This window comes from Streptomyces sp. NPDC006544, assembly GCF_040611715.1.
Lineage (GTDB): Bacteria > Actinomycetota > Actinomycetes > Streptomycetales > Streptomycetaceae > Streptomyces.
On sequence record NZ_JBEXOV010000046.1, the window covers coordinates 1 to 57,671 of the forward strand.

Sequence of the window (57,671 nt, forward strand, 5' to 3'; positions counted from 1 at the left end):
CCGCGGCGGCGGCGGCCCCGGCTCCGCCCGGACGGAGCCGGGGGAGGACCGCCCCCGCCGCGTGTGCCCGGTCCGCTCAGCGGGCGGGCAGCGAGATGCGGGCGGCCGACATGCCGAAGGTGGAACCGAGGACGCCGGTGGAGATCGGGTCGCCCAGCCGGTGCAGGTCCTCCTCCCGGTAACGGACGGTCTTCTGGTGCCAGTTGAGGATTCCGGCGAGCCAGTCCTTCAACTCGCCCACGTACGCGTCGAGTCCGGACCTGGCGTCCTCGTCCAGCTTCCAGTCGTCGTAGAGCAGCGGGAGCTGGTTCGCGACGATGTGCTCGAACTCCTCGGTGCGCTGCGTCATCAGCGCATGGCAGATGTGCAGTGCCTGCGGGTAGTCGATGTCGAAGAAGTTGCGCGTGACGAGCACGTAGTTGTGCACCTCGCCCTCGACCTCCACCTCCTTCTGGTAGGAGAAGATGTCGTTCAGCAGGCAGGCGGAGTCGGCGGCCGCGTTCTCCAGGGAGCGGATGGTGCCGGAGGCGTAGATCTCGTCCGGGATGCCGCGGCCCGCCTGGCCGAGCCGGCACAGGTACATCGTGAGGTGCGAGCCGAAGGTGTGGCGGCGCATCTCGGCGTAGTCCACCGGGTCGGGGATGCGGTTGTGGATCTGGTTCTCCGTCTCCCACAGCCAGCTCTGCAGCATGCTGACGAGGGTGGCCCGGAACTCGGTGCGGACCTCGGGGGACATGTCCTTCGAGGTGCGCACCCACAGGTCGCCGAGGGACCGCTCCATCGCGGTGGCGGGCACCGCCTGTTCGGCGTGGTCCACCGGGATCATGGCGACGAGCCGGGCGGTGGTGGCCTTGGCGGCCGGCAGGTTCTTGGCCTGGGCGAAGACCACCGGATAGTAGTCGTCCCCGTACGTGCCCCAGGTCAGCCAGCAGGCGTTGAGGGTCAGCGCCTCGGGGGTGGCGTCGGGATCGATGCCCGCGGAGCAGAGGGCGAAGTCGTAGCCGCGCAGCTTCTCCTCGTTCCAGATCGCCGACCCGGGATCCCCGGGCTGCGGGTCGAGCAGGCCCATCTCCCGGGCCCAGGCGACGGATCGCTCGCGCGCGTGGGCGTGGTGCGGGCTGAGCGCGAGCGGGAACGGCATGTAGACGTCCGGGACGACGGACGGGCCGGTGTGCTCGAAGGGGACGTGGGTGAAGGAGCGGCGGCGCAGCTCCAGGGCGCGCGGGGTCAGGATGGAGCGGAGGTCGAGGGCGGTGGTGCCGAGACCCGACGGCATGAAGGGCAGGGTGAGCGGCGCGGTGGCCCGGGCCTCCTTGTTCATGTAGCGGCTGGAGACCATGTGCCATTCGTGGCCGCCGGACTGCCAGTCCTGCAGGCCCTTGGCGTAGGCGAGGACGGCGGCGATCTCCGCGGGGTCCATGGCGTGGTCGGTGAAGAGCTGGGGGAGTTCGGCCAGGGCGGTCTGCTCGAACTGCTGCAGCCGGGAGGTGAGGAGGTCGTTGGAGGCCTCGGCGGCCTCCTGTGTGGTGCAGCCGAGGAAGGTCTCCAGCACCAGGACGGCGTTGGAGAGTTCGCCCTCGTCGGCGACCTCGCGCTCGTAGGAGAAGAGGTCGTTCCTGATGTGCACGGCGTCGGAGAAGGCGTCGCGCAGCACCCCGAGCGGGCGGGAGCGCGCGACGCGCGCCGGTACCTCCGCCGCCACGTACTCGACGAGCCCGGCCGACCAGGGGGCGCCGCCGACCTTGCGGCGCATCTCGATGTATTCGAGGGGGTTGGCCACCCGCCCGATGTCGATGTTGGCGAGCTCCCACATCGACTCGTCGAGCAGGTTCTTGGTGGACTCCGAGAACCGTTCCCGCCAGTCCGTCGACATGGCGGGGACGGTGCGGGCCCACAGGTCGGCGAGACCCGCCTCGACGGGGTTGGTGGCCTCGGGGAAGCCGCCCGACAGGTCCTTGGGCATGAAGGCGGCGAGCCGGTCTAGGTAGGCCTTCGCGCCGGCGCGGTCCTGGGAGCGCTTGAACATCTCCAGGAAGTGGTCGTCGAAGAAGAACACCCACACGTACCAGTCGGTGACCAGCGACAGCGCCTCGCTGTCGCAGTCGGGGTGGGTGTACGAGCACAGCAGGGCGTAGTCGTGCGAGTCGAGGTCGCTCTCTTCCCAGACGCCGGAACCCTCCAGCATTCCGAAGTCGCGGGCCCACTTCTTGGTGTGGACCCTCGCGTCCTCCAGGTGCGGGTTCAGTCGCGCCGGATAAGGCACATAGAAATCCGGCAGTTGAAACGGCTGCGTCACGGCGGGGTGGGCCTTTCGTCTGTCTGTCTCGCGGAGGGAACCGGGGGATCGGAGGAATCCGAGGAACCGGATCAGGCGGAAGGCCCTGAAGGGGGCCCTCCGCACGAGATCAGCACTGCCCTACCCATGACGCCGGTGCGATAAGGGGGAGTTCACTTCATCAGGTGACGCGGGTGCCGTTTCGCGACGCGGAAGGCCGTCGGCCGGTAGGGGCGCGCCTCAGCCTTCGGCGGACTTCCGCTGGTCGAACGCCGGGTAGAACGTGCGCAGCAGGTCGAAGGTCTCGGGGAAGGCGAGCTGGCCGGGGGCGGAGCTGGCGCCGAAGAAGGAGTAGGTGATCCGCGAGCCGAGGGCGGGGAAGAAGACGCGGGAGACCGCGCCCCTCTCGCCCATGGCGATGACGATCAGCCGCGTGCCGTCGGCGCCGGCGCTCAGGAGCAGCGAGGCGAGCCGTCGTACGTCCTCGTCGGACCGCACCATGGTGGACACCTTGACCACGTCGGCGCCGGCGCTCTTCGCGCCGTCGATGACGGCCTGGAGTTCTTCCGTGCCGGGGGTCAATTCAAAATTGTGATAGGAGACGACCGCCACGGTGTCGTGCCGGTGTGCGGCCTCGATCACCTCGGTGAGGATTTCCCCGGAGGAGAGTTCGATGTCCACGGCGTCGACCTGAGGGGCGAGTGCGCGGAACAGCTCGAGGCGCTGCGATTCCGTGCCCTTCCACGCGCCGCCCTCACGGGCGGAACGGAGCGTGGCCAGCACCGGCAGGGCCTTGAACGCGTCCACCTGTGCCAGGACATGGGCCGTTTCGGTCCGGGCGTACCGGTCGACGCGCAGCTCGGCCACATCGACGCCGGCGGCCTTCGCGGCGTGTGCGCGCGGCTCGGTGTCGCTGTCGTCGAAGCTGACGGCCACCAGCGGAATGCCGCCGTCGAGAAGCGCCCGCAGTGAATTCATTTCCTGGTCACAGCCTTTTCGATTCTGGATATCCGACGCGAACCACATGGTGAACGGGGCGGATTATACGCGGAATCGCCGAGCGGGACGGGGGGCGACCGCCCTGTGGCCGGGCGCGCGCGCGGGCGCGCCGGGTGAACCCGCGGGGAGCCCCTGAAGGCGGTGGTGTCGCAGCGCGGGATGTCTGTCCGCCCGGCGGCGCCCGTCCCCGGCCCGCGGTCCGGCGGGACGGTGACGGGCGCCTCAGGCTGTCCGGCGGGCCCCAGGTCCCCGCCGGGAGGGCCGTGGTCAGGGCCCCGACGGGCCGCGGACCGGCTCCGCGACGGCTACTCGCCCTCCCCTTCGAGGTTGCCCTCGGTGTCCAGGTACACCTGGCGCAGCGCTTCCAGGACCTGCGGGTCCGGCTTCTCCCACATGCCGCGGGACTCCGCCTCCAGCAGCCGCTCCGCGATCCCGTGCAGGGCCCAGGGGTTGGCCTCCTCGAGGAAGGCGCGGTTCTCCGGGTCCAGGACGTACGTCTCGGTCAGCTTGTCGTACATCCAGTCGGCCACCACGCCGGTCGTGGCGTCGTACCCGAAGAGGTAGTCGACCGTCGCCGCCAGCTCGAAGGCCCCCTTGTAACCGTGGCGGCGCATCGCCTCGATCCACTTCGGGTTGACGACCCGGGCGCGGAAGACGCGGGAGGTCTCCTCCACCAGCGTGCGCGTCTTGACCGTCTCCGGGCGGGTCGAGTCGCCGATGTACGCCTCGGGGGCCGTGCCGCGCAGTGCGCGGACGGTGGCCACCATGCCGCCGTGGTACTGGAAGTAGTCGTCCGAGTCCGCGATGTCGTGCTCGCGGGTGTCCGTGTTCTTCGCCGCGACGGTGATCCGCTTGTAGGCGGTCTCCATCTCGTCGCGCGCCGGGCGTCCTTCGAGACCGCGGCCGTACGCGTACCCGCCCCACACCGTGTAGACCTCCGCGAGGTCGGCGTCCGTGCGCCAGTCCCGGGAGTCGATCAGCTGCAGGATGCCCGCGCCGTAGGTACCCGGCCGCGAGCCGAAGATACGGGTCGTCGCGCGCCGCTCGTCACCGTGCACGGCCAGGTCCGCCTGCGCGTGGGCCCGTACGAAGTTGTCCTCCGCGGGCTCCTCCAGCGAGGCGGCCAGCCGTACCGCGTCGTCCAGCAGGCCGATGACGTGCGGGAACGCGTCGCGGAAGAAGCCCGAGATGCGCAGGGTGACGTCGATGCGCGGGCGGCCGAGCTGGGCGAGCGGGATCGGCTCCAGGCCGGTCACGCGGCGCGAGGCCTCGTCCCAGACCGGGCGGACGCCCAGCAGCGCCATGGCCTCGGCCACGTCGTCGCCCGAGGTGCGCATCGCGCTCGTGCCCCACAGGGACAGGCCGACGGACGCGGGCCATTCGCCGTTGTCCGTGCGGTAGCGGTTCAGGAGGGAGTCGGCGAGCGCCTGGCCGGTCTCCCACGCGAGGCGGGAGGGGACGGCCTTCGGGTCGACCGAGTAGAAGTTCCGGCCGGTGGGCAGCACGTTGACGAGGCCGCGCAGCGGGGAGCCGGACGGGCCCGCCGGGACGAAGGACCCGTCCAGCGCGCTGACGACGTGGGCGATCTCGTCGGTGGTCCCCGCCAGGCGCGGGACGACCTCGCGGGCCGCGAAGTCCAGTACGGCCGCCACGTCCGCCGAGTGTCCGCCGGCCACGGAGGCGACGGCCTCCGGGGCCCAGTCCGCGTCCTCCATCGCCTGGACCAGCGCACGGGCCGTGGCCTCCGCCTCGTCGGCGGTGGTGCGGGTGGCCGCGGACTCGTCGAGGCCGAGCGCCTCGCGCAGACCCGGGAGCGCGGTCGTACCGCCCCAGATCTGACGGGCGCGCAGGATGGCGAGGACCAGGTTGACGCGGGCGTCACCGGTCGGGGCGCCGCCCAGGACGTGCAGACCGTCGCGGATCTGGGCGTCCTTGACCTCGCACAGCCAGCCGTCGACGTGCAGCAGGAAGTCGTCGAAGCCCTCGTCGTCGGGACGCTGCTCCAGACCCAGGTCGTGGTCGAGCTTCGCGGCCTGGATCAGCGTCCAGATCTGGGCGCGGATGGCCGGCAGCTTCGCCGGGTCCATCGCGGAGATCTGGGCGTACTCGTCCAGGTGCTGCTCGAGGCGCGCGATGTCGCCGTACGACTCCGCGCGCGCCATCGGCGGCACCAGGTGGTCGACCAGGGTGGCGTGCACGCGGCGCTTGGCCTGGGTGCCCTCGCCGGGGTCGTTCACCAGGAACGGGTAGACGAGGGGCAGGTCGCCGAGCGCGGCGTCGGGCGCGCAGGCGGCCGACAGGCCGGCGTTCTTGCCCGGCAGCCACTCCAGGTTGCCGTGCTTGCCCAGGTGGATCATCGCGTCGGCGCCGAAACCGCCGTCGTCCGCGCGGGCCTGGATCCAGCGGTACGCGGCCAGGTAGTGGTGCGAGGGCGGCAGGTCCGGGTCGTGGTAGATCGCGATCGGGTTCTCGCCGAAGCCGCGCGGAGGCTGGATCAGGATGAGCAGGTTCCCGCGGCGCAGGGCCGCGAGCACGATGTCGCCCTCGGGGTTGGCCGAGCGGTCCACGAACATGTTGCCGGGGGCCTCGCCCCAGTGCCGCTCGACGCTCTCGCGCAGCTCGGCCGGGAGCTCGGCGAACCAGCGCCGGTAGTCGGCCGCCGGGATCCGGACCGGGTTGCGGGCCAGCTGCTCCTCGGTGAGCCAGTCCTGGTCGTGGCCGCCGGCCTCGATCAGGGCGCGGATCAGCTCGTCGCCGTCACCGGACACCAGACCCGGGACGTCCTCGACGGGCCCGAAGTCGTAGCCGCCCGCGATGAGGGTGCGCAGCAGTTCCACGGCGCTGGCCGGGGTGTCGAGGCCGACCGCGTTGCCGATGCGGGAGTGCTTGGTGGGGTACGCGGAGAGGACGAGCGCGATCTTCTTGTCGCGGCGCTCGATGTGCCGCAGGCGGGCGTGGCGCACGGCGATGCCGGCCACGCGGGCGGCGCGCTCGGGGTCGGCGACGTAGGCGGGCAGGCCGTCCTCGTCCAGCTCCTTGAAGGAGAAGGGGACGGTGATCAGGCGGCCGTCGAACTCCGGGACGGCGACCTGGGTGGCTGCGTCGAGCGGGGACAGGCCCTCGTCGTTCTCCTCCCAGGCGCTGCGCGAACCGGTCAGGCACAGGGCCTGGAGGACCGGCACGCCGAGGCCGGCGAGCGCGCCCGCGTCCCAGGACTCGTCGTCACCGCCCGCCGAGGCGGTCGCGGGCTTGGTGCCGCCGGCGGCGAGGACGGTGGTGACCACCGCGTCCACGGACTCCAGCTCGGCGATCAGCTCCGGCTCCGGGGTGCGCAGCGAGGAGACGTAGAGCGGGACGGGACGGGCGCCGTGGGCCTCGACGGCCTCGCAGAGGGCGTGCACGAAGGCGGTGTTGCCGCTCATCTGGTGGGCGCGGTAGTAGAGCACGGCGATCCTGGGGCCGGTGTCCTGCCGCGCGGTCCGCTCCAGCGGGCCCCAGGTGGGGGAGGCCGCCGGGGGCTCGAAGCCGTGGCCGGTGAGCAGCACGGTGTCGGAGAGGAAGCGTGCCAGCTGGTCCAGGTTGGCCGGGCCGCCGTGGGCGAGGTAGCCGTGGGCCTCGGCGGCGATGCCGATCGGCACCGTCGAGGCCTCCATCAGCTGTGCGTCCGGGGCCTGTTCGCCGGTCAGGACGACGACGGGGCGGGTCTGGGAGGGGGCGAGGAGCAGGTCCAGGCCGTCCTGCCAGGCGCGCAGTCCGCCGAGGAGGCGCACGACGACCAGGTCGACGCCGTCGAGGAGACCGGGCAGGTCGTCGAGGGGGAGGCGGGAGGGGTTCGCGAACCGGTACGGGACGGGGCCGTCCGCGGCGGCGCGGGCACTGAGCAGATCGGTGTCGGACGTCGACAGCAGCAGGATCATGCGGCGGCAGGCCTTCCTCGGGGTTTCCGCGCCCCGGGCAGTGAGGACAACGGGAGTTCCTGACTCATCCGGTGGCCGTGGCCCTCGGATTCACAGTGGCGGGACCGCGCCGGAATCGCACCGGGCTTCCTCCCATGTCGCCGTCCTCGGCGATGACGGGCCGTGCGGTCCGTCGAAGGTCATCCTAGGCGGCAGGGGTCCCGGCGGGGAGTCCGGGGCGGTCCGGGGCAAGTCAGGGACGGTCCGGTACGGTCCGGGGCGCGGTCGGGGAGGGCCCGGAGGCACCGGTCGTGGCCGGTCGTGGCCGGTTCGGGGTGGTGATCGACACAGGAGACGGGCGCAGAATCGTGGGTATGCTCGCCGCCATGCCCACGCCCCCCTCCGCCGCCGCGCGGGACGAACCCGTCATACGGGATCGCGGCGACGCCTGCCCCGGCGCGCTGCGGCTGCACGCGGCGGACGACGGCTTCCTGGCGCGGATCCGGATACCGGCGGGCCTGCTCACCAGCGGGCAGGCCTCGGTCCTCGGGCTCGCCGCCGACCGCTTCGGCGACGGACACCTGGAACTCACCTCGCGCGGCAACGTCCAGCTGCGCGGACTCGCGGACGGCTGCGGCGCCGAGCTGGCGGAGCTGCTGGACGCGGCGGGTCTGCTGCCCGCACCCGGCCACGAGCGGGTGCGCAACGTCGTGGCGACGCCGACGTCCGGGATCCTCGGCGACGGACGGCCCGATGTGGTCCCGTGGGTACGGGAATTGGACCGGCTGCTCTGTGCGAGCGCACGGGCGACGGCCCTGTCCGGACGGTTCCTGTTCGCCGTCGACGACGGGCGCGGGGACGTCGCCGCCCTCGACCCCGACGTCACCGTGCTCGGCAGGGCGCAGGACCGGGCGCTGATCCGGCTCGGCGCGGCCGCCGACGCCGTGGAGGTGCCGGCCCCGGACGCACCCCGGGCGGCGCTGCTGGCCGCCGAGTACTTCCTCGACGCCGTCGACGCGGCGGGCACCCGCGCCTGGCGGGTGGCCGAGCTGCCCCCCGGACACGCCCTGGGCGCCGAGGAGTTCACCGGACGACTCACCGCCGCCGGCATCGCGGCGACCCGGAAGGGCGAGGTGGCGTGGCCCTACGCGCCGCCACCCCGGCCCTGGGGTCCGGGCACCGGCGACCGCACGCCCCTGTGCGTGCTGCTCCCGCTCGGCCGGCTGACCTCCGGTCAGTGGCGGGTGCTGGTGGAGGCCGCCGACCGGGGGGACGGCGAACTGCGCGTCACCCCGTGGCGGAGCGTGGTCCTGCCCGGCGCGAGCACCCGGCGGCCGATCGACGGCTACGCCCGGCTCGAGGCCGCAGGCCTGGTCGTCGCACCCGACGGGCCCTGGGAGTCCGTCACCGCCTGTACCGGGCGGCCCGGCTGCGCCAAGGCCCTGTCCGACGTGCGCGGCGACGCGAGGGCCCTCGTCCACGAGGCGCGCGGGACCTCGCCCGTCCACTGGTCCGGATGCGAACGCCGGTGCGGGCACCCGCGGGGCACCGCGTGGGTCGACCTCGTAGCCACGCCCGAGGGGTACCGGCTCGACGGGCGTCCGGTGCCGAGAGAAGAACTTGCAGGGGCTGTCGCCGACGCGCGCAGCCGGTCCCGAGTGTCCGAAGGCGCAGTGAAGAGATGAGCGAGTACACCGTGTTCGAGTACGAGAAGGACGGCGCCGAGATCTACCGCCAGTCCTTTGCCACGATCCGCGCCGAGGCGGACCTCTCCGGGCTGCCGGCCTCGGTCGCCCAGGTCGCGGTGCGCATGATTCACGCCTGCGGGATGACCGACCTGACGCGCGACCTGGGCTACACGCCCGAGGTCGTCCTGCGGGCGCGCGCCGCCCTGGAGGCCGGCGCGCCGGTCCTGTGCGACGTGCAGATGGTCGCCAGCGGGGTGACCCGCAAGCGGCTGCCCGCCGGCAACGAGGTGATCTGCACCCTGTCCGACCCGGCCGTGCCCGGGCTCGCCGCGAAGATGGGTACGACGCGCAGCGCCGCCGCCCTCGAAGTCTGGCGCGACCGAGGCCTGTTGGAGGGATCGGTGATCGCCGTGGGCAATGCGCCGACCGCGCTCTTCCGGCTGCTGGAGATGATCGAGGAGGGGGCCCCGCGCCCCGCCGCCGTCATCGGGGTCCCGGTGGGGTTCATCGGCGCCGCCGAGTCCAAGGACGCCCTCGCCGCGCACGCCTCGGGGCTCGACCACCTGATCGTCCGGGGGCGGCGCGGTGGCAGCGCCATGGCCGCGGCCGCCGTCAACGCCATTGCGAGCGTGGCCGAATGAGCACCGCGAGCGCAGGGAACGCAGGGACCGCCGCAGGAACCGCAGGAACCGCAGGAAAGCTCTACGGCGTCGGGCTCGGCCCCGGCGACCCGTCGCTGATGACGCTGCGCGCCGTCGAGGTGATCGCGGAGGCGGATGTCGTCGCGTACCACTCCGCGCGGCACGGCCGCTCCATCGCCCGCTCGATCGCCGCGAAGCACCTGCGCGCCGACCACGTCGAGGAGCCGCTGGTCTACCCGGTCACCACCGAGACCACCGACCACCCCGGCGGCTACCAGGGCGCCATGGAGGAGTTCTACGAGGCCTCCGCCGCCCGGCTCGCCGCCCACCTCGACGCCGGCCGGACCGTGGCCGTCCTCGCCGAGGGCGACCCGCTCTTCTACGGCTCGTACATGCACATGCACAAGCGGCTCGCGGACCGGTACGTGGCCGAGGTGATCCCCGGAGTGACCTCGGTGAGCGCCGCCGCCGCCCGGCTCGGCACCCCGCTGGTGGAGGGCGAGGAGGTGCTGACGATCCTGCCCGGCACCCTGCCCGAGGAGGAGCTCACCGCGCGCCTCGCCGCCACCGACTCGGCGGTCGTGATGAAACTCGGCCGCACGTTCCCCGCCGTACGGCGCGCGATGGACAAGAGCGGCCGGCTCGCCGAGGCGCGGTACGTGGAGCGCGCGACGATGGCGGGCGAACGGACCGGAGTCCTCGCCGACACCGACCCCGACAGCGTGCCGTACTTCGCCGTCGCCGTGGTGCCCAGCCGGATCGGCAACCCGGGCAGCGTGCCCTCCGGGCCCGGCGAGGTCGCCGTGGTCGGCACCGGACCGGCCGGTCCGCTGTGGCTCACCGCCGAGACGCGGCGGGTGCTGGCCGACGCCGAAGTGCTCGTCGGCTACACCACGTACCTGGACCGGGTCCCGGTGAAGCCGGGCCAGCTGCGGCACGGCTCCGACAACAAGGTGGAGTCCGAGCGCGCCGAGTTCGCGCTCGACCTCGCCCGGCGCGGCAAGCGGGTGGCCGTGGTCTCCGGCGGAGACCCCGGGGTCTTCGCCATGGCGACCGCCGTCCTGGAGGTCGCGGACCAGGCCCGGTACAAGGACGTGCCCGTACGGGTGCTGCCCGGGGTGACGGCCGCCAACGCGGCGGCCGCCGCGGCCGGTGCGCCGCTCGGCCACGACTACGCCACCCTCTCGCTCTCCGACCGGCTCAAGCCGTGGGAGGTCATCGCGGAGCGGCTGCGCGCCGCCGCCGCGGCCGACCTGGTGCTCGCCCTGTACAACCCGGGCTCCCGCAGCCGGACGTGGCAGGTGGCCCAGGCCCGCGAACTCCTGCTGGAACTGCGCGCCCCGCAGACCCCGGTGGTCGTCGCGCGCGACGTGGGCGGCCCGGAGCAGTCCGTCCGCATCGTGACGCTCGCCGAACTGGAGCCGTCCGAGGTCGACATGAGGACGATCCTGCTGATCGGCTCCTCCCAGACCCAGGTCACCGAACGCTCCGACGGCTCGCGCGTGACGTGGACGCCGCGACGGTACGGGTGAGCGGCGCCGGGCAGGCCCCTCGGCGGGGGTAGCCGGCACGGCCGAGAGGAGGCCCGGGGCGTCGCCCCGGGCCTCTCGCTGCGCTGGGGTCCTGCCGGGCGCTGGGCCTCGTACGGCGCCGGGCCCTCTGCGGAGACGGCCTCTTCGCGGTGCCGGGCCCTTCACGGTGCCGGGCCTTTCATGGGGACGTCCTGTGCGGTGGCGGCCGTTCGCGGCGCGCGCGGATCCCTACCGGGCCGGGGGGACGGTCACGGTCATGATCGGAGTCGGGGGGCCCGTCGGGGGAGTCCAGTTCAGGGTGGGCGTGTGGGGCGGTGCGGGCGGCGGGTGGGGGCCGCCGTAGGGGTTCTGCGGCACCGAGGAGACGTGCGGCCTCGCCGCAGCCGTGCGCGAGGTGGTGGGCGCGGGGGCCGGCCGCGAGGTCCCGGCGGCCGGGAGCGCGCTCGTGGGGGAGGCGGGGGGAGGAGGGGACTCCGAAGCCGGTGACCCGGCCGGTGAGGGAGTGCCCGACGGATCGGCCGGCGTGGTCGTGGCGGCCGCCGCGGGCGCCTCGGGCGGTTTCCGCGCGGGCCCACCGCCCGAGCAGCCGCCCGCCAGCAGGCCGCCGGCCAACAGGGCCGCCACCACTCCGGAGATTCTGCCGCCGGCCCCCATGGCCCGCCCCCTTCGCACACGTGAACGATCAACCCGGCAGATCGTAGTCCAGCCAGCTCAGGGCCTCGGCCACCGAGGCCGCCGACGGATGGCCCTCGGGGACCGGGGGGCGGCGGACGACGAGGACCGGGATGCCGGCCTCGCGGGCGGCGGCGAGTTTGGGGGCGGTGGCGGAGCCGCCGCTGTCCTTGGTCACCAGGAGGTCGACGCGGTGCCTCGCGAGGAGGTCCCGCTCGTCGTCGAGGGTGAACGGGCCGCGAGCGAGCAGCACCTCGAGTTGCGGCGGGGCCGGAGCGTCCGGCGGGTCCACCGAACGCACCAGGAACCAGGGCTCGGTGAGGTGCGCGAAGCTGTGCAGGCCCATCCGTCCGGTGGTCAGGAAGACGCGGGAGCCCAGGGACGGCAGGAGGGCGGCCGCCTCGGCGAGGGAGTCCGCGAAATGCCAGTCGTCGCCGGGGCCGGGGGTCCACCCGGGCCGGCGCAGCGCCAGGAGCGGGACGCCCGAAAGGGCCGCCGCTCCGGCCGCGTTGAAGCTCATCCGCTCGGCGAACGGGTGCGTGGCGTCGACCAGGTGCGTGACCCCGTGGGCGGTGATCCAGGCCGCGAGCCCGGTGGGGCCGCCGAAGCCGCCGATCCGGGTCTCGCCGGGCGGCAGCACGGGGGCGGAGACCCGGCCGGCCAGTGAGGTGGTCACCCGGTACGGGGTCGCGGGACGGGCGGTCAGGGCCTCCGCGAGGCGGCGCGCCTCGGTGGTGCCGCCGAGGACCAGGACGTGCGGACGGCCGGGGCCGGGCCCCGGGCCGGGGCCCGGAGCGGCATCGCCGGCGGCGCCCGCCGCGGCGGCGGAACCGGGAACCGGACGGTCAGCAGGCATGCCGGTCGCGCTCGGCGGAGTACAGGTGACTGTCGCGGAACTGCTCGGCGCCCAGCGTGCGGCCCACCAGGATGACGGCCGTGCGGACCAGCCCGGCCTCCTTCACCTGCCCCGCGATGTCGGCCAGCGTGCCGCGCAGGATCAGCTCGTCGGGCCGGCTGGCCATCGCGACCACCGCCACCGGGCACTCGGCGCCGTAGTGCGGCAGCAGCTCGTCGACGATCCGGTCGACGTAGCGCGTGGCCAGGTGCAGCACCAGCAGGGCGCCGCTGCGGCCGAGGGTGGCGAGGTCCTCGCCGGGCGGCATCGGCGTGGCCTGCTGGGCGATCCGGGTCAGGATCACGGTCTGGCCGACGGTGGGGACGGTCAGCTCCCGCTTCAGCGCGGCGGCCGCCGCGGCGAAGGCCGGGACCCCCGGGACGACCTCGTAGGGGATGCCGGCCGCGTCGAGCCGCCGCATCTGCTCGGCGACGGCACTGAAGACCGACGGGTCGCCGGAGTGGAGCCGCGCCACGTCCTGGCCGGCCGCGTGCGCGCGCACGCATTCGGCGACGATCTCGTCCAGGTTCAGCTGCGCGGTGTCGACCAGGCGGGCGTCCGGCGGGCATTCGGCGAGCAGTTCGCGCGGGACCAGGCTGCCCGCGTACAGGCAGACGGGGGCCGCGGCCAGGGTCCGGGCGCCGCGCACCGTGATCAGGTCGGCGGCGCCGGGGCCCGCACCGATGAAGTACACGGTCATGTCGTCTGATCCACCATTTCGGGCTCTGTGGGATGGGGCTTGGTAACGGACCACTGGGTGACGGGCATCGCCTGGCGCCAGCCGGTGAAACCACCGACCGCGACGGCGTGCGCGACGGCCAGTTTCACCAGTTCGCCGCCGTGGCGCCGGTAGCGGTCGGTCAGGACCGCCTCCGACTCCAGGGTGACGGTGTTGACCACGAGGCGGCCGCCGGGGACCAGGGCCTCCCAGGCCGCGTCGAGCAGGCCCGGGGCGGTCAGGCCGCCGCCGATGAACACCGCGTCGGGGGCGGGCAGTCCGGCCAGCGCCCCGGGTGCGGCGCCGGTGACCACGCGCAGGCCGGGCACACCGAGCGCCGCCGCGTTGCGGGCGATCCGCGCGGCCCGCTCGAGCACGCGCTCCACGGTCACCGCGCGGCAGGAGGGGTGCGTGCGCATCCACTCGATGCCGATGGACCCGGAGCCGCCGCCGATGTCCCAGAGCAGTTCGCCGGGGGCGGGGGCGAGCGCGCAGAGGGTGGCGGCGCGGACGTGGCGCTTGGTGAGCTGGCCGTCGTGCTCGTAGGCGGCGTCGGGCAGGCCGGGGGTCGCGCCGAGGCGCGGAACCCCGTCGGCGGGGTCGCGGCGGCAGTCCACGGCGACCACGTTGAGGGGGTCGCCGGGCGGGTGCTCCCAGGTCCGGGCGAGGCCCTCGTACACGTCCTCGCGCTCGGAACCGAGCTGTTCGAAGACGCGCATCCGGCTGGGGCCGAAACCCCGCTCTCGAAGCAGAGCGGCGATCTCGTTCGCGGTCACTGCTCCGGCACTCAGCACCAGGACCCGCCGGCCCTCGTACAGCGCGGCGGCGAGCCGGGCCACGGGGCGGCCGACGACGGTGACCACCTCGGTGTCCTCCACGGGCCAGCCGAGGCGGGCGCAGGCGTAGGACACCGAAGAGGGGTGCGGCAGGACGTGCAGCGCGTCCGGACCGAGCTCCTCGGACAGCGCGCGGCCGATCCCGTAGAACATCGGATCGCCGCTGGCCAGTACCGCGATCCGGCGGCCCGCGTGCTCGGCCATCAGTTTCGGCACGGCCGGCCGCAGCGGGCTCGGCCAGGCCACCCGGGCGCCCGCGCACTCCGCGGGCAGCAGGTCGAGCTGCCGGGGACCGCCGATGAGTACGTCGGCACCGGCCAGCGCGGCCCGCGCGGGGGCGGCGAGCCCGTTCCAGCCGTCTGCGCCGAGGCCGACGACCGACACGGGGACGGGGAGCGGTGGCGGCGGCGGTGTGGAGCTCACTGCGCGGAACCTCGGGGGAGCGGGAAGCGGGTGGACCCGCAGCCTACTGGGCAGGAGCCGGCGCTCCGGGGCCAGGGTGGCCGGGGTGCCCGGCCGCCGGCCGGGGGGCCGGGAGTAGGGTGGCGACACGCCGTCGGATTCACCGAAGGCACCGCCGCCCGGGGGTCCCCGTGCGACGCCCGCGGTCCGTCGGCGACGTGCGCGGTCCGGACGTGGCGACGCCCGCGGTGCGTACGCGCCCCACACGATCCGAGGAGCTGCCATGCCGGGCTGGAAGGCCGCGCACATGCCCGGCCAGAGCGGCCGCACGGCCGTGGTCACCGGGGCCAACAGCGGGATCGGCTACGTCGCCGCCCGCGAGCTCGCACGGCACGGGGCCTCGGTCGTCCTGGCCTGCCGCAGCGCGGCCCGGGGGCACGCGGCCGAGGTGCGGCTGCGCGCCGAAGTGCCCGGCGCGCAGGTGCAGTTCCTGCCGCTGGACCTCGCCGACCTGGCGTCCGTGAGGGAGTTCGTGGCCGCGTACGGGCAGCGACGGGACGGCGACACCCTCGACCTCCTCGTCAACAACGCCGGGGTGATGGCCCTGCCCTACGGGCGGACCGCCGACGGGTTCGAGACCCAGTTCGGGGTCAACCACCTCGGCCACTTCGCCCTCACCGGGCTGCTCATGCCCCGCCTGCTCGCCGCCGCGCCCGGCGCCCGGATCGTCAACCTCTCCAGCGGCTTCCACGCCCTCGGGGACGTGGACCACACGGACCTGAACGGCGAGCGCTCCTACCGGCGCTGGATCGCCTACGGCCGCTCCAAGACCGCGAACCTGCTCTTCACGCACGAGCTCTCCCGGCGGCTCGCCGCCGCCGGGTCGGACATCGTCACGGCCGCCTCGCACCCCGGCTACGCCGCCACCAACCTGCACGTCGGCGCCGCTCCGCAGGCGGGCACCACCCTCACCTCGCGGATCGCGGTCGCCGCCAACACCCTCGGCAACGCCCTCGGCAACGGCGTCATCGCGCAGTCCGCCGCCTCCGGCGCGCTGCCCACCCTGTACGCGGCCACCGCGCCCGGGGTCCGGCCGGACGACTTCATCGGGCCGCGGCTCGGCTGGCGCGGCGCGCCCGCCCGCTCCTGGCGGGCGAGATGGACTCTGGACGACACGTCCGGCGAACGGCTCTGGGCCGCCTCGGAAAAGCTCACGGGAGTCCCGTACACGTCGCTGTCGCGCTGAATCCCCGAGGGCCGATTCGCTGCCCGCCGGTCACTTCCGGCCGTCGGGCCGCATCGCGCCGTACCCCCCGGGGGAGCCGTGCGCAGATCCGCGCCGCCGCGCCCGTGCCGTTCCCGACGCGGGCGCCCCGTGATGAGCCCGTCCGCCCCCGGTGCGCCCCGTTCGGGCCCTGACCGGGGTGCCCCGTTCGCAGCAGACTCGGCGGAATGGACGACGACGCTACGGACAACCACCCACATACCGACTCGGAACCCGGGGACCACGCGGTGGTCCTCGGGGCGGGAATGGCCGGACTGCTGGCCGCGCGGGTGCTGGCGCGGCGGTTCGCCCGCGTCACCGTGATCGAGCGGGACGAACTCGCGGACTCCGGGCCGGTGTTCCGGCCCGGAGTTCCGCAGTCGCGGCACGCGCACATCTTGTGGTCGCGGGGTGTGGAGCTGATCGAGCTGATGCTGCCGGGCATCACCGACAAGCTCGTGGACGCCGGGGCGAGCCTGCTGAACTCGCCCCGGGACTTCCTCTGGCTGAGCCCGGCCGACTGGTTCCACCCGCTGCCCGGGGCGAAGGTCCTCATCGCCGGCCGTGAGCTGCTCGACTGGACGGTACGCCGGGAAGTGCTGCGGGGCGGCCGCATCCGGATCCGGACCGGGACCGCGGCCGCCGGACTCGTGGCCGGTCCCGCCGGCCGCTCGGTGACCGGCGTGCGGCTGCGTGACGGCGGCACGCTGGCCGCCCGCCTGGTCGTCGACGCGACGGGGCGCACCTCCAAGGCCACGACCTGGCTGGAGGCCCTCGGCCTCCCGGCCCCGGAGGTCACCCGGTTCGACTCCCGTCTCGGCTACTCCAGCCGCTACTTCGAGATCCCGGACGATCCGGAGCGGCGCTGGCAGGGCTTGTACATCCAGAGCCGCCCCGATCTGCCGCGCGGCGGCGTACTGGTGCGGGAGGGGGACCGCTGGCTGGTGACGCTCCTGGGCAACGGCCCGCACGTCCCGCCCGTGAAGGACGAGGAGTTCCTCGCCTTCGCCCGAAGCCTGCGCAGCCCCGCCCTGTACGACGCCATCCGCGACGCGGCCCCGCTGTCCTCGGCCACGGCCTTCCGGAACACGGCCAACGAGTGGCGTCACTACGAGCGCCTGGAGCGCTGGCCGGACGGCTTCGTCGTGCTCGGCGACGCCGCCTGCCGGTTCAACCCCGTGTACGGGCACGGGATGACGGTCGCCGCGCTGGCCGCGGAGGCCCTCGCCAAGGAGGTGCGGACGCTCGACCCGGAGGGGATCGCCGCAGCCGCCGGCCGCATCCAGCGCCGTACCACGGCCGCGGCAGCCGTGCCCTGGCAGATCGCCACCAGTGAGGACATGCGGTACCCCTTCACGGAAGGGCCGCCGGCGGGCCGGGCCGCCCGGATCCTGCAGAGCTACATGTCGAGGGTGATGGCGGGCGCCAACTCCGACCCGGTGATCTCCGCCCGGTTCTTCGGAGTGCTGTCGCTGACCGCCCCGCCGGCCACGCTCCTCGGACCCGCCACCGTGATCCGGGTCCTGTCCAAGTGGCGGACGCCGACCGTCCCGGGCGCCGCCTCCTACCCGGCCCACCACGGGCCACCGGCGGGCGCCGGCGTCGCGGCGGCGGAGCCCGGACGGCCCGGGCGGACCGACGTGCCGGGGGCGCCGGAACATTGAGGTGGCCGGGGCGGGTGCGGCTGCACGGCTCTAGGATCTGCGCATGATCGCTGAGATGCAGTGCGTGGTGCTGGACTGCCCCGACCCGACCTCGCTCGCCGCGTTCTACCAGTCCGTGCTGGGCGGTGAGGTCAACCGTCCGGACCGGCGCTGGTCGACCGGCGCGCGCTGGGCGACCCTGCACGCCCCCACCGGCTTCGTGCTCGCCTTCCAGCGCGCCGAGGACCACCGGCCGCCCCGGTGGCCGGACCCGGAGCGCCCCCAGCAGCTCCACCTCGACTTCGCCGTCGCCGACCTGGACCGGGCGCACGGTCAGGTGCTGGCCGCCGGGGCGAGCCTGCTGGACGAGAGCCGGGCCGCCGAGGGCTGGCGGGTCTACACCGATCCGGCCGGTCACCCCTTCTGCCTGGTCTGCGACTGACGGTCCGGTGAACGGCCGACGGTCCGCGACCGCCGGGGGCACCGGGGAGGACGCGGGCCGGTACCCTTGTTGCGAACGACTTGCAACAAGGGTGAGAGGGGTGGCGGCGCCATGGGGTCTGCGGGGTCCGCGGTGGTGCTCGGCATCGAGTCCTCCTGCGACGAGACCGGCGCCGGGATCGTGCGGGACGGCCGGCTGCTCGCGCACGTCGTCGCCACCAGCATGGACGAGCACGCCCGCTTCGGCGGCGTCGTCCCCGAGATCGCGGCCCGCGCCCACCTGCAGTCCTTCAACCCGGTCGTGCGCCGGGCCCTCGACCAGGCGGGACTGCGCCCCGACCAGCTCGACGCGATCGCCGTCACGACCGGCCCGGGCCTCTCCGGCGCGCTCCAGGTCGGCCTGGCCGGTGCCAAGACCCTCGCCTACGCGCTCGGCCTGCCGCTCTACGGCGTCCACCACCTGGCCGGTCACGTGGCCGCCGACACCCTGGACCACGGGCCGCTGCCCGAACCCTGCATGGTCCTGGTCGTCTCCGGCGGCCACACCTCGCTGCTCCTCGTACGGGACCTCGTGCGCGAGCCGATCCTGCACCTCGGCGACACCCTCGACGACGCGGCGGGCGAGTGCTTCGACAAGGTCGCCCGTGTCCTCGGCCTGCCCTACCCGGGCGGGCCGGCCATCGACCGGGCCGCCCGCGGCGGCAACCCCGGAGCCGTCGTCTTCCCCCGCCCGCTGACCGGCGGGCCGCGCGCGCAGGACCGGTACGCCTACTCCTTCTCCTTCTCGGGGCTCAAGACCGCCGCCGCGCGCTGGGCCGAGAGCCACCGCCTGCGCGGCGAGGAGCCGCCGGTCGCCGACGGCGCGGCCTCGCTCCAGGAGGCGGTGGCCGACGTCCTGACCCGCAAGGCCGTCGCGGCCTGCGAGGAGTACGGGGTCAAGACGCTGGTGGTGGTCGGCGGCGTGGCCGCGAACTCCCGCGTGCGGGAACTCGCGGAGCGTCGCTGCGCCTCTGCCGGGATCCGGTTGCGGGTGCCCGCGATGACGCTGTGCACCGACAACGGGGCGATGATCGCCGCCGTCGGCGACCTCCTGGTGCGGGCGGGCGTGGAGCCGGCCCCGTACGAGCTGACCATCGACCCGTCCGCACCCCTGGAGTGCGCCTCCCTCAACCCGCGCGCTCAGCTGGGGGAGTTCACCGCGACGGGCTGACCTGCACCGTGGTCACCGCCCCACCGGCAGCCTCCTTCGCGACCGTGATCCGGGTCCCGGTGTCCGGCACCTTCACCCCGAGCTGCGGCAGCCGCGCGTCCCAGTAGGAACCGTGGCGGTCGTCGAAGACCGGTACTCCCGGCCGCGCCGGGATCACCACCGGGACGCCCGCCTTGTGCAGCACGACCCGGTCGCTCTTGCCGAGCGAGAAGGTGGCGTCGAAGGTCTGCGCCCGCGCGTTCAACAGGCTCCCGTCCGTGTGCGTCAGCGGCGCCGGACGGGCGTCGACGGGCAGCAGCAGACCGCCGCCCGGGTGCGCCTTGGTGGTGTTGTCGCTGAACGCCGTGTCCCAGAGCCAGATCAGGACGCCCTGCTGGTAGGGGAAGAACTCCACGGTGTCGCCCGTGAACCCGAAGTTGTACGGACCCGTCTTCAGCATGCTTCCGTAGCCGGTGTAGCGACGGTTCTCCACGAAGTAGGCGCGCGGGTGCTGCTCGCTTCCCGTACGCCCCTGCGCGTGCGACCACTTGACCGCCGTCCAGCCGTTGGTGCCGCTCTGCTCCGCGCCGTCGCGCAGCAGCTCCCGGCCGTCGCCGGCCGTGATGCGGATGTCGTCGAAGGAGACGCCCTTGCCGTGGGTGTTGCTGTCGGAGGTCACGCGCAGGCGCAACTGCACCGTCTTCCCGGCGAACCGCTCCAACGGAACCGACAGCCGCGCCCACCCCGCCGAGGTGCCGGTGATTCCCTTCGGGCCGGCCGGTGCGTCGTCCACCGTGCCGGGCAGGGCCGTCCACGCGGCTCCGCCGTCCGTGGAGGCCTCCACCGTCAGGTAGTCGAAGTCCTGCTCGATGTCGTACCAGACGCGGGCGTCGAGCCGGGCCCCGTCGCCGCTCGCGGCCGGGGCCGCGGTCCCCGTGAGGTCGACCGTCCGGGACAAGGTGTTGTCCATGAAGTCGCCGGTGCCGCTCCACCACTGACTGGCGCCCTCGTAGGGATCGGCGAGCTCGGTCGTGGTCACCGAGGGCGGCAGGTGCACCAGCAGGGCCTGCGGATCCTCGGTGTTGTAGCCCGACACCCCGAGCGTCGCACGGGTCGTGCGGCCCGCGTCCGCCTCCGTGTACTGGAGCCAGCCCAGCTGCAGTTTGCTCCACGGGTCGAGGTCGCCGGGGAACTCACCGGTCGTGTTGCGGCCCTTGCCCAGGTAGGAGGCCGCGGACATCAGTGACCAGAAGTTGACGCTGTTGTCCCCGTCCGAGCTGTACAGGTCCGGCAGTCCCAGGTCGTGCCCGAACTCGTGCGCGAAGAGGCCGGCGCCGCTGTTCTCCCCGCCCGTCAGGTAGTCGCCCGCCCACAGGCCGGTGTCGCCGACCGGGGTGCCGCCCGCCTTGTTGCCCGCGGGCCCCGTGCTTCCGGCCTGGTTCCAGTACGCGAACCAGCGGTGCGCCCACACGGCGTCCTTGCCCTGGGCTCCGCCGCCCCAGGTCTGGTCCTTGCCCGCGTGCACCACGACGAGGTGGTCGAGGTAGCCGTCCGGCTCGTCGAAGTTGCCGTCGTGGTCGGCGTCGTAGCGGTCCCACACGTCGTACTCGGCGAGCTGCGCCTTGATCTGCTCGGGCGTACGGCCCTTCGCGCGCTCGGAGTCGTACCAGGCGGTCGTCGCGTCCCGGATCATGTCCCAGTTGGTCCGGCACTGGCCGGGCTCGGAACAGTTGTCCGTGCCGTAACGGGCCTCGTTCCAGGGAAGTTTGACCCAGTCGGTCACCGTGCCGTCCATGTCGTAGCGACCGGAGGACTGGAGCCGGTAGTAGGCGCGCAGGGACGCGGACTGCGGGTCGGTGGAGAAGAACTGCTTCTGGTAGGAGGCCCGGTCGAAGTCCTTGCGCCACAGGGTGTGGTTGTCGTCCTTCGCCGGCTTGGCGATGGTGTTGTGCAGCGGGCCCGGGGCGCCGCCGAAGCGCGGTTTGCCCTCGAACTCGGTGGTGTTGTCCACCTGGTCGCCGAACTCGGCGAGGATCACGAAGACCTTGTCCTTGCGCTCCTGTGCCAGCTCGACGTACCGCTTGCCGACCTTGGCCTGGCGCGGGAGCGTCCCGTCGGCCTCGGCCCGCAGGCCGTCGGGCCCGCCGGCCGCGACTTCCTCGAGGGCCTGGCGGCGCAGGGCCTGCCGCTGGAGTTCCAGGGGAGCGGGCGGCGGGGCGGCGGCCTGTTCGGCTCGCGGCTGCCCGGCCGGGAGAGGGGGCGGGGGTGCGGCGGCGAAGGCGGGGCCGGTGAGCACCGGGGCGGCGAGCAGGGCGAGGGATATCGCCGCTCCTACCGCAGCGAGTCTGCGCAACGTGGCGGGCCTCTCTGGGAGTTCGGATCGAAGCGCGAGTAATATTTCACATGTGACAGGTGATTTATAGATGCGGTGCGGATCCCGCGGTGCGTCAGGACGACCGCCCGGATCGCGTCCCCCTGGATCCGGCGCCGGTTCCGGCGGTGCGTGCGGCGGTGCGTGCGGCAGTGGATCCACCTCGGCCGATTTCCGGGTGCGCACGGTCCTAACTCGTCGTTCCGAGGGCCCCGTTCACCGCGCGGCGCTATCGTGCCGGGCGGGGGACGACTGTGCGAGGGGGCGGAACCGCGATGCGATTTCTGTTTGTGCACGGCACGGGGGTGCGACAGGAGCGGCACGACACGCTCTTCGCACTGGTGCGGGGCCGGCTGACCGCCCGGTTCCCCGACGCGGCCGTGGACTCCTGCTTCTGGGGGGAGCGGTTCGGGGCCACCCTGAGCGCTCACGGCCGGTCCGTCCCCGGACTGAAGCCGCCCGGCGGAGCCCCGGGCCCCGGGGACGAGGAGGCCGCCGAATGGGGGCTGCTGCTCGCCGACCCGCTGTGCGAGCTGCGGGTCCTCGCCGAAGCCGGCTGGGACACCGGCGCGAACCGCGCGGACGGCGCGGACTCGGACGATCCCTTCGCGATGCCCGGGGTCCGGCCCGCCGGGGTCCGGGTACTGGAACTGCTGGCCGGCCTCGCGGACGAGCCGGGAGCCCCCGCGCCCGCGCCCGGGTCCGGGCCGAGCGCCCCCGGGGCCGATCCGCTCGGAGGAGGCGAGCAGGCCGCACTGCTGCGCGGCACCGGCCTCGCCGCCGGGTTCCCCGCCGCCCTTGAGCTCGTGGCCGGCTCCACCGAAGCCGCCCGCGCCGGCGCGCGCGCCACCGAGGAGCCGCAGGCCCGGGAACTGGCCACCGCCCTCGCCCGCGCGGTGACCGCCGCCGCGCTCGCCCGGGTCGGAGCCGAGGCCGACTGCACCGGCGCCGAACGCGACCGGCTCGTCCACCTGCTCACCGCCCGCCTCGGCGGCGACGCCCGGGTCCCCGGCGCCCGGGCCGCCGCGGTCCTCGGCCGGCTCGCGATGCGCGTCACCACCCAGCCGCTGCTCAACGCCTGGCGCGGCTCCCTGACCGTCGGAGCCACCCCGGCCCTCGGCGACATCCTCCGCTACCAGGCCCGCGGCGCCGGCCTCCGCACCTTCCTGCACGAGCGGATCACCGCCGAGGACGGGCCGACCGTGCTCATCGGCCACAGCCTCGGCGGCATCGCCCTCGTGGACCTCCTCGCGCTCGGCGCCGCCCGCGGCGAGCCCGTCCCCGGGGCCGCGCTGCTCGTCACGGTGGGCTCGCAGGCCCCCTTCCTCCACGAACTGGGCGCGCTCACCGGGATCGCGCCCGGCGCGAAGCTCCCGTACGCCTTCCCTCGCTGGCTCAACGTCTACGACCGCCAGGACGTGCTCGCGTACCTGGCCGAGCCCGTCTTCCCCGGCGACCCGCGCGTGAGCGACCACGAGATCGGCAGCCGCCAGCCGTTCCCGGCCTGCCACAGCGCCTACTGGAAACAGGACTCCCTCTACGCGCTCATCGAACAGGCGGTGTCCGAAGCGGAGATCGCGTGACCCCCCTCGACTTCCTCCCCCCGACCCTGGGGCCGCGGCGCACCTTCGCGCTCGTCGCCGGGGTCGAGAGCTACGCCGTCAGCCACCGCTGGAACCTGCACGGCCCGGCCCGCGACGCCCTCCGCTTCGCCCGCTGGCTGACCGGGCCCGCGATGGTGCCGCCCGGCCACGTAAGGCTGTTGCTGTCCCCGCTGGACGATCCGGACACCCTCGACTGGTCGGCCTCACCGGGGCTCGAAGCCCTGCGCACCACGCACCGGCCGGCCACCGAGGAGAACGTGAAGGCGGTCCTCCTCGACGAACTCCCCGCGTGTGACGGAGACCTGCTCTGGATCTTCTGGGCCGGGCACGGCTACATCGAGCCGCGCGGCGGTGAACTCATGCTGCCCTGCGCCGACGCCAGCCCCGGCCAGATCCGCCACCTCAACCTCGACTCCGCGCTGCGCTGGTGGCGCACCGACCTCGTCAAGCACCGCAGGTTCCCGCTCCAGGCGGCCCTGGTGGACGCCTGCCGGGTCGACGCGCCCCGCGACGCCCGGTGGAACTTCGGCACCAACGACTACGGCGGCGGCGCCACCGTGCCCGGGCGGAAGCAGTTCCGGCTCTTCGCCTCCCGGGAGGGCGAGGCCGCGCAGAACGACGCCGAGCGCGGCGCGGGCCGGTTCACCGAAGCGCTCCTCGACGAACTCGGCGAGAACTCGGTGCGCGAGGCCGTCGTCGGGCTCGCCGACACGGCCCGCTCCGTCCACCGCACCTTCCGGGAACTGCGCGAGCGCGGCGAGGGCTGGCAGCTCCCGCAGTTCGTCGTCGACCGCGACTGGGACGCCTGCTCGTTCCTCGACGACGACCTGACCGGAGCCGCCCTGCCGCGGGCGGCCCGCCTGGACCAGGCCGCCTGGGACGGACTCGGTGACCTCTTCGAGGGCCGAGAGCTGCCGCGCTGCGCCTACGAGGCCTACACGTGGGCGTTCAGGGCCACCGGCTGCGCGGCTCCCCTCCAGGGCGGCCTGCCCGGCGAGAGCCTGCTGGAAGTGGTCCAGGACCTCGACGAGCGCCACGGCGGTCCGGGCGGGATGCCGCTCGCGGTGCCCTTCGTACGGTTCCTCGGCGAGCGGGCCGCGGCGGCCGACGAGCGCTGGGCCGCCCGGCTGCGCGACTGGGTGCGTGAGACCCGGGAGCGCCTCGCCCTGCCCCCGCTGCGCCCGCCGCCCCCGTCGCAGCGCAGGACGGCCCTGCACGTGCGGCTGGAGTCCCCGCCGGGCGGTGAGGACGGCTTCCTGGCCCGGATGTGGCTGCGCCGGGACGCGACCGAGCACATCTGGGAGTCGGAGGGCGAGCCGGTCCGGCTGGACGCGATACGGGCCGAACTCGTACGCCAGCTGGGCAGCGTGGGGCGGGCGGCGGGCGATTCCTCCGGGCACGCCGAGGCGGGCCGGCCCTCGGGCGGGGTGGAGCTGATCGAGTTCCACGTGCCGTACGAACTGCTCGACCTGGACTTCGACCAGTGGCCGGTCCCGCGCGGCCCGCAGGGGCGGACCCGGGCCCTGGGGCTGGTCTACCAGGTGGTGGTGCGCTGCCCGCAGGAACGCGAGGACACCGCCGCGGAGTGGCGGGACAAGTGGCGCTGGCTGTGGTCCCAGGGCGGCCGGCACGCCGACGCGGTCCGGGTGGTGACCGACGCGGACGTGGACGACGGCCTCGGCATGGAGCTGGGGGCCGGGCGGGCACCCGCCTGCGTGCTGGCGCAGACGCCGGCCGGGGCGCGGACGGGAGCGGCGGTGGAAGCGGTGCTGGAGGGAGGGGTTCCCGTGGCGGTGTGGCGGCGCGCGGGCGGCCGGCGCGAGGATGCGGCGGCTCCGGGCGCGCAGGCCGGCCGGCTCGGCCCGCGCGATCCGCGCGACCCCCCCGGGCGGCCGGCCCGCCCGGGAGGCCGGGGCTCGGCCGTGCCTCCCGACCTCCTCGCGCTGCTCGCGCCGGCCGGGGAGGACGGCCGCCCCGACCCCGGCGCACTCGACGTGCTCGCGCTGCCGGAGCGCGTGCGGGAAGTGCGCCGGGCGGCCGCCCTGGCGGCCGCGGGCGCCCCGCCCGGCGAAGGTCAACGAGCGCCGGGGGAAGACCGGTTGGTTCTCTTGTGGGACGATCCCGACGACACGCTCACCCTCCGGTCCCTGGCTTGAATCGATGCCGATGCCCCTGCGGACGCCGGCGCCGGTTCCCGGCCCGGAGCCCGGCCCCGATCCCCACCCCCACGCCGGTCCCGACGGGGGCCCGGCGACCGACCGCGACGACCGACCGCGCTATTCGACGATGGAGGCAGAGGCAGTGGCGAAGGACTGGTGGCTGTACCACGGGACCGGCGAGGCCGCCGAGCGCCGGACCAGGCTGGAGACCGGACCGCCACCGCCCTGGCGCGATTTCACCGGCATCCCGGACCCGGGGTACACGCCCCCCGGCTGCGAGGGACCGGCCTGGGAGCGCACCTGGCGGCGGGGCGAGGGCTACGTACCCGACGACACGGAGAAGGACGTGGTCAACACGGCGCTGCACCTGCGCAGGCCGCTCCTCATCACGGGCAAACCGGGCGTCGGCAAGTCGACGCTCGCCTCCAGCATCGCCGCCGACCTGGGCCTGGGGCCCGTACTGCACTGGCCGATCACCAGCCGGACCGTCCTGCGCGACGGCCTGTACCTGTACGACGCGATCGGCCGGCTCCAGGAGGCGGGCCTCGAACAGCTGCGCACCGCGGGCTCCGCGCCCCCGGGGGCGGGGGTCCGGGACCTCCCGGACCCCGCCCGGACACCCGGTCCGGGCCCCGCCCCCGGCGGCCCGTCCATCGCCCGCTACCTGCGCCTCGGGCCGCTCGGCACGGCCCTCCTGCCCCAGGACCGCCCACGGGTCCTGCTCGTCGACGAGATCGACAAGAGCGACATCGACCTCCCCGGCGACCTCCTCACCGTCTTCGAGGACGGCGGCTTCGACATCCCCGAACTCGCCCGGCTCGCGAAGGAGGAGCCGGCCGTGGCCATCGGCACCGACGACGATCCGGACGCCGCCGTCCGGATCACCCAGGGCCGCGTCCAGTGCCGGCACTTCCCCGTCGTCGTCCTCACCAGCAACGGCGAACGCGATTTCCCGCCCGCCTTCCTGCGCCGCTGCGTCCGCCTCCACATGGAGCCGCCCGGCCTCGACAAACTCGCCCGCATCGTGCGCGGGCGGCTCGGCGTGGACATCGAACAGGGCGACGACGAATACCGCGAGCTGGTCAAGAGCTTCCTCGACCGCGCCGACGACGGGGACCTCGCCACCGACCAGCTCCTCAACGCCATCCAGCTCCGCCTGGTCGGAGCATGGTCCGCCCCCGACGACCGGGACCGCTTCCTCGCCACCGTCATGCACCACCTCACCGGGCCCTCCGCGTGATCGACAAGCTCCTCGCGGCCTTCGCCGAAGGCGCCGAGGAGGGCGGCCCGCGCACCGGGGTGGGGGCGGAGGAGATCGCCGACATCCTGTGGCTCGCGACCCGCGTGGACGCGCTGGCGGACCCCCCGGCCGCCGCCGGCCCGCCACCGGAGGCGCCGCAACCGCCCCAGGGCGCCGCACCGGACCGGGCCGCGCCGGAGTTGCCCGGCATCGCCCGCGAGCCGGGGGAGCCGGGAGTGGAGTTCTTCCCGGCGCCGGGACCCGGGTCCACCGGGCCGACCGGCCCGGCCGCCGGCCCTCCGGACCCGGAGGGCAAGGCCGGGGGAGCCGCCCCCGCGCCGCCGCGGCGCCGGGGAACGCCCCTGCGCCTGCCGCGCGCCGCCTCCCTCGACGACCCGCTCGCCCTGATGCGCTCCCTGCGCCCCGTCGGCCGCCGCAACATCGGCGGCCCGGGGGAGGAACTGGACGAGCAGCTCACCGTGGAGCGCAGCATCGAGCGGATGGTGCTCACGCCCGTGCTGCGGCCCGCCGAGAGCCGCTGGCTGGACGTCGCCCTGGTCGTCGACGGGCACCACTCGATGCTGCTCTGGTCCGACCTGGTGGAGGAGGTCCGCGGGGTCCTGGCCCGCAGCGGGGTCTTCCGCGACGTACGGACCTGGCAGCTCACCGGCACCGGCACCGGCGGCACCCCCATGGTCACGCGCGGCTGCGGCACCCCGCCCCGCAACCCCCTGGAGCTGGCCGACCCGGCGGGCCGCCGGCTGATCCTCGTCCTCTCCGACACGGTCGCGGGCGGCTGGCGCGAAGCGCCCCTGCGCGGCGTGCTCCGGCAGTGGTCGGCGCACAACGCCGTGGCCGTGCTCAACGTCCTGCCCGAGCGGCTCTGGTCGCGCGGCGCCGTCCGGCCGGTACCCTTCGCCGTCCGCGCGGAACGGCCCGCGGCGGCCACCCGGTCCTGGCAGCGGGTCCCGGTGGTCCGGCGGGCGCGCGGCGGGGGAGCCGTGATCCCGGTGGTCGGCATCGCCTCGGGCAGCCTGGCCCGGCTGGTGCGCGTGGTGTCGGGCGACGGGCGCTGGCGGCGCCTGGCCTGCCTGCGGCTCGACGCGGAGCCCGCGCACGAGACGGCGTACGGGGCGGCGTACGAGATCCCCGGACCGCAGGGCCCCTTCCCGGACCCCCTCGACGCGGTGGAACGCTTCCGCGCCAACGCCTCCCCGACCGCCCAGCGCCTCGCCGCACACCTGGCCGCCGTACCCCTCACGCTGCCCGTGATGACCCTCGTGCGCCGCTCCCTGCTGCGGGACTCCGAGCACAGCCACCTCGCGGAGGTGGCGCTCGGCGGTCTGTTCGCTCCCTGGGGCGCCGAACAGCTGTCGGACCAGGTGGAGTTCCATTTCCTACCCGGCGTACGGGAGGCGCTGCTCGGCGCGCAGCTGCGCGGGGACGTGGCCGCCGTACGGGAGCTGGTGCGCCGCCGGGTCTGGGAGTACATGTCCCGGCACCGCGGCACCGGGCGGGACTTCACGGCGATCAGGGTCGCGGACGGCACGGAGGGCCGCCGCGAGCTGGCCGACGGGGCCATGCCGTTCGCGACGGCCGGGCGCCCGGACCCGGGGCTCGGCGAGCAGGTGGTGCGGGTCCGCTTCGAGCCGATGCGCGAACCGCAGGCGGTCGGCGTACTGCTGTCGCCCCGGATGGTCCTCACGGTCGGGGACGGGATCGGGCGCAATGCCGTCGGCTGGGTCAGGTCCGGATACCGCGAAGTGCCCTGCCGTTCCGTGTGGTGGGACGAGGCCGTGCCCAGGGTGTTCCTGCTGCTGGCCGACGAGGACCTGGTGGATCCGGGTCCGTGGCTGCCGGCGCAGTGGGCCGAGGCGACGGGCAAGCGCGTGCGGCTGCGGGTGGACGGTTCGACCGACGAGGGCGAGCGGATCGCGCTGACCGGCGAGGTCCTCCCGTACGAGGGCGAGCGCAACGGCGAGCTCGTCCGGCTCTCCGCCGAGACGGAGACCTGGACCCACTACGTCGGCGCTCCGGTCTCGCGCGAGGGACGGCTGGCGGGCATCGTGCACACCGTCCTGCCCGACCGGATCGTGTTCCTGTCCGGGCAGGCACTGATCGAACAGCCGGGATTCCGCGAGGTGATGACGGACCACGTGCGCTCGCGGGCCGAGGACTCCGGCATCTGCCTGGCGATCCGGCCCGAGATCGCCGCGGGGCCGATCGGCCGGACGCTGCTGCCCGAGCTCGCCGGGCTCGTCGCGGGGGCGACGACGGACATCGGGCTGCCCGGGGCGGCGTCCTCCACGGACGACGGCGCCGTCCTGCTCGTCACGGTGTCGGCGCCGGGCGCCCTGGGCAAGGCCGGCCGGCTCCTGGCCGAACTCCCCGGGGTGGTGGCGCGGTTGCGCGGCGGCTCCGGCGACTGGGACTTCGGTCTCGCGGTGGCTCTGGCCAGGGGGGAGTTCACGGTCGGGGACCGGGCGGTGCGCGGGCCCGCGGTGGACGAGGCCCGGCGGCTGGCCCGCCACGGGGCGGTCGCGGAGCGGCTCAGGCGGCCGGACGCGCTGGGCGCCGTCCTCACGGTGCAGGGCGAGTCGCTGCGCGGAACCGGCGGGCTGGGACACCTGGCCGTCGAGGCGCTGGAGCCGGAGCCGGAGCCGGAGTACGAGCCGGTCGAGGAGTCCGGTCCGCAGTCCGGTCCGCAGTCGAGTCCGCAGTCCGCTCCGGATCCGGAGCCGGGGGCCGGACCGGCGGGCTGGATCTGCCTCGACGGCCCCACCGAGGTGGCGCGGGCGCTGGTGGACGCCGAGTTGCGCAACGACGAGCCGGCCGTCGACTGGCCGCAGTGCGGCTACGGGGCCACGGCGGCCGATCCGGCCGGCTGCATCGGGATCCGGCTGCCGGGCCGGCACGGCTGCCTGGCGCACGTGAGCGCGGCCGAGCAGAACGAGTACGTCAGGGGGCTGAGGCCGGGTTCCGAGGTGGACCTGCGCGGCACCACCTTCGCGAACCGTCTCCTCGCCCGCGTGCTGGGCAAGCTGCGCGACCCGCTGACCGAGCACGTCCGGATGGGGGCCGCGGTGTTCGACCGCGCGCGCTTCACCGACGGATGGAGCACGGTGGGGGCCGAGTTCGAGGGCCGCGTCTCCTTCGACCGGGCCGTCTTCGACACCCCGGCACGCTTCGAGACCTCCCGCTTCAAGGGAACGGCCTCGTTCGGCCGGACCGTGTTCCGGCACGGCTGCGCCTTCGACGGGAGCACCTTCGACCGCGGAGTGTGCTTCAGCAGGGTGGACTTCGGCGGGACCGCGGGGTTCACGGACACCCTGTTCGTCCGCGACCTCGACATGGCCCGGGCCGAGCTGTGGCAGCGGACCCTCATGAGCCGGATGCGGGTCCGGGGGGCGGCGAACTTCGCGAGCACCGTGTTCCACGGCCGGAGCACGTGGAGCCGGACCGCCTTCCTCGGGCCGGCCTCGTTCGCGTCCACCGTGTGGGGGGACGCCTTGCTCTTCGACGGGGCCCGCTTCGAGGACCGGGCCTCCTTCGACGACGCGACCTTCGACTCCCCGGCCGTGTTCACGGCCACCGTCTTCGCGGACGGGGCGACCTTCGACCGCGTCGACTTCGCCGAGTCCGCCGAGTTCACGGACGTGTCCTTCGCCGACCCCGCCCGGCTCCCCGAGGCGTGGCGGGCCCTGCTGGCCTCGCAGACGGGCTCCGTCACCTTCAGGACCCCGCCCGCGAACCCCGCCGGGTGAGTTCTACGCGGCTCCGGGAGCCGCGCCGTCCCCGCGCAGCAGGAAGAAGAGGCTGGGCCCGAAGTTGATCGCGGCCAACGGGCTCTGGATCCGCTGCTCGACGGCCAGCAGGCGGTCCTCGCCCAGCCTCTGCTTCAGCGTGCCGCTGCGCAGGTTGGACACGGACAGCTTCTCCTCGACCCGCAGCCCGGCCTCCGCGAACTGCCGTACGACGGTGTCCGGATGGTGGTTCACGAACGGGATGCCGCCTTCGGCCGCCTTCGCCGCGGAGCGGATGTCCACCGGCCGGCGCGGGATGCCGCGCAGTCGCTTGGCGTAGCGCAGCTTGTTCAGCATGTGCGCGGAGTTGGCCACCTCGATCAGGGCCCGGCCGCCGGGCTTCATCACGCGCGCTGTCTCGCGCAGCGTGGGGCCGGGGTCGGGCAGGTGGTGCATGACGCGGATCATGGAGACGAGGTCGACCGTCCCGTCGTCCAGGGGGATGGTCCCGGGGTGCATGTGGTGCGCCGTGACGCCGGCGTGGCCGGCGAGGAGCCGGTGTGCGATGCCGACGTGCTTGGAGCTCGGGTCGAACATCATGACCCGGTCCGCGTACTCCTTGAGGACCGGACTCAGCCGGCCGAAGCCGCCGCCCACTTCACAGACGAGTCCGTAGCGGGCGCCGTCCCGCCCGATCAGCCGCTTCACCGCGGCGATCTCCGCCGCGTGTTCGTAGTCGCGCCCCTCCCAGTAGCCGACGTAGTCCTCCGACTCGTCGTCGTACTGGTCCCCCCGCGCCGCGCCGCCGTCCATGCTGTCCGCCCCCCGGATCGACATCTGGGGGCATCATCCCGGCGGAGCCCGGTGGAGGGAACGGCTCGGGTGCGTGGTGCCTGCACGGGCTCCCGGGCTCCCGGGCTCCCGGGTCCGGGGCTGGTCGGCCCCGGACCCGGGAGCGCGGCACCCGGCACCCGGCACTCGGTCACCGTGGGCGCGTGGAGGCGCGTCCCGCGTGCCCGCGTGCCCGCGTGCGTGTGCCGCCGGGCTCAGGCGGTGGGCGGTACCCCGCGCGGACGCCCGGCGCCCCGGGTCAGGCGGTGGCCGCCGATCCCCGCGACGGCGGCGAGCACGCCGCCGGCCGCCGTCCAGAGCCACCGGTCGGACCACCAGCCGCCGGACCAGCCGTCGGCCGGCTCGATGCCGGACGCCGTGCCGGAACCGGGCACGAGCGGCGCCGCGAGGGCGTTGCCGACCGCGTACGCGCCGCCGGCCTCCTTCGCCGCCGCCCGCAGCCGGGCCCGCACCGGCTGGCCGAGGTCCTCCGGCGCGAGGTCGGTGACCGTGAGCCGGACGTAATAGGCGCCCGGCAGCGGGTCGTTGCCCCACGGGTCTCCGCCCGAGCGGACCGGGCGCAGCGTGCAGGACAGTTCCACCGTGGCGGCGTCCTTGGCCGCCGTACCGGTCTGCTTGCCGTACATGCAGGGCTGGCGGCGTCGCAGACCGTCGTAGACGTCGAGCTGCCACGTGGAGGAGGCGTGCCGGCCGGCCGCGGCGGGCAGGGTCACCGAGGCCTCGACCGTGGCGCGCTGCCCGGTGTCCAGGGGGAGTACCCAGTACAGGTAGTCACCGGTGGAGGCGCCGGCGGTGGCCTCCTGGCCCAGCCGGACCGGCGTGGCCGTACGGAATGCCGTGCCGGCCTCGGTCGGCGCCGCCGGGCCGGCGCCCTGGCTGCCGCTCGGGCTCGGCGACGGCGAGGCCGCGACACCGAGCAGCGCACCGCCCACCAGCAGTCCTGCGCCCAAGAGGCGCCACCCACGCCCACGTCTCATTGCCACAACACCCATCAGTTGGTCCTCCAGACCGCGATGCGCCAGCGGGAGATCCAGCCCCACACCAGGCCGGCGAGGAAGCCGGTAAGCACGAGCACACCGAGCAGCCACCAGCCGCGCCCGAGACCGAAGGCGGCCACGTCGCCCGCCCCGTCCGGACCGTCCACCACGTCGACGGTCAGCTCGACCGGCATGCCGGGGGTGGTCTTGACCGAGGCGGGAGCCGAGAAGGAGTTGCTGACCTGCAGACACACGATCTCCGCCGGCTGCTCGTCGTCCCCGTCGCGCGCCTTGGGGTAGCGCAGCCCGGAGGAGATCAGGTCGGTGCGACCGTCACCCGCCTCCTGGCCGCGTACGATCTCCCGCCCGCTCGCCGTCGTGGCGCGCAGCAGGACCCCGTAGTCGTCGTTGACGGCCCGGTCGGCCCCGATGCTCACCGAGGCGCGCAGTTCCTGGCCGGGCTTGACGGCCACCCGGTACCAGCGGTGCTCCCCGAAGCTCTCGCGGTCGGTGTAGAGGCCCGGCTTCAGCTCCGGGGCGCCCTGGCACTGCCCGGCCCCTTCGGTGGCCACCGGATTGACCACGGGCGTGGCCGCCCGGTCGACCAACTGCTTTACCCTGCCGGAAAGTTCGGCGGTGTGCTGCACCGAGGTGTACGTGCCGCCCGTGGCCTCGGCGATGCAGATCAACTGGTTGCGGGTCTTCGCGTCGGGAACCAGCCCGAGCGTGTCGATGACCAGGTGGATCCCCTTGGCCGCGATGTCCCGCGCCACTTCGCACGGGTCGAGCGGGGCGCAGGTGTCCTCGCCGTCGGTGATGAGCACGATCCGCCGGGTGGCGTCACCGCCCTTGAGGTCGTCGGCGGCCCCGAGCAGGGCCGGTCCGATGGGGGTCCAGCCGGTGGGGGCGAGCGTCGCCACCGCGGTCTTGGCCTCGGTCCGGTTCAACGGACCCACCGGGTAGAGCTGCTTGGTGTCCTTGCAGCCCTGGTTCTTGTCGTCGCCGGGGTAGTTGGCGCCGAGGGTCCGTATGCCGAGCATGACATCGTCGGGCACGGCGTCCAGTACCTCGTTGAACGCCTGTTTCGCGGCGGACATCCGAGATTGCCCGTCGATGTCCTGGGCGCGCATCGAGCCGCTGACGTCCAGTACCAACTCGACCTTGGGCGCTTCCTTCGCCACCGGCTCACCGGCGGCGGCACCTGCCGGGAACAACCCGGCAGCCAGGGTGACAAGCAGACCGCACGCGCCGGCCGCCACCCATCTTCTAGTGATCATCGCCGGATCGTATTGAGATTCCCCCCACCCGCCAAACCGCCCGCCTCACGGTCCCTCGGCCATAGCGGAGCGTGACGGGGCGGGCCGGGTCCCCCGTCGGCTCCGTCCCACCGGGGCGTGCGGGGTTCCGGTACCTCGCCGGGCCCGTCGGACGTCCGTCGGGCGCGGCGGGGACGCATCGGCCCGCGGGGTCAGCCCCTCGCGTGCTGGTGGAGGCTGGCTGCCAGGAGGTGGGAGTCGAGCAGGGAGACGTCGGCCGTCCTGTCCGCCCGTGCGAAGCCGGCCAGCATCCGCTTGGTCAGGACGAGCGCTTCGGGCGAGCGCCGGACCAGGGGCCTGGTCCAGGAATCGATCACCTTGTCCAGTTGGCCGAGCGGGGAGGTCCGGTGGAGCAGACCGATGCGGTGCGCCGTGTCGGCGTCGAAGACGTCGCAGGTGAGCATGAGCTCGCGGATCCGGGAGGTGCCGGCCTCGGAGACCAGGCGTCCCATCGCCCCGCCCCACGCCGGCGGCAGCCCTATGCCGACCTCCGGCATCCGAAAGCGGCTGGTGTCGGCGCCGGCGCGCAGATCGCAGAAGGAGGCGAGCGCGAGCCCGGCGCCGATGACCCGTCCGTGCAACCGGGCGATGGTGACCGCGTGGGTGTTCTCCAGGGCCTGGCACAGGCGCTGCGCCTTGTCGGCGATGCGCCGCAGGCCGACGCCGGAGGGATCGGCGGTCAGGGCCTCCTGGTACTCGTTGCGGTCGGCGCCCAGGCAGAAGTCCGTACCCAGTGACGAAAGCGTCAGGATCCGGACGTCGGGTCTCTCGTGGAGGTCGTCGAGCAGGGCGAGGAGGTCGTCGAGCACCGCGGCGTCCAACGTGTCCTCCTGCCCCCAGGGGTTGAGGCGGACGTGCAGGACGGGGCCGTCCTGCTCGACGCGTATCGCCTTGGGAGCGGACCGGGCGTACGAGGGGACGTACGAAGGGGGGTACGTGGGGACGGGGACGGAGGTGGGGACGGGGACGGGGGTGGAGACGGGGACGGGGGAGGGGGCCGGTTCGGTCATGCGAGTGCTACGTCCAGGTTCAGCAGGCGCCGGAAGGCCACGCGGGGCGCCATCGACGGGGGGCGTACGAGGGTGAGGCGGGGAAGGCGCCGGATCAGTTGCCGCAGGAGGGTCTGGGCTTCGAGACGGGCCAGTGGCGCGCCGAGGCAGTAGTGGATGCCGCCACTGAACGCGAGGTGGTCGGCCGAGCGCGCGGGGTCGAACCGGTCCGGGTCGCCGTGTCTGGCCGGGTCCCGGTGCGCCGCTCCGATCATGAGGTGGACCATCTCGTCGCGGCGGATCTCGATGCCTCCCAGCACGGAGTCCTGCGAGGCGACCCTGCTGATCACGTGGGTGGGCGGGTCGTAGCGGAGGGTCTCCTCCACGAAGCCGGGTACGAGGCCCGGGTTGTCGGCGACCACGTCCCAGCGTTCCGGGCTCTCGACGAGCCGGAGCGTCATCGTCGACAGGAGGGTCGCGGTGGTTTCCAGCGCCGCCAGCAGGACGAACAACACCAGGTAGTAGACCGCCTCGTCGGCCTTGTCCCGGTCGGGCTCGATCGCGTCCCACGTCCGGATCCACCGGGTGACGGGATCCTCACCGGGCCGGGAGCGCCGCTCGCGCACCAGGTCCATGAAATAGGTGCGCAGCTCCGCCGTGGCCGCGTCGGACAGGGCCAGCTGGCTGGCCGACGGCAGCAGCTCCTGCGTGAAGACCTGGTCGTGCGTCAAGTGCCGCAGCCTCGGCCAGTCGGCCCGCGGCAGTCCCAGCCAGTCACCTATGGTGGCCACCGGCAGCTCCTCGCAGACAAGCTCCGAGAAGTCCGCCTCGCCGGTGCGTATTCGCTCCGTGAAGGCGTCGAGGAGCTGATCCGTGGTCCGGCTCACGTTGCGGCCGATGTGCTCCACCGTGGATCGGTCGAACGTGCCCGCCGCCCGCCGCACCCGGGTGTGGTCCGGGGCGTTGAGCGCGGCGAGGGTGTTGCTCATCTCGCGGGAGGAGGGCGCGTTCCAGCGTGTACCGGGGCCCTGCCGCTCCCGCCACTGTCTGTCGGGCTCCAGCCATTGACGGCTGCGCAGGACCTGGTCGCAGGCGGCGAAGCCCGTCACGGCGAAGCCGCCCCAGGGGGCGGGCACCACGTCGCCCCGCGCGAGGAGTTCCGCGTATATCGGGAAGGGGTCGGCCTGCCCTCTGGCCGTCCGCAGACGGGAGAAGAGGGAGGCGGACGCCCGGCGGTCGTACGACGGAGTTGTGGCAACCCCCATGATGGCGGCTCCTTTCTGAGGACCAGCCGCCATGCATACCCATGTGATCGTTAGGGCATCCACTACCACTGGGTACTCAGGAGGTTACGAGAATCACACTTGCCTCACTCACCCCTGGTCCATGCCAGGAAGCGGCTGAACAGGCCGCCCTTGGCCTGCGACGCGCCACCGGCGCCCGTGTGCGAGGGTCCGGGGTGGGAGGGGGAGGAGGCGGCCGTCTGCTGCTGGGGCACCTGGCCCGCGTTCGACCCGGCCGGTCCGGAAGATCCGGCGGACCCGGGGGCTCCGGCGGCCCCGGGGGACCCGGCCGACCGGGCCGCCTGGGGAACGGTGCGCGGGGTGAAGCGGATCGGGAGGGTGACCAGCGTGCGGCTCCACGGGCTCGGCGCCCAGGTGAGCGCCTTGAACGGGACCCGCAGCTCGACGTCGAGAAGCTGGTTGAGCAGGGCCTCGACGGCGGTCACGGCGATCATGAAGGCCGGGTCCTTGGCGGGGCAGGCGTGCGGGCCCGCTCCGAACGCCAGGTGTGCCTTGGCGCTGAGCTGTTCGCGGTGTTCGGTCAGCTTCGGGTCGGTGTTGGCCGCGGCGAACGAGATGAGGACCGGGTCGTTGGCCCGGACGAGCCTGCCGCCGAGCTCGACGTCGTGCGTCGGGTAGTGCGCGGCGTAGTTGGCGATCGGCGCGTAGTTCCAGAGGGTCTGGGAGACCGCGTCCTCGACCGGGAGGCCGACCTGCCAGTCCTCTCCGAGGTACAGGGCGCTACTGGTGCCGATGGCCGCGGCCAGCGGGGCGGTGCCGCCGGAGAGCAGGGTGACCAGCTGGTGCAGCACCTCCTCGTCGCTCAGCTGCGCCGGGTGCTCCATCAGGCGCGTCGTCAGGTCGGCCGTCGGGCGGCGCCGCTTGAGGGCGATCAGTTCGGTGAGCGCCCCGCCCAGCACCTCGTCGGCCCCTGGCGTTCCCTCGAAGATGCCGCTGATGCCGGCGATCACGCGGTCGCCGATCTCGGGCGGGCAGCCGAACAGCTCGCTGAAGACCAGCAGGGGCAGCGGCTGGGCGTACTCGGCCATCAGCTCCGCCTGGCCGCGGATGTCGGTACTGAACTGGCTGATCAGGTAGTTGGCGGACTGCTGCGTCTGCCTGATGAGCTGGTGCTCGTTGACCGTGGCGAGGCTGTCGGTAACGGCCCGCCGCAGGCGCGCATGGGCCGCACCGTCGCTGAAGAGCGCGTTGGGGCGGTAGCCCATCATGGGCAGTGCCGGGCTGTCGGCCGGGACGCGCCCCTCGTTGAGGGCGTTCCAGCGGCGGGAGTCGCGCACGAAGGAGGCGGGGTTCTGCAGCACGTACAGAGCGGCGTCGTAGCTGGTGACGAGCTCGGCCTGGACGTCGGGGGCGATGTCCACGGGCGCGCTGTGACCGAAGGGGCGCAGCTGTGCGTAGTGCTTGTCGGGGTCGGCTCCGAACGAGGGCCCGTACATCTGGACGTTCCCGTGCGCGGGGCAGCCGGGGGGTATCTCCTGCGGGTCACGAGGCTGTTGCATTCCTGCGCTCCTAGCCGAGTTGGGACATGAGGTGTTTCACGAGGGTGATGAGGGCCCGCGCCGAGGAGTTCTCGTCCCGTACGTCGCACTCCACGACCGGGGTCTCGGCGGTGAGGTTCAGGGCCTCGCGCACCTCTTCGAGCGGGTAGTCCGTGGTGCCCTCGAAGTGGTTCACGGCGATGGCGTACGTCAGACCGAAGCGTTCGACGAGGTCCAGAACGGGGAAGGACTCGTGCAGCCGCTCCGGGTCGACCAGGACCAGCGCGCCCAGGGCGCCCCGGGAGAGCTCCTCCCACATCTCCTTGAAGCGCTCCTGGCCGGGCGTCCCGAAGAGGTAGAGCACCAGGGTGTCGCTCAGGGTGAGCCGGCCGAAGTCCATGGCGACGGTGGTGGTCTTCTTGTCGGGGGTGCCCGACAGGTCATCGAAACCAAGGCTGGCCTCGGTGATCTCCTCCTCGGTCCGCAGGGGCTCGATCTCGGAGAGACTGCCGATACAGGTGGTCTTGCCGACCCCGAAATGCCCCACTACGAGGACCTTCACCGCGTGGGAGACGTCTGGATCCAGGTACACGCGTTACGCTCCGAATCGATTCTTCAGGCCCTCGAGCACGGCGCTGACCAGTTCTCTGTCGACACGTTCGGCGCGCGGTATCGGGCTCCTCGCGAGGATGAGACTGTCCTCCTCCAACTGCGCCAGCAGGATGCGGACGATGCCCAGGGGCAGGTGCGTGTGCCCTGCCACCTCGGCCACGGACAGGAAGCCGTCCGCGACCAGGTCCATGACCTGACCCGCCTCCGGGGACAGCGTGCGCGCCGCGACCCGACCGTGCTCTGCCGCCACGGCCGCCGTCACGAGCGTCGTGTGCTCGTACTCGTGGTCCGGGGGCAGTGCTCGTCCGTTCGTGATCACGAAGAGGGGGACTAACGGAGACGTCAGTTCCAGCTCTTCGTCGTGCTCGGGCCCGTCAGGCACGGCCTGTCCCCTTCCCCGATGTCGCCGCCGCGGTCAGTCTGGGAACCACCTCGTGCAGACGCGTGGTGAACTCTTCGATGTCGCAGTCGTGTGCCGCGGCCGCCGCCAGCAAGGCATCGGGGCCGGCCGCCATCAGGAAGATCCAGCCGTGCTGGAACTCGATGACCGTCTGACGCCACAGGGCGTCCTCGTGCACCCCCGCGAACTGGGAGGTGACCCGGCTGTAGGCGTGGATGCCCGTCATGGCCGCGGAGATCGTGTCCGCGAGGTCGCGGCTCATCCCGTTGGTCGCCCCGCGGGGGAGGCCGTCCGATCCCAGCAGCACCGCGTGGCGGGCGCCCTTGACCTCGGACACCACCTGGTCGAGCTCGCCGAGGACGAATCCCGCGTCACCGTAGCCCTGCTGCCGCACGCCGCCGCCCCGCGCACCTCCGGCGTCCTCGGCGCTCACCCTCGGCGGCGAGGTGAGGTTCTTGCCCAGGCGGGCGACGAGACGGTGCATGCGGAAGGAGATCTGCTGCATGTCCACATCGGGCGCGGCCGCCGCGGCGAGGTACGAGCCCTGCCCGGCCCCGATCAGGAAGCTCCAGCCGTGGGAGAACTCGATGATGGTCTGGTTCCACTGCCGGTCCTCCTCCGGTCCGGCGAAGTGGGCCGTCGCCCGGCTGAGCGACTGCATCCCGGCCATGGCGGCGGAAATGGTGCGTACATCCTTCTCGGCCAGGCCTTCCGTCGCGCCGCGGGGAAGGCCGTCCGCGGACAGCAGGACGGCGTGCCGTGCACGGGGCACGTTGTGCACGATGTCCTCGAGCATCCACGACAGGTCTGCGGTCATGCCTCTTCGGGTCCTTCGAACGAGGTGGCGTCAAGGTCGCGGCCGGAGAGCGTGCCGCGCTGGAAGGCGCCCAGACTGCGCCCGGAGGCGCGGCCCGTGTCCCCCGGTGCCCGCGGCGCCGGCGGGGCGAAGCCGGGATCGGGGACGCTCGCGATGGGCGCCTGGCGTTCGCCGCGCTTGGGCAGACCGTGCATCGTGCGCGACGTCACGCTCTGGGGCCGGCTCTCGGGGGCCCGCCGGATCTCGCTGACCGGAGCCTCCGGGGCGGACGGTATCTCCTCCATGGTCCACAGCTCCTCGGGCAAGAGGACGACGGCCCTGACGCCGCCGTACCGGGAGACTCCGGTGACGTCCACCCTGAAGCCGTGCTGACGTGCGATCAGGCCGACGACCGGGAAACCGAACTTCGGCTGCGTCCCGAGCTGCGACAGCTGCGGAGCGACTTCTCCGGAGAGGAGCGCGGTCGCCCGCTGCCGGTCTTCGTCGTTCATGCTGACACCGGCGTCGTCGATGACGATGCACAGGTTGTTCTGGACGCGCTGGAACGTCACCTCGATCGGCGCGTCGTGCTGCGAGAAGCTGGCGGCGTTGTCGAGCAGCTCCGCCACGGCGAGGGCGACGGGCGCGACCGCGGAGGCCTTCAGGGCGAGACCGGTCTGCTGCATGATGGCGACACGGTGGAAGTTGCGGATCTGGCCCTGGGCGCTGCGCACCACGTCGTAGACGCTGGCGGGCCTGTTGCGGCGGCCGAGAGGCGCACCGCACATGACGGCGATGCCCTGAGCCTTGCGCGCCATCTGGGCGTTGGCGTGGTTGACGTCCAGCAGGTCGCTGAGCACGGTGTGTCCGCCGTACTTGCGCTGGATGCCGTCCAGGAGCGTCGTCTGTTCGGCCGCGAGGCTCTGCAGGAAGCTGGCGGCGGCCTTGAGGACGGCCTTGGTGTTCTCCTCCGCCGCTTCCTTGGCCTCGCGGAGCGTGGCGTCCTGCTCGTACCAGAACCGCTGCAGCTCGGCGCGCGCCGCCTGCAGTTGGCTGTCCGTCGCGAGGAGCTGGTGCCTCAGTTCGGCCTCGGTCTGCTCCTTCTTCGCCTCCAGCGCTCTGTTGCGGGCGACGAGTGCCACGACCGCGACGACGGCTATCGCCGCCACCGCAACCAGGCACCACACAAGTGCGTCTCGATTCATGGAAACCTTCCCGGCGCATGGGATGCGGACGGCTGCAGATACACCTCGCGAGGACCCGCAACACAGCTGATCGGCACGGTTCACCTGCTGTTACGCGGAGAGCATGCCGCCGATAGCGAATCAGCATCTGCGTCAAACGGAACAAGATCACAGATGCCGGGATATTATCATCGGATCTTCAGCTCCCCGGACGCCCGCCAAGGCGCTCCAGGCGCCCAACCCGGCTGTCAGAGCAGCGGGTTGACAGGGTCTTTCGACCTTGCGTCCACTTTCCGCCATTCCTCTCGTCAACGATCCGTCAATCAGGTCTTCACGAGAAGAGCGGCAATCCCTCACATCGGCCTGAGGCACCGTCAACCGGAACGGTCCTCTGCATGATCTAACGGGCTGGGGGCGGCGCCGAGTTCATGAGCGACGATGCGTGTGGGCGTTTGCCCCTGTTTGTGGTCATGTCTTGAGGCTCGTTCGTGGGATCCGCGGGGGAATCCGGCCCGGCCCGGCCCGCCCGGGGGCCGCCGGACCGGGGACCGCGGCACCCCGGACAGGTGCCGGCGTCGTCAGGCCCTTGCGGGACGGGGCTGCTCCAGCGCGGTGGCGACCACGTCCAGCAGGCGCTCCCACCACGCGATCGACCATGAGTGACGGGCCTCTTCGAGTCCGCTCAGGATGTCCGGCAGGGCGATGCCCAGTTCCGCCAGGGCGTCCAGATCCCGGGCGCACGGCGCCGGCACCCGGCTCGTCCCGTCCTGCTGGACGCGGCCGTGGTCGGCGATAGCCCAGAGCAGCTGCTCCGAGACGGCGCCGACCGTGTCCGGGGCGAACAGGCCGTCCGCGTAGTGGGTGTCCCGGTATCCGGAATCGCTCACCGCCAGGGCGGCCCACACGAGTTGCTGACGCCTGGCCCCCTGCCGTGCGCACGGCTTCCAGGACTCGCCCGCGTACGTCTCCCGGTGCCGCGCGAGGACGGTGTGGGCGACGGCCAGGGCCGTCCTGCCGCGCAGGGCCAGGGCCCGGTCCGTGCCGATGGCGGCGAGCAGCGGGTCCACCGCGCCGTCGACGGGGCTGACGTGGAACGACGCCACGGAGTGGATGCGGGACAGCGGGCGGCCCGCCTGCGAGGCCAGCGTCAGACCGGCGAGATGCGCGTCGGTGACCTGCTGGTAGCGCTCGGCCGAGAAGATCGAGGTCGCGTGCACGCCGATGCCCTCGGCCAGGCAGGCGGTGATCGCCCCCAGACCGGTGTCGGTGGCCGGGATCTTCACCAGCAGATTGGGCCGGTCGACCCTCCGCCACAGACTGCGGGCCGAGTCCACGGTCTCCTGGCGGCCGTGCGCGAGCCGCGGGTCCATGTCGACCGACACCAGCCCGGTGGTGCGGTGGCGGAGCAGGTGGGTCGGCATCAGTACGTCGCAGGCGCTCTGGATGTCACGCACCACGAGCTCCGACACGGCCCGGCCCGCGTCGGACTCATGAGAGGACAGGTCGCGCAGCTGTTCCGTGTAGAAGGAGCCCGTGGCCACCGCGTGGTGGAGCAGTTCCAGGTCCGTCGTGGCCCCCGACACCCGCCAGTCGCGGACCAGCGCGGCGAGGGCGTCGCTGCCCAGCAGGAAACGGCTGATCCCGTCGAGCCAGAAGGAGACGCCGCCCTCGTTCAGCTGCGCCAGCCGTACCGCCGTCATCGAGTTCCCCCCCGGGGGGCGGGGCGGCGGAAGGAGGAGGTCCGCACGACGGGCGGTTCGGTAGGTTGTAGCGGCGCGGTCACCGTTCGCTCAGTGCTCCTTTGGACGGGAGGTGAGGGGTTCGGAGTGCCCCCTACGACTTCATCCTGACCTTCGCCCACGGTGTGCAAGACCAGAAGGGCGCGGTCAGGACTTCGTCAAGTATGCGGTGATTTCGCGTCACTTCGACGTAGTTGGTGGCAGGGGACCTACGGTGCGCGCGGCGGCCGGGGGCCGCCCGCCCCTCCGGAGCCGCGGCCCGGGGCGGGGGCGCCGAGGGCCGCTTCCCGCTGCTGCCGCAGGACCCCCCGTGCCCGCAGGAGCCGCAGCGCGAGCTGCACCTCCACCGCGCGCTCGCCCTTCTGCCAGCCGGGACCGAGCAGGCCCGTGACCCGCTCGATCCGACGGGCCACCGTGTTGGCGTGGATGTACAGGGCCTCGGCCGCGTGGGTGGGGCTCTGACCGGCGGCGAAGTACGCCTCCACGGTGCCGATCAGGTCGGCCCCCCGCTCGGCGTCCTGCTCCAGCAGGGGGCCGATGGCCGAGGCGACGAATCCGTCCACGTCGCGGTCGTCGGAGAGCAGCAGTCCGAGGAAGCCGAGGTCGGCCATGGACGCGGCAGTGCCCGATTCCCCCAGGACGGTCAGGGCGTCGAGGGAGCGCTGCGCCTCGAGGTGCAGCCTGGACACCGAGGAGAGTCCGGTGGCGGGTCCGGCGGCGCCGACCGTGGGGGGCTGGGCCATGGAGGGCGACAGCTCGTCGGACACCGCGCGCGCGGCGGCCGAGGCGTCGGAGCCCGGCAGCAGCAGCACGATCCGGCCGTCGCGCACCGTCTTGAGCCCCCGGCACCGGTGGCTGTACGAGGAAGCCCACACGACGGCCTTGCCGTGCTCGCCGCCCTCGGGCCGGACCACCACGATGACGTAGGGCTCCTCCAGGTTCACGTGGAGCCGCTGGGCGCGCGAGGCCAGCCGGTGGGGCGCCCGCAGCGGCACGGCGAGGAGTTCGTCGAAGAACTCGTCACGGACCGGGCCGGCCGCGACCGCCGTGCTGCGCTGGATCACCAGCAGCATGGCCACGGCCTGCCCGGTGAAGCGGAGGAACCGCCGGGCGTCGGCGTCGAGCTCGCCGTCGCAGCGCAGGACGACGATGCCCAGGTTCTCGGCTCCGGCGCTGACCGGCGACGCCCAGCGGCCGGGGGAGAGGAGGATGGGGCCGCCCGCGGCCTGCGCTTCCAGTACGGCCCGGTCCGTCACCGCCTCCCCGAGCCCGTCCACGTCGCCGGCCGAGGCCAGGATCTGCCCGTAGGCGTCGCTCACCACCAGCCCCGCGCCCAGCGTCCGGGCCGCCGCACCCGCGAGCTGCGGGAGGTCGCTCCCGTCGAGGACCATCGAGGTGAGCCGCGACTGGGCGTCCCCCAGGTCGGTCAGGCGCGCCACGGTGACGCGGGAGCGCGCGCCGAGGGACTCCAGCTCGGCGATCTGCGTCCGGGTGCGGTCGAGGAGTTCGACCTTCTCTAAGGCGACCGAGGCGAAGTCCGCGAGCGAACGCATCACGCTGATCTCGTCCGGCGTGAAGTGGCGCACCACCCGGTTCGCCCCGTAGAGCACACCGATGATGTCGCTCTCGCGGTGGATGGGAACCGCCATGATCGCGGAGAGTCCCTCCGCCCGGACGACGTCGTCGACCTCGGACCAGTGCGGGATGCGGTCGTCGTTGAGGTAGTCGGTGCTCCAGAACGGTGCGCCCGAGGTGAGGACCAGGTCGCTCAGGCCGCGCTTCTTGCGCACCACGAGACCCACGTTGAGCGCCGTCGTGTCGCCGTCCGAGCTGTGGACGTAGGAGTTGTCGTCGGCGTCGCGCAGGCTGATGTAGGCCATGTCGAAGCCGAGCAGCCTGCGGGCCCGGCTGGTGACGACCTTCAGAAGGGCGTCGGGACTGGAGGGGACCGTCATGTCGTGGACGGTGTTCACGAGTCCCGTCATGAACGTCTCCCGGCGCCGGCCCTGGCTCACCGATGCCTGGACGTCGAGCGCCAGGTGTGTCGCCCGCTGGAGCTCGGACATCTGGTCGGGTGACAGGGACTGCTGCTGAGCGCTCCGGAGCATTTCGTGGAACCGGGACGGGGGGGAATCCTGTGCCAACAGTTCCAGAACGGCAAGCGCCGGGACACTGATGGGCTCCTCGCCCTTCACTCTCGCTTCCCCCCCAAGACCGCCGACAGCCGGGCGGCTTGAACCTATGTGGCGTCCCGGAGCAGGTCAAGCGGCTTACCCAGGGTTCACGGTACGACGTGTGGCTGCAACATCACCCGACGGCGACGCTGTGTTGCGGCGCCACCTTCTGCCGGTCCGCAGACTCGGCAACGATCACCGGAGGGGGCGGCAACGGGTCTCTTCCGGGGTGGCGGTGCGCGTCGTGCGACGTGCAGCGGGAATGAGGGGCGGGATGTCGGCGATCAAGAACTACGAGCGCTCTCTGGAAAGGAGCAGGGCCTCCTTGCACCATGGGGAGAGGCCGCGGACCTTCACCCTGGCGGGCGCCGAATGGCACCTCCTGGAAGGAGTGTTCGCCCCGCCCTTCTCCGCCTCGACCGGCATGGCCATGGAACTGCTCGGCCTCGCCGGACCGGACCCGGCGCCGTGGAAGGGCTCGTTCCTCGAGGTGGGATCCGGCACCGGCGTCATCGCCGTGTCCGCCGCGCTGGCCGGCTGCGACCGGGTCACCGCCCTCGACATCAGCGAGCAGGCGGTGCGCAACACCGCCATGAACGCGGCACGCCACGACGTGGCGGACCGCGTGCACGCCGTGCACAGCGACCTGTTCGACGCACTCGCGCCGGAAGACCGCCACGACACCGTCTACTGGCATTCGAACTTCGTCCTGGCCCCACCGGAGTACCGCTACGCCTCGGTGCACGAGCGCGCCTACGTCGACCCCGGATACCGGGCCCACCGGCGGTACCTCGCCGAGTGCCTGTCCTACGTGACGCCCGGTGGACGGGCCCTGCTCCAGTTCAGCGAGCGCGGCGACCTCGATACGCTGGAAACGATGGCCGCGGGGTGTGACCGCCGGGTGCGGGAGCTGCGCAGCGGAACGGTGCGGGAGGGCACGGACACCGTCGAGTACGCGCTGCTGGAGATCACCGACGCCGCGGCGGAGCGCCTCGGCGCACCGAACCCGCCGCCCCCGGCCACCGGGGCCCGCTGAGCCTGCCGCCTGCCGCCTGCCGCCTGCCGCCCCCCGATCCACGGCCCCCGATCCCCAGGGCCCGCCGCCCCGGCCACCGGGGGTTCCCCCGGGGCCCGCCCCGCCTCACCGCCGAGGTCCACCGAGCCGATCGCCGTACCCGGGCGATCGCCATCCCCCATGCGAGAGAACAACCGTGCGGACTCTGCTGATAGACAACTACGACTCCTTCACCTTCAACCTGCACCACTACCTGGCCCGGGTCAACGGAACCGAACCGGTGGTGATCCGGAACGACGATCCCCGGTGGGACCCGGCGATGCTCGCCGAGTTCGACAACGTCGTCCTGTCGCCCGGCCCCGGACACCCCGGCCGCTCGGCCGACTTCGGCATCTGCCGGGAGGTCATCGAGCACGGCGAACTGCCGGTCCTCGGCATCTGCCTCGGTCACCAGGGACTGGCGCTGGCACACGGCGGCACCGTCTCCCGGGCCCCGGAACCCCGGCACGGCCGCACCTCGACGGTGCGGCACACGGGCGCCGGCCTGTTCCGCGGGCTGCCCCCGTCCTTCGACGTGGTGCGCTACCACTCGCTCGTCGTCACGGACCTGCCGGAGGACATGGAGGCGGTCGCCTGGACGGAGGACGGCATCCTGATGGGCCACCGGCACCGGAGCCGGCCGCAGTGGGGAGTGCAGTTCCACCCCGAGTCGATACTCACCCAGTACGGACATGAACTGCTCCTGAATTTCCGTGAGTTGACCGAGGAGTGGCAGGCCGGACGCTCCGCACGGCGGCGCCCCGCGCCGCTCACGGCCGTCGAAGCCGCCCCGCGTGCCGACGCCCCCGCACTCGCACCGGCCCCCGCCCCCGCCCCCGCACCCGAGGCCGACGCCGCGCCGGAACCCCGCCGTCTGAGGGTGCTGAGCTCCCGGTTGCCGACCCGCTGGGAGGACGAGGTCGTCCACCAAAGGCTCTTCGGGGCCGCCGAGAACGCCTTCTGGCTCGACAGCAGCCGGCCCGACGCGGAGGCCGGCCGGTTCTCCGTGATGGGAGCCGCCGACGGGCCGCTCGCACGCGTGGCGAAGGCCGACGTGTGGAGCCGTACGGTCACGGTCACCTCGGCCGGGGGAATGGAGATCGTCTCGGGCGAGTTCCTCGACTGGCTCGACCGCGACCTGCGCGGCATGAGCACCGAACTTCCCCAGCTGCCCTTCTCCTTCACCCTGGGCTGGGTCGGCTACCTCGGATACGAACTGAAGGCGGAGTGCGGCGGCGAACCGGTGCACCAGGTGGAGGACGCCGACGCCGCCATGGTGTTCGCCGACCGTGCCGTGGTCCTGGACCACCTCACCGGTCTCACGTACCTTCTGGCCCTGGTGGAGGACGACGAGGAGGACGCCGCCCGCGCCTGGCTGACCGCCACCGCGGCGGAGCTGGAGTCGCTCGCGGGCGTACCCGTCGAAGAGGAGCCCCGGTCGGCGCCGGCCGCCGCCGGGATCCGGCTGCGCCACGAGCGCGACAGCTATCTGCGCCTGATCGACGCGTGCCAGGAGGAGATCGCCGCCGGGGAGACCTACGAGATCTGCCTGACGAACCTGGCCGTGGCGGACGGCCCCGTCGACCCGTGGGAGGGCTACCGCGCGCTGCGCCGTTTCAGCCCCACGCCCTACGCCGCGCTGCTGCGCTTCGGCGAGATGTCCGTGCTGAGCACGTCCCCCGAGCGGTTCCTGCGGCTGAGCGCGGAGGGAGTCGCCGAGTCCATGCCGATCAAGGGCACCCGCCCGCGCGGGACCACCGCGCTGGAGGACGCCGAGATCGTCGAGGGGCTGCGGACGAGCGAGAAGGACCGGGCCGAGAACCTGATGATCGTCGACCTGGTGCGCAACGACCTCGGCCGGCACGCCGAGACCGGCTCCGTCGAGGTCAGAGGGCTCTTCGAGGTGGAGACGTACGCCACCGTCCATCAACTGGTCAGTACCGTCCGGGCCAGGCTGCGCGGCGACCGCAGCGCCGTGGACCTCGTGCGGGCCGCCTTCCCCGCCGGCTCCATGACGGGCGCGCCGAAGATCCGCACCATGCAGATCATCGACCGGCTGGAGGCCGGCCCCCGCGGCGTCTACTCGGGGGCCATCGGCTACTTCTCGCTGTCCGGCGCCGTCGACCTCAGCGTGGCGATCCGCACGGCGGTGATCACGCCCGGGCGCGTCCGCTACGGCGTGGGCGGCGCGGTCGTGGCGCTGTCGGACGCGGAAGGCGAGTTCGAGGAGACCGCGGTCAAGGCGGCCCCGCTGCTGATGCTCACCGGGGCCGAGTTCCCGGGCCGGCGCGGTACGGACGCGGTGCGCGGCTGAGCGGACGCGGTGCACGGCTGGAGCGGACGCGCCCGCGGGGCACCCGTTCCGCCGCGCCCCCGGTGGTCCCGGCACCGTCGTTCCCCTTCCCCCGGGCGAAAAAAGGGGACGGCGGGGCCCCCGGGTGGTGGGAGCACCACCCGGGGGAGCAGGGAGGGAGCCGCCACACCTCGCCCGAGGACACCGGATTCGACCATGCTCGAAGTCGATCGATGGATGACAGCATCAGAGGGGGAGACCCGTGAGTGTGACCGTCAGCGAAGCGAGCGCGGTGCGCGCGTCGTCCTGGTCCGCCTACCGGCCCGGCGGCCTGCCGGACCTGCGCGAGTCGGTTGCTCGCGGCGTGGGCGAGGTGCTGTTCACCTCGTTCGCACGCCGGGACCAGCGCCGCAAGGGCGAGCAGTACCTTGACGGGCTGCTGCGGACGCGCGGCCGCAAGTCCATCCGCAACATCGCGGCCCAGGTGGGTGGTTCGGCCACCGAGCAGAGCCTGCACCACTTCATCAGCAGCTCCACCTGGGACTGGCGGCCGGTCCGCGAGGCACTCGCCGGATACCTCACCCAGTACGCCGCACCGCAGGCCTGGGTGGTGCATCCGCTGGCCATCGCCAAGGCGGGCGACCAGTCGGTGGGCGTGGACTACGGCGTGGACCCCTGCACCGGAGTCTTCCGGGGCCAGCGGGCCTTCGGGGTCTGGCACGCCGGCGAGACGTTCAGCGCCCCGGTCAACTGGCGGCTGTTCCTGCCCGATCTCTGGCTCGGCGACGAGGAGCGGCGACGCCAGGCCGAGATCCCCGACGAGATGGGGCGGGAGAGCCTCGAGCAGTGCGCCACGACCGCGGTCCTGGAGATGCTGGGGTCCTGGCGGGTGCCCGCCCGCCCGGTCGTCCTCAACACCCACATCAACCGCATCGCCGCCACCATGGGGCGGTTCACGGCCGCCGGGGTGCCGGTGATCGCGCGGATCCGGGGCACCGCGCAGCTCATGATGGGCGACCCCGCGCTGCCCGGGTACGACGGAGGGGTCATGGAGGCCCAGCGGATCCTCGCGGGCGTGCGCGGGCTGCGGCGCCCGGTGAGGGCGCCCGGGCACGACGGCGACACGCTGGCCGCCGCGGTCCGGGTGGCCTGCGCGGGCGAACTGCCCACCCACCGCAGGGCCGGCGTCGCCGACGCCGTCGGCGGCCTCACTCTGATCGGGGAGTGGCGCGGCACGCAGGGTCCGCCCACGGCCCTGTGGGTCACCAACGCCACGTCGGCCCCCGCGGAGGTGCTGCTGAGGCTCACCAGGCTCGGTGGAAGGGCCTGCCAGGACCTCGCGGGAGCGGGCGAGGACGTCGGCCTCAAGGACTTCGAGGGGCGTTCCTTCCGCGGCTGGCACCGCCACATCACCCTGGCCTCCGCCGCACACGCCGTGGCGGCCCTGGCGGGGCTGGACGCCGGCCATCCGACGGCGCGTGACCCGAGGGGACTTGACGGACTCCTGGCCACCTGACGTAGTCGCCGACGCGGCGTTGGCGGAGCCCCGCGGATCCCGCACGATTCAAGCCACAGGGCGCTGGGCCGAGACGACTCGAGAGGCCCGAGGGGGGAGTGCAACCGTGACATCCACCGGCCGTACGGGTGGTGACGTCCCGTCGGATGCGACGGGCGTCGAGAGAGTGCCCATCGACCTGCTGGGGCCGTCCGACTCACCCCGTGGCGGGGCCTGCGACGAGAACCACGTCCTCGCCCTGGTCGGGTCCGGAAGGGAGTTCGAAGCCCTTCTGGTGCACCGGCCGACGATGCGCGTCATCGACGGCATGCACCGGCTGTCCGCCGCCCGGCTGCGGGGACATGACACCGTTGCGGTGCGCTTCTTCGACGGCAGCGCCGCGGACGCGTACGTGCTCTCCGTGCAGTTGAACGTCCGGCACGGCCTGCCGCTGTCGCGGGCCGAGCGCCGCACCGCGGCCGAGCGCATCCTGCGCACCCACCCCCACTGGTCCGACCGTGCCATCGCGGAGCGCACCGGCCTGAGCGGGAAGACGGTGGGCAAGCTGCGCGGGCGTGTGAGTGCGGAGATTCCTCAGCCGCACACCCGCGTCGGCCGCGACGGCACCGCGCGTCCAGTCAGCAGCCTCGACGGCCGACTGCGCGCGGCGCACCTGATCGCCACCGACCCCACCGCCTCGCTGCGCGAACTCGCCCGCAGGTCAGGGCTCTCCACCGCGACGGTACGGGACGTACGCGACCGGCTGCGGCGTGGCGAGCCCCCCGCCCCCGAGCGCGGGCGCGGCGCCGAAGGCCCGCACCGGGGGGCCCCGGGGAGCGCGCCGGCCGCCGGGACCCGCGCCGCACCACATGCGCGGCCCGGCGCGCGGCCCGGTGAGGACGGTGGCGAGGCCGGCCCCGACCGGGTGGCCGCGGCCGTGCGCAACCTGCTCAAGGACCCCTCCCTGAAGGGCAGCGAACCGGGCCGGCAGCTCCTGCGCGCCCTGCTCGCCACCGAGCTCACCCTCCTCCAGTGGCAGCGGATCGCGGCCGTTCTGCCCGAACACTGTGCCCCGCTGGTACGTACCGTCGCCGCGCAGCGCGCCGCCGCGTGGAAGGCCCTGGCGGACGCGGCGACGCCACGCCGCGAACGCCGCATGACGGCCTGACCCCCTCCCTGCCTTCTCCTCCCCCCTTTTCCCTTCCCCTTTCCCTTTCCTCTTTTCCTTCCCCTCCTGCGCCGAGCACCGGAAAGGCCCGCGACGCGGGCCTCTCCGGCCTGTCCGCATTCCTGTGCGGTGCCCCATGGGAGATCCGCCGCAGAATTTCCTTCCGTGCGGGGCGGCCTTTGATTAGGCTGCATCGAGTCCGATTCGGAAACTGCTGTGCCGGGCCCCGTACGCGGGCACTGTCCGGCACCCCTCCGGCATCCTCTCCGAGGGGAAGCGTCCCGCTCCGGCCCGCACGCCGGCGAAACGGCCCCGGCATCTTCCGGCAGCCGTCAGTCATTCACAGAGAAGGGGACCTCCGTGTCCGAAACCCTGTCCGAAACCCTGTCCGAAACCGCCACCGGATTCACCGACGCCGCCGAACTGCGCCGAAAGCACCGGGCCGTCGTGGAGCAGTACATGAACACCAAGGGCGAGGACCGCCTGCGGCGTCACGAGCTCTTCACCGAAGACGGCAGCGGCGGTCTGTGGACCACCGACACCGGGTCCCCGATCGTCATCAGCGGGCGCGACCGGCTCGCCGAGCACGCCGTGTGGTCGCTGAAGTGCTTCCCGGACTGGGAGTGGTACAACATCCGCGTCTTCGAGACGGACGACCCCAACCGCTTCTGGGTCGAATGCGACGGGCACGGCCTCATCCGTTTTCCCGGCTACCCCGAGGGCTACTACGAAAACCACTTCCTGCACTCGTTCGAGCTGACGGGCGGGAAGATCAAGCAGAATCGCGAATTCATGAATCCTTTCGAGCAGCTGCGCGCGCTCGGTATTCCGGTGCCGGAAATCAAGCGTGAGGGAATACCGACCTGACGGGTTCTCCGCAGTCGAGAGCCCCGTTCCTCCCACCCAAGGAGAACAGCATGGAAAACGCCCTGCACGCCGATCAGTCCCGGGTCGCGCTCCAGCAGCCCCAATGGAGCGACCCGCTCCAGGTCCAACGGGTCCGCAGGACCCTGGAGGCCCGGCCCCCGCTCGCCCGGGCCGAGGACATCCGTACGCTGCGTTCTCTCCTCGGCCGGGTCGCCACCGGTGACGCCATGATGGTGCAGGCCGGCGACTGCGCCGAGGACGTCAACGAGCACACGCCCGGCTACGTGGCGCGCAAGGCGGCAGTCCTCGACCTGCTGGCGGGCACCCTGCGGATAGCGACGCACCGGCCGGTCGTACGGGTGGGCCGGATCGCGGGTCAGTTCGCCAAACCGCGCTCCAGCCCCACGGAATGGATCGGCGGAGTGGAACTCCCCTCCTACCGCGGCGACATGGTGAACGGCCCCGAGCCGGACGCCGAGAACCGGCGCCCCGACCCGCTGCGCATCCTGGCCGGCTACATGGCCGCCAACGACATCGTGGAAAACCTCGGATGGAAGACGCGTACCGAGGGCCAGGGCATCGAGGCGCCGGTGTGGACCAGCCACGAGGCCCTGCTGCTCGACTACGAACTGCCGATGCTGCGCCGGGACGGGAGCGGCGGAACCTACCTCGGCTCCACCCACCTGCCGTGGATCGGGGAGCGCACCCGACAGGTGGACGGCGCCCATGTCGCGCTGCTCGCCGACGTGTTCAACCCGGTGGCCTGCAAGGTCGGGCCCGGTATGACCCCCGAGGAACTCCTCGCCCTGTGCGAGCGGCTCGACCCCGCCAGGGACCCCGGCCGGCTCACGCTGATCGCCCGGATGGGAGCGGGCCTGGTCGCCGACCGGCTGCCCCCGCTCGTCGAGGCGGTCCGCGCGGCGGGCCACCCGGTGATCTGGCTGACCGACCCGATGCACGGCAACACCGTCACGGCCCCCGACGGCAACAAGACCCGCATGCTGGCGACGATCGTGCGCGAGGTGCGCGGTTTCCAGCAGGCCGTGCTCGCGGGCGGCGGCGTCGCCGGCGGCCTGCACCTGGAGACCACACCGGACGACGTCACCGAGTGCGCCACCGACGAGGCCGCCCTCGCCCGCGTCGGCGAGAAGTACACCAGCCGCTGCGACCCGCGCCTCAACCCGGGTCAGGCCGTCCACGTGGTGTCGGCCTGGAACGGCTGACCCCTTCCCCTCAGGATCTGGAGGCCAGGGCCATGCCCGGCATACCGCCCATCGAACCGTACGCCCTGCCCACCGCGGGCGACCTTCCCGCCAACACCGCCCGATGGACCGTCGACCCGAAGCGCGCGGTCCTCCTGGTCCATGACATGCAGCGGTTCTTCCTCGAGCCCCTCCCGTCCCCCCTGCGCGAGGAACTCGTCGCCAACGCGGTCCTGCTGCGGCAGTGGAGCGCCGCGCGCGGCGTCCCGGTGGCCTACACCGCCCAGCCGGGCGGCATGGACGACGCGCAGCGCGGACTCCTCAAGGACTTCTGGGGCCCGGGCATGCGCACCGACCCCGCCGACCGGGAGGTCGTCGTCGAACTGGCGCCGGGGCCGGACGACTGGCTGCTCACCAAATGGCGTTACAGCGCCTTCTTCCGCTCCGACCTGCTGGAACGCATGCGCGCCGCAGGACGCGACCAGCTGATCGTCTGCGGCGTCTACGCACACGTCGGGGTCCTGATGTCGGCGGTCGAGGCGTTCACCCACGACATCCAGCCGTTCCTGGTGGCCGACGCCGTCGCCGACTTCTCGGCCGAGTACCACGCCCTGGCCCTGCGGTACGCCGCCGAGCGCTGCGCCACGGTGCTCACCGCCAAGGAGGTCCTCGCATGAGCGCGCGGCCGGCGTGGCTCGGCGGGAGCGGCTCCGCCGCGCCGGGGCTCCTCGACCGGATTCTGGGCGAGCAGCCGGGCCCGTTCGCGGTGCTGCACCGTCCCGAGACGACCGGACCCGCCTACCTGGACGTCCTCGTCGGCGAGGTCTCGCAGCCGGATGCCCTGGCCGGGATCCCGCTGCCCGAGGGCCCGCCGCAGGGCGGGGGAGTGCGGCACGACGTGCTCGCCGTCGTCCCGTACCGGCAGATCGCGGAGCGCGGATTCGCCGCTCCCGACGACGGCGCGCCGCTGATCGCGCTGACGGTCACCGGCCAGGAGACCGTACGGGTGGAGGACGCGGTCGCGCGGATTCCCGACGTACCGACCGCACTGCGGGATCCGCACTTCGACGTGAGCGACGAGGAGTACGCCGACACCGTGCGCAGCGTCCTCGCCGAGGCCATCGGCACGGGCGAGGGTGCCAACTTCGTCGTCAAACGGTCCTTCGTCGCCGACATCAGCGACTACGGACACCATCGCGCCCTGGCGCTCTTCCGCCGACTGCTCGCCCGGGAATCCGGTGCCTACTGGACGTTCGTCATCCACACCGGCGACCGCACCTTCGTCGGCGCCTCGCCCGAGCGGCACGTCAGCGTCCGCGACGGGGTCGCCGTCATGAACCCGATCAGCGGCACCTACCGCTACCCCCTGTCCGGCCCCGAACTGCCCGGGATCATGGACTTCCTCGCCGACCGCAAGGAGACCGACGAGCTCTACATGGTCGTCGACGAGGAACTGAAGATGATGGCGCAGATCTGCCCCGAGGGCGGCCGGGTCATCGGCCCGTACCTCAAGGAACTGGGCAGCGTCGCGCACACCGAGTACTTCATCGAGGGACACACCGACCGGGACGTCCGCGAGGTCCTGCGCGAGACGCTGTTCGCCCCGACCGTCACCGGGAGCCCGCTGGAGAGCGCCTGCCGGGTCATCGAACGGTACGAACCGCAGGGCCGCGGCTACTACAGCGGGGTCGCCGCCCTGATGAGCCGGGACGAGTACGGAACCCGGCAACTGGACTCGGCGATCCTGATCCGCACCGCGGATATCTCCGCCGCGGGCCGCCTGAGCATCGGGGTCGGCGCCACGCTGGTGCGCCATTCGGACCCCGCCGCGGAGGCCGCCGAGACCCGGGCCAAGGCCGCGGGTCTGATCGCCGCCCTTCAGGCGCCCGCCGTCAGCCGCTTCGCACAGCACCCCACGGTCCGCGCCGCCCTGGGCAGCAGGAACGAGGCCATCGCCGACTTCTGGCTGAGCGACGTCGGCCAGCGCCTGCGGCCGGCGCCCGAGCTCGCCGGCCGCCGGGTCCTGATCGTCGACGCCGAGGACACCTTCACCGCGATGATCGCCGGACAGCTCCGTTCGCTGGGCTTCGTGGTGAGCGTGCGGCGCTTCGACGAGAGCTACTCCTTCCACGGCCACGACCTGGTGGTCATGGGACCGGGACCGGGCGACCCGACCGCAGGCGACGAGCCGAGGATGCGGCATCTGCGCTCTGCCGTCGACACCCTGCTGAGCGAGCGGCGGCCGTTCCTCGCCGTCTGCCTCAGCCACCAGACGCTCAGTCTGCGGCTGGGCCTGCGCGTGCACCGCAAGGACGTCCCCAGCCAGGGCGTGCAGAAGGCCATCGATCTGTTCGGGTACTCCGAACGGGTCGGCTTCTACAACACGTTCGCCGCCGTGAGCGACGACGATCTCATCGAGGTCGAGGGCGTCGGCACCGTCGAGGTGAGCCGGGACCGGGACACCGGAGAGGTGCACGCCCTGCGGGGACCGCACTTCGCGTCCATGCAGTTCCACGCCGAGTCCGTGCTCACCCGCAACGGCCCGGGCATCGTGGCGCGCGCGGTACGCGACGTCCTGGCCTCGTCCGCCGCGGCCGGACTCCAGGGCCTGTCCGGTCAGCCGAAACCGCGCGTCACCGTCTGACGCCGGACCGACCCGTCCGGTGCCGCCCGGCCCGCCCCCGGCCGGGCCCCGACCACCCTTCGCACTCCGTCCAAGGGGAGAGAGACCCGATGATGCACAGGTACGTCGTAGTGGACGCGTTCGCCGAGGAGCCCCTGCGCGGCAACCCCGTCGCCGTCTTCTTCGATGCGGACGACATCCCCGGCGAGCGCATGCAGCAGATCGCCCGCGAGATGCACCTCTCGGAGACCACGTTCGTGCTCGCACCGCAACAGGCGGGAGACGCCCGCATCCGCATCTTCACGCCCGTCAACGAACTGCCCTTCGCCGGGCACCCGATGCTGGGCACCGCCATAGCGCTGGGCGTGGAGACCGGTCAGGACACGCTCCTGCTGGAAACCCGCATGGGGGCCATCCCCTTCGAACTGGAACGCAGGGACGGAACGGTGGTCGCCGCTCGGATGCAACAGCCCATTCCCACATGGGAGTTGTTCGACAGAGCCGATGAACTCCTGGCAGCCGTCGGCGTGCGGAAGTCGACCTTGCCCGTGGAGATCTACCGCAACGGCCCCCGGCACGTCTTCGTGGGGCTCGACAGCGTCGAGGCGCTGTCCCGGCTCCATCCCGACCACCGGGCGCTCGCCGCGTTCGAGGACCTGGCGGTCAACTGCTTCGCGGGGGAGGGCACGCACTGGCGCACCCGGATGTTCTCGCCCGCGTACGGCGTGGTGGAGGACGCGGCCACCGGCTCGGCCGCCGGACCGCTCGCCCTGCACCTCGGCCGTCACGGACTGATCGCCCCCGGGCAGCCGGTGCAGATCCTGCAGGGCGTGGAGATCGGCCGCCCCTCCCTGATGCTGGCCCGGGCCGAGGGGACGGGAGAGCGCTTCGTCTCCGTCGAGGTGGGCGGCAGCGGAGCCCTGTTCGCACGGGGCACGGCACTCGTCTGACCGGAGCACCCCACGCCCGGCCGGCACACACGTCATCACGGCTACGACACCTCAGGACCACGGAGGCAGCAATGAGTACGACCAGGTCGGAAACGCTCACCGGCACCATCGAGATCAGCTTTCCCGAGTACGACGCACCGCCCCCGAGCCCGGTGGGGATCGTCCGCGACTGGTGGGACACCGCCGTACGCCTCGGCGTACGGGAGCCGAAGGCACTGGCGCTCGCCACCGCCGACGAGAGGGGACGCCCCTCGACCCGGATCGTCGCGGTGAACGAGATATCCGACGAGGGCCTCGTCTTCGCCACGCACGTCAACAGCCAGAAGGGCCGCGAACTCACCGGCAATCCCTGGGCGTCGGGTGTCCTGTACTGGCGCGAGACCAGCCAGCAGATCAGCGTCAGCGGCGCGGTGGAGGTCCTCGGCGCCGATACGGCCGACGCCAAGTGGCTGGAGCGGCCCCTCTTCACGCACGCCGCGTCGGTGACGTCGCGGCAGAGCGAGGAACTGCTCGACATGGCCGCGTTCCAGGCCGAGGTCGCACGGCTCGCGGACGCCGGACCGCTCCCGCGGCCGGCGACCTACGTGGCCTGCCTGCTGCGATTCGACAGCGTGGAGTTCTGGGCCAACGGCGAGAACCGCGTGCATCAGCGCCTGCGGTACGACAGGAACGGCGACGGGTACGCGGTGCGACGCCTCCAGCCGTGACCCGGACCCCAGGGTCCCCTACGGGCGTGCCGAAGGGTGCCGCTCCGCTGCCCGGCGGAGCGGCACCTTTGCGTTGCCGAACGGCGCCGGGCTCCCGCACGGCCCCGCCGAGGCCCTCGCGGATGACTTGACATAGTGAGGTGCGGCCCATCGCCAGACATCGTCCGCACGCGCAGAATTCACTGAGTGAACGAAGAGTCCGAGGAAACAGGGAAATCCGGACCGGGCGATGCCGAGGAGATAGCGGCGGCCTATATCGCAGCGTGGCGAGGAAAGGAATTCGATGCCTTGAGGTCGCTCTTGGCGGAAGACTTCTCGTACACGGGGCCGCTGGCGACTCTCGACGATCCGGACCAGTGCAGAGAATCACTGGAGCGTATGGCGCCCGTGACGACGGATCTCGTGGTGGAACGGGTCTTCGCGTCGGAATCCGACGTCGTCACCTGGTTCACCCTGCACACCACCATCGCCCGTCCCACTCCCGTCGCGAACTGGATCCATGTCGAGGACGGAAAGATCAACAGAATTCGAGCGGTCTACGACCCGCGCGCTCTGATCTCCGGCTGACTTCCCACCGAATTTCCCACTGCTATGAGGATGCGAGTTTCGATGAGCACAGAGCGCGAGAGAGCACACGAGCCCGAAGAGCTGGCCCGGCTGTGGGTGGAGCGCGCCAACGCGGCCGACGCCGAGGGCATGGCCGCCCTCTACGAACCGGACGCCGTCATGGCCTTCCCGATCGGCCAGGAGCACCACGGCCGCGACGCCATACAGAAGGCGTTCGAAGGGATGCTGGCGAAGTTCTCGTACTTCCCGATGGAGACGTCGCTGCCCACGCTGCGCCGGGGCGACATCGCCCTGACGTCGAGCGTCCCGCAGGACAACAGCCGGGGCCGCTACCAGGTGGCGCGGCGGCAGCCCGACGGCACCTGGCTGCGGCTCCTGCACTCGTCCGGCTACTTCGGCGAACCCAGCTGACCCTCCCCAGCGCCGGCTGGCCCCCCTCGGAAAGGAAGCAGTGCGATGAGCGCGAGCGTTGTGCCCGCCGATGCCTACACGACAGGTCTGCTGAGCAAGGACCTGCCCACTGAACTGGAGCGGCTCCAACTCCTGGAGAAGACATACGACCCGGGCACCGTACGGGCCTTGGGCCGACTGCCGATGCGGCCGGACTGGCGGTGCCTGGAACTGGGCGCCGGTGCGGGCTCCATCGCGTACTGGCTCGCCGAGCGGGTGCCCGACGGCTCCGTGCTCGCGCTGGACATCGACCCCCGGTTCATCGA

The 57,671-nt window shown here is 73.1% G+C and carries 43 protein-coding genes and 1 riboswitch (1 of these 44 running past the window's edge); of the genes, 24 read left to right on the forward strand and 19 right to left on the reverse strand.

The window, feature by feature from the left end:
• Positions 1–76: 76 nt before the first annotated feature.
• From ABZY44_RS21355 to cobN, 3 genes are all read right to left on the reverse strand, one after another.
• The gene (locus tag ABZY44_RS21355) at positions 77–2,296 is read right to left on the reverse strand and encodes a germacradienol/geosmin synthase (protein WP_356656079.1); all 2,220 of its coding nucleotides are present in this window, start codon (positions 2,294–2,296) and stop codon (positions 77–79) included.
• Between the two features lie 219 nt (positions 2,297–2,515).
• Complete coding sequence (gene aroD, locus ABZY44_RS21360; protein ID WP_356656081.1) at positions 2,516–3,253, reverse strand: type I 3-dehydroquinate dehydratase; 738 nt, start codon at positions 3,251–3,253, stop codon at positions 2,516–2,518.
• Positions 3,254–3,579: 326 nt separating this feature from the next.
• Positions 3,580–7,191, reverse strand: coding sequence for a cobaltochelatase subunit CobN (gene cobN, locus ABZY44_RS21365; RefSeq protein WP_356656083.1), 3,612 nt, complete (start codon positions 7,189–7,191; stop codon positions 3,580–3,582).
• Between the two features lie 32 nt (positions 7,192–7,223).
• A riboswitch (cobalamin riboswitch) is annotated at positions 7,224–7,372 on the reverse strand.
• Between the two features lie 184 nt (positions 7,373–7,556).
• Here cobN and cobG point away from each other — a divergent pair.
• Genes cobG through ABZY44_RS21380 form a run of 3 tightly spaced genes read left to right on the forward strand, consistent with a single transcriptional unit; the run spans position 7,557 to position 11,031 of the window.
• Entirely contained in the window at positions 7,557–8,855 is a 1,299-nt protein-coding gene (gene cobG, locus ABZY44_RS21370) for a precorrin-3B synthase (protein WP_356656085.1), read from the forward strand.
• A complete protein-coding gene (locus tag ABZY44_RS21375; RefSeq protein ID WP_356656087.1) occupies positions 8,852–9,499 on the forward strand; it encodes a precorrin-8X methylmutase in 648 nt (215 codons plus the stop codon). The genes cobG and ABZY44_RS21375 overlap by 4 nt, the downstream gene beginning before the upstream one ends.
• Complete coding sequence (locus ABZY44_RS21380; RefSeq protein ID WP_356656089.1) at positions 9,496–11,031, forward strand: precorrin-2 C(20)-methyltransferase; 1,536 nt, start codon at positions 9,496–9,498, stop codon at positions 11,029–11,031. The genes ABZY44_RS21375 and ABZY44_RS21380 overlap by 4 nt, the downstream gene beginning before the upstream one ends.
• 682 nt (positions 11,032–11,713) lie before the next feature.
• Here the strand turns inward: ABZY44_RS21380 and ABZY44_RS21385 are convergent.
• The 3 genes from ABZY44_RS21385 to cbiE are packed head-to-tail and all read right to left on the reverse strand — an operon-like array spanning position 11,714 to position 14,575.
• Positions 11,714–12,559 carry a cobalt-precorrin-6A reductase gene (locus tag ABZY44_RS21385; RefSeq protein WP_356656091.1) on the reverse strand — a complete coding sequence of 282 codons (846 nt, stop codon included), beginning with the start codon at positions 12,557–12,559 and terminating at the stop codon, positions 11,714–11,716.
• Entirely contained in the window at positions 12,549–13,298 is a 750-nt protein-coding gene (gene cobM, locus ABZY44_RS21390; RefSeq protein WP_356656093.1) for a precorrin-4 C(11)-methyltransferase, read from the reverse strand. Before cobM ends, ABZY44_RS21385 begins: the two co-directional genes overlap by 11 nt.
• Positions 13,295–14,575, reverse strand: coding sequence for a precorrin-6y C5,15-methyltransferase (decarboxylating) subunit CbiE (gene cbiE, locus ABZY44_RS21395; protein WP_356656095.1), 1,281 nt, complete (start codon positions 14,573–14,575; stop codon positions 13,295–13,297). The genes cobM and cbiE overlap by 4 nt, the downstream gene beginning before the upstream one ends.
• Positions 14,576–14,837: 262 nt before the next feature.
• Here cbiE and ABZY44_RS21400 point away from each other — a divergent pair, with 262 nt between their 5' ends.
• The 4 genes from ABZY44_RS21400 to tsaD all read left to right on the forward strand — a co-directional run bounded on the left by ABZY44_RS21400 (position 14,838) and on the right by tsaD (position 19,112).
• On the forward strand, positions 14,838–15,800 hold the full coding sequence (locus ABZY44_RS21400) for an oxidoreductase (RefSeq protein WP_356656097.1): 963 nt from the start codon (positions 14,838–14,840) through the stop codon (positions 15,798–15,800).
• A gap of 206 nt (positions 15,801–16,006) precedes the next feature.
• Positions 16,007–17,482 carry an FAD-dependent monooxygenase gene (locus ABZY44_RS21405; RefSeq protein ID WP_356656099.1) on the forward strand — a complete coding sequence of 492 codons (1,476 nt, stop codon included), beginning with the start codon at positions 16,007–16,009 and terminating at the stop codon, positions 17,480–17,482.
• A 43-nt stretch (positions 17,483–17,525) separates the two neighbouring features.
• Positions 17,526–17,903: a VOC family protein gene (locus ABZY44_RS21410; protein ID WP_356656101.1), complete on the forward strand. Its 378-nt coding sequence runs from the start codon at positions 17,526–17,528 to the stop codon at positions 17,901–17,903.
• A 111-nt stretch (positions 17,904–18,014) separates the two neighbouring features.
• A complete protein-coding gene (gene tsaD, locus ABZY44_RS21415) occupies positions 18,015–19,112 on the forward strand; it encodes a tRNA (adenosine(37)-N6)-threonylcarbamoyltransferase complex transferase subunit TsaD (protein ID WP_356656103.1) in 1,098 nt (365 codons plus the stop codon).
• On the opposite strand, the gene ABZY44_RS21420 is transcribed toward tsaD, so the two are convergent.
• Positions 19,096–21,444: an immune inhibitor A domain-containing protein gene (locus tag ABZY44_RS21420; protein ID WP_356656105.1), complete on the reverse strand. Its 2,349-nt coding sequence runs from the start codon at positions 21,442–21,444 to the stop codon at positions 19,096–19,098. The genes tsaD and ABZY44_RS21420 overlap by 17 nt on opposite strands.
• 293 nt (positions 21,445–21,737) lie before the next feature.
• Here ABZY44_RS21420 and ABZY44_RS21425 point away from each other — a divergent pair, with 293 nt between their 5' ends.
• The 4 genes from ABZY44_RS21425 to ABZY44_RS21440 all read left to right on the forward strand — a co-directional run bounded on the left by ABZY44_RS21425 (position 21,738) and on the right by ABZY44_RS21440 (position 30,229).
• Positions 21,738–23,045: a hypothetical protein gene (locus tag ABZY44_RS21425; RefSeq protein ID WP_356656107.1), complete on the forward strand. Its 1,308-nt coding sequence runs from the start codon at positions 21,738–21,740 to the stop codon at positions 23,043–23,045.
• Positions 23,042–25,222, forward strand: coding sequence for a hypothetical protein (locus ABZY44_RS21430; RefSeq protein ID WP_356656109.1), 2,181 nt, complete (start codon positions 23,042–23,044; stop codon positions 25,220–25,222). Before ABZY44_RS21425 ends, ABZY44_RS21430 begins: the two co-directional genes overlap by 4 nt.
• A gap of 130 nt (positions 25,223–25,352) precedes the next feature.
• Positions 25,353–26,465, forward strand: coding sequence for a MoxR family ATPase (locus tag ABZY44_RS21435; protein ID WP_356656111.1), 1,113 nt, complete (start codon positions 25,353–25,355; stop codon positions 26,463–26,465).
• A complete protein-coding gene (locus ABZY44_RS21440) occupies positions 26,462–30,229 on the forward strand; it encodes an SAV_2336 N-terminal domain-related protein (RefSeq protein WP_356656113.1) in 3,768 nt (1,255 codons plus the stop codon). Before ABZY44_RS21435 ends, ABZY44_RS21440 begins: the two co-directional genes overlap by 4 nt.
• Before the next feature lie 3 nt (positions 30,230–30,232).
• Here ABZY44_RS21440 and ABZY44_RS21445 read toward each other — a convergent pair whose 3' ends face one another.
• From ABZY44_RS21445 to ABZY44_RS21500, 12 genes are all read right to left on the reverse strand, one after another.
• Positions 30,233–31,045 (reverse strand): class I SAM-dependent methyltransferase, encoded by an 813-nt coding sequence (locus ABZY44_RS21445; RefSeq protein WP_356656115.1) that lies wholly within the window; start codon positions 31,043–31,045, stop codon positions 30,233–30,235.
• 209 nt (positions 31,046–31,254) lie between these two features.
• Entirely contained in the window at positions 31,255–32,052 is a 798-nt protein-coding gene (locus ABZY44_RS21450; protein WP_356656117.1) for a hypothetical protein, read from the reverse strand.
• Positions 32,052–33,314: a VWA domain-containing protein gene (locus ABZY44_RS21455; RefSeq protein ID WP_356656119.1), complete on the reverse strand. Its 1,263-nt coding sequence runs from the start codon at positions 33,312–33,314 to the stop codon at positions 32,052–32,054. Before ABZY44_RS21455 ends, ABZY44_RS21450 begins: the two co-directional genes overlap by 1 nt.
• 191 nt (positions 33,315–33,505) lie before the next feature.
• Positions 33,506–34,363, reverse strand: a complete 858-nt coding sequence (locus tag ABZY44_RS21460) for an enoyl-CoA hydratase/isomerase family protein (protein ID WP_356656122.1) — start codon at positions 34,361–34,363, stop codon at positions 33,506–33,508.
• Positions 34,360–35,607: a cytochrome P450 gene (locus ABZY44_RS21465; RefSeq protein ID WP_356656124.1), complete on the reverse strand. Its 1,248-nt coding sequence runs from the start codon at positions 35,605–35,607 to the stop codon at positions 34,360–34,362. Before ABZY44_RS21465 ends, ABZY44_RS21460 begins: the two co-directional genes overlap by 4 nt.
• A gap of 104 nt (positions 35,608–35,711) precedes the next feature.
• Positions 35,712–37,145, reverse strand: coding sequence for a cytochrome P450 (locus tag ABZY44_RS21470; RefSeq protein ID WP_356656126.1), 1,434 nt, complete (start codon positions 37,143–37,145; stop codon positions 35,712–35,714).
• A 10-nt stretch (positions 37,146–37,155) separates the two neighbouring features.
• Positions 37,156–37,716, reverse strand: a complete 561-nt coding sequence (locus tag ABZY44_RS21475; RefSeq protein WP_356656128.1) for an ATP/GTP-binding protein — start codon at positions 37,714–37,716, stop codon at positions 37,156–37,158.
• A gap of 3 nt (positions 37,717–37,719) precedes the next feature.
• Complete coding sequence (locus ABZY44_RS21480; RefSeq protein WP_356656130.1) at positions 37,720–38,118, reverse strand: DUF742 domain-containing protein; 399 nt, start codon at positions 38,116–38,118, stop codon at positions 37,720–37,722.
• A complete protein-coding gene (locus ABZY44_RS21485) occupies positions 38,111–38,953 on the reverse strand; it encodes a roadblock/LC7 domain-containing protein (protein ID WP_356656132.1) in 843 nt (280 codons plus the stop codon). The genes ABZY44_RS21480 and ABZY44_RS21485 overlap by 8 nt, the downstream gene beginning before the upstream one ends.
• Positions 38,950–40,137 carry an ATP-binding protein gene (locus ABZY44_RS21490; RefSeq protein ID WP_356656134.1) on the reverse strand — a complete coding sequence of 396 codons (1,188 nt, stop codon included), beginning with the start codon at positions 40,135–40,137 and terminating at the stop codon, positions 38,950–38,952. Before ABZY44_RS21490 ends, ABZY44_RS21485 begins: the two co-directional genes overlap by 4 nt.
• 557 nt (positions 40,138–40,694) lie before the next feature.
• The gene (gene tal, locus ABZY44_RS21495; protein ID WP_356656136.1) at positions 40,695–41,816 is read right to left on the reverse strand and encodes a transaldolase; all 1,122 of its coding nucleotides are present in this window, start codon (positions 41,814–41,816) and stop codon (positions 40,695–40,697) included.
• Positions 41,817–42,064: 248 nt separating this feature from the next.
• A complete protein-coding gene (locus ABZY44_RS21500; protein WP_356656137.1) occupies positions 42,065–43,963 on the reverse strand; it encodes a GAF domain-containing protein in 1,899 nt (632 codons plus the stop codon).
• Positions 43,964–44,303: 340 nt separating this feature from the next.
• On the opposite strand from ABZY44_RS21500, the gene ABZY44_RS21505 reads away from it, so the two are divergent.
• The 13 genes from ABZY44_RS21505 to ABZY44_RS21565 form a co-directional block, all read left to right on the forward strand.
• Entirely contained in the window at positions 44,304–45,065 is a 762-nt protein-coding gene (locus tag ABZY44_RS21505; protein WP_356656139.1) for a methyltransferase domain-containing protein, read from the forward strand.
• A 175-nt stretch (positions 45,066–45,240) separates the two neighbouring features.
• Entirely contained in the window at positions 45,241–47,397 is a 2,157-nt protein-coding gene (pabB, locus tag ABZY44_RS21510; RefSeq protein WP_356656141.1) for an aminodeoxychorismate synthase component I, read from the forward strand.
• A gap of 241 nt (positions 47,398–47,638) precedes the next feature.
• Positions 47,639–48,892, forward strand: a complete 1,254-nt coding sequence (locus ABZY44_RS21515; RefSeq protein ID WP_356656143.1) for a transposase — start codon at positions 47,639–47,641, stop codon at positions 48,890–48,892.
• 106 nt (positions 48,893–48,998) lie between these two features.
• On the forward strand, positions 48,999–50,039 hold the full coding sequence (locus tag ABZY44_RS21520; RefSeq protein ID WP_356656145.1) for a hypothetical protein: 1,041 nt from the start codon (positions 48,999–49,001) through the stop codon (positions 50,037–50,039).
• A 360-nt stretch (positions 50,040–50,399) separates the two neighbouring features.
• Positions 50,400–50,906, forward strand: a complete 507-nt coding sequence (locus ABZY44_RS21525) for a PhzA/PhzB family protein (RefSeq protein ID WP_356656147.1) — start codon at positions 50,400–50,402, stop codon at positions 50,904–50,906.
• Between the two features lie 50 nt (positions 50,907–50,956).
• A complete protein-coding gene (locus ABZY44_RS21530) occupies positions 50,957–52,129 on the forward strand; it encodes a 3-deoxy-7-phosphoheptulonate synthase (protein ID WP_356656149.1) in 1,173 nt (390 codons plus the stop codon).
• A gap of 32 nt (positions 52,130–52,161) precedes the next feature.
• Positions 52,162–52,785, forward strand: coding sequence for an isochorismatase family protein (locus tag ABZY44_RS21535; RefSeq protein ID WP_356656151.1), 624 nt, complete (start codon positions 52,162–52,164; stop codon positions 52,783–52,785).
• Positions 52,782–54,752, forward strand: a complete 1,971-nt coding sequence (locus ABZY44_RS21540; RefSeq protein ID WP_356656153.1) for an anthranilate synthase family protein — start codon at positions 52,782–52,784, stop codon at positions 54,750–54,752. The genes ABZY44_RS21535 and ABZY44_RS21540 overlap by 4 nt, the downstream gene beginning before the upstream one ends.
• A gap of 89 nt (positions 54,753–54,841) precedes the next feature.
• The gene (locus tag ABZY44_RS21545) at positions 54,842–55,681 is read left to right on the forward strand and encodes a PhzF family phenazine biosynthesis isomerase (protein WP_356656155.1); all 840 of its coding nucleotides are present in this window, start codon (positions 54,842–54,844) and stop codon (positions 55,679–55,681) included.
• A gap of 71 nt (positions 55,682–55,752) precedes the next feature.
• Positions 55,753–56,388: a phenazine biosynthesis FMN-dependent oxidase PhzG gene (gene phzG, locus ABZY44_RS21550; protein ID WP_356656157.1), complete on the forward strand. Its 636-nt coding sequence runs from the start codon at positions 55,753–55,755 to the stop codon at positions 56,386–56,388.
• A 186-nt stretch (positions 56,389–56,574) separates the two neighbouring features.
• Positions 56,575–56,955: a nuclear transport factor 2 family protein gene (locus tag ABZY44_RS21555; RefSeq protein ID WP_356656159.1), complete on the forward strand. Its 381-nt coding sequence runs from the start codon at positions 56,575–56,577 to the stop codon at positions 56,953–56,955.
• A 42-nt stretch (positions 56,956–56,997) separates the two neighbouring features.
• Positions 56,998–57,366, forward strand: coding sequence for an SgcJ/EcaC family oxidoreductase (locus ABZY44_RS21560; RefSeq protein WP_356656161.1), 369 nt, complete (start codon positions 56,998–57,000; stop codon positions 57,364–57,366).
• A 45-nt stretch (positions 57,367–57,411) separates the two neighbouring features.
• A protein-coding gene (locus ABZY44_RS21565; RefSeq protein ID WP_356656163.1) for a methyltransferase domain-containing protein crosses the window boundary here: on the forward strand, positions 57,412–57,671 show its 5' end (the start). The gene runs 553 nt beyond the window's last position; the window shows 260 of its 813 coding nt (coding positions 1–260); its start codon is at positions 57,412–57,414; its stop codon lies beyond the right edge, outside the window.

Bases quoted from the DNA above. Each gene is read 5' to 3' on its own strand.
- aroD (WP_356656081.1), bottom strand. From the start codon at position 3,253: ATGAATTCACTGCGGGCGCTTCTCGACGGCGGCATTCCGCTGGTGGCC.
- cobN (WP_356656083.1), bottom strand. From the start codon at position 7,191: ATGATCCTGCTGCTGTCGACGTCCGACACCGATCTGCTCAGTGCCCGC.
- cobG (WP_356656085.1), top strand. From the start codon at position 7,557: ATGCCCACGCCCCCCTCCGCCGCCGCGCGGGACGAACCCGTCATACGG.
- ABZY44_RS21375 (WP_356656087.1), top strand. From the start codon at position 8,852: ATGAGCGAGTACACCGTGTTCGAGTACGAGAAGGACGGCGCCGAGATC.
- ABZY44_RS21380 (WP_356656089.1), top strand. From the start codon at position 9,496: ATGAGCACCGCGAGCGCAGGGAACGCAGGGACCGCCGCAGGAACCGCA.
- ABZY44_RS21385 (WP_356656091.1), bottom strand. From the start codon at position 12,559: ATGCCTGCTGACCGTCCGGTTCCCGGTTCCGCCGCCGCGGCGGGCGCC.
- cobM (WP_356656093.1), bottom strand. From the start codon at position 13,298: ATGACCGTGTACTTCATCGGTGCGGGCCCCGGCGCCGCCGACCTGATC.
- ABZY44_RS21400 (WP_356656097.1), top strand. From the start codon at position 14,838: ATGCCGGGCTGGAAGGCCGCGCACATGCCCGGCCAGAGCGGCCGCACG.
- ABZY44_RS21405 (WP_356656099.1), top strand. From the start codon at position 16,007: ATGGACGACGACGCTACGGACAACCACCCACATACCGACTCGGAACCC.
- ABZY44_RS21410 (WP_356656101.1), top strand. From the start codon at position 17,526: ATGATCGCTGAGATGCAGTGCGTGGTGCTGGACTGCCCCGACCCGACC.
- tsaD (WP_356656103.1), top strand. From the start codon at position 18,015: ATGGGGTCTGCGGGGTCCGCGGTGGTGCTCGGCATCGAGTCCTCCTGC.
- ABZY44_RS21425 (WP_356656107.1), top strand. From the start codon at position 21,738: ATGCGATTTCTGTTTGTGCACGGCACGGGGGTGCGACAGGAGCGGCAC.
- ABZY44_RS21435 (WP_356656111.1), top strand. From the start codon at position 25,353: ATGGAGGCAGAGGCAGTGGCGAAGGACTGGTGGCTGTACCACGGGACC.
- ABZY44_RS21445 (WP_356656115.1), bottom strand. From the start codon at position 31,045: ATGTCGATCCGGGGGGCGGACAGCATGGACGGCGGCGCGGCGCGGGGG.
- ABZY44_RS21450 (WP_356656117.1), bottom strand. From the start codon at position 32,052: ATGGGTGTTGTGGCAATGAGACGTGGGCGTGGGTGGCGCCTCTTGGGC.
- ABZY44_RS21455 (WP_356656119.1), bottom strand. From the start codon at position 33,314: ATGATCACTAGAAGATGGGTGGCGGCCGGCGCGTGCGGTCTGCTTGTC.
- ABZY44_RS21460 (WP_356656122.1), bottom strand. From the start codon at position 34,363: ATGACCGAACCGGCCCCCTCCCCCGTCCCCGTCTCCACCCCCGTCCCC.
- ABZY44_RS21465 (WP_356656124.1), bottom strand. From the start codon at position 35,607: ATGGGGGTTGCCACAACTCCGTCGTACGACCGCCGGGCGTCCGCCTCC.
- ABZY44_RS21470 (WP_356656126.1), bottom strand. From the start codon at position 37,145: ATGCAACAGCCTCGTGACCCGCAGGAGATACCCCCCGGCTGCCCCGCG.
- ABZY44_RS21485 (WP_356656132.1), bottom strand. From the start codon at position 38,953: ATGACCGCAGACCTGTCGTGGATGCTCGAGGACATCGTGCACAACGTG.
- ABZY44_RS21490 (WP_356656134.1), bottom strand. From the start codon at position 40,137: ATGAATCGAGACGCACTTGTGTGGTGCCTGGTTGCGGTGGCGGCGATA.
- tal (WP_356656136.1), bottom strand. From the start codon at position 41,816: ATGACGGCGGTACGGCTGGCGCAGCTGAACGAGGGCGGCGTCTCCTTC.
- ABZY44_RS21500 (WP_356656137.1), bottom strand. From the start codon at position 43,963: ATGCTCCGGAGCGCTCAGCAGCAGTCCCTGTCACCCGACCAGATGTCC.
- ABZY44_RS21505 (WP_356656139.1), top strand. From the start codon at position 44,304: ATGTCGGCGATCAAGAACTACGAGCGCTCTCTGGAAAGGAGCAGGGCC.
- ABZY44_RS21530 (WP_356656149.1), top strand. From the start codon at position 50,957: ATGGAAAACGCCCTGCACGCCGATCAGTCCCGGGTCGCGCTCCAGCAG.
- ABZY44_RS21535 (WP_356656151.1), top strand. From the start codon at position 52,162: ATGCCCGGCATACCGCCCATCGAACCGTACGCCCTGCCCACCGCGGGC.
- ABZY44_RS21540 (WP_356656153.1), top strand. From the start codon at position 52,782: ATGAGCGCGCGGCCGGCGTGGCTCGGCGGGAGCGGCTCCGCCGCGCCG.
- ABZY44_RS21545 (WP_356656155.1), top strand. From the start codon at position 54,842: ATGATGCACAGGTACGTCGTAGTGGACGCGTTCGCCGAGGAGCCCCTG.
- phzG (WP_356656157.1), top strand. From the start codon at position 55,753: ATGAGTACGACCAGGTCGGAAACGCTCACCGGCACCATCGAGATCAGC.
- ABZY44_RS21560 (WP_356656161.1), top strand. From the start codon at position 56,998: ATGAGCACAGAGCGCGAGAGAGCACACGAGCCCGAAGAGCTGGCCCGG.